Here is a 52,858-nt window from a genome sequence, read left to right on the forward strand (position 1 = left end):
GGCACCAAGCGCGAAGACGTCGAGCGCGGTCAGGTTCTGTGCAAGCCGGGTTCGATCACCCCGCACACCAAGTTCCAGGCCGAAGCCTACATCCTGACGAAGGAAGAAGGCGGCCGCCATACGCCGTTCTTCACCAACTATCGTCCGCAGTTCTACTTCCGCACGACGGACGTGACCGGCATCGTGCACCTGAAGGAAGGCGTCGAGATGATCATGCCCGGCGACAACGCCGAGCTGAGCGTCGAGCTGATCACGCCGATCGCGATGGACCAGGGCCTGCGCTTCGCCATCCGTGAAGGCGGCCGCACCGTCGGCGCCGGCGTCGTGGCCAAGATCGTCGAGTAATCGACGACACCACCCAGCCCACCGGCTGACCGAGTAGCGTACAGAGCGGCCCCCGGAGCGATCCGGGGGCCGCTTTTGCTTTGCGGCGAGACACGCCATAGTGTGATCGGAGGGCGATCACAGATGGCGTTTGAGGGAGAAGTCGCGAAAGGCGAACTGGTGACGTTCGCGCCGCCGGGACATGGTTTTGGGGCTAGGCCGGTCGATCTGCGGGGGCGCGATCCCTTCGCGCTGAGCGAGCGTGGCGTCTGTTATATCCTGTTGGAAAGCTTGAGCGACCTGACCGGACCCGTTCCAGCCTTCAGTTCTCGGCTAGTGCAGCAGGTGACAGGCAGCGATGGTCTTCAGCCAACAGCCAGTTTCGAGATCGTGTTCGATCCAGCCTTCGAGCGTGTGATCGTACACACGGCAAGCGTGCTGAGGGAAGGCGTTCGACGGGAGGCGGCCAGTCCGGCGGCTTTCGAGCTCTTGCGCCGGGAGTTGAACCTCGAGCGGGCGATCTATGACGGTCGTCTGACGGCTCATATGATTATTCCCGATGTTCGCATCGGCGATATCGTCGAGACATGCTACACCATCGTCGGGGCCAATCCTGTGCTGGCCGGGCGGTTCAGCCGTCGCCAGAGCCTGCAGTGGGCGGCTCCTCTTTTAGAGGTGGAGTGTCGCGTCAAGGCCCCCGTCAATCGCATTCTGGTCCACTGCAGTCATTGTGCGCCGCCAGACCTGGAAGAGACGATCGAAGGGGACGTGCGCCAATGGCGTTGGCATACGTTCGACGTGGCGCGGCATGTCTACGATCTCGATACGCCTGGGTGGTGGATCGGCCATACGGAAGTGCACATCGGCGATCGTCTGGTCTGGTCAGACATCGCCGATCTGTTCCGCGACTTCTATTCGCCGCCCGCGATCTTGCCGACGCAGCTGGATGCGGCGATCACAGAGCTGGCCGCACGTTATCCGCGCGGAGAAGACCGAATGGTCGAAGCGTTGCGTTTCGTACAGAGACTGCTCCGCTATCATTCGGTTGGGATAGGCGCTGGCGGGTTCAAACCAAGAGCCATTTCAGACATCTGGGCCAGTCGCTATGGAGACTGCAAAGACGCCTCATACCTCCTGACCGTGATCCTGCGTCGACTAGGCGTCGAGGCGTGTCCAGCACTTGTAAACACTGTCACCGGACGTGGGTTGAAAGAGGCCTTGCCCAATGCGACGGCCTTCGACCATTGCATCGTGCGCGCTGAGGTGGATGGGCGTGTCAGATGGCTGGACGCGACGATGGCCCCCCAAGCGGGAACCGCCGACAGCATTACTCAGGCGGGCGGTGGATGGGCTTTGCCCTTGACCGAAAACGCATCGCTCGATGCGATTCCAGAGCCAGGGAAAAAGGTGGTGCTTGAGGTTTTCGAGGCGTGGACGTTCAAGCGGATGGCGGCCGATCCGGCGGAGTTAAAGCTCAGAAGCGTCTATCGAAGCTGGCGCGCCGACGACATGCGCCGATGGGGCGAGAACGAAGGGTTCGAGAGCGTAAGTCGTCGGCTGCGCGAAGGACTGGAAAATAACTACGGCGAACTGTCCGAGCTTCACCCGTTGACGTGGACCGATGATCGCAACGCCAATGAAATCGAACTGATCGAACATTACAGTGTGAGCCGCCCCTTCGTCGTGAACGATGGCGACGATACGGGCGTGCGCTTCGAATCCGTGGACGACGTGGTCGGGCCCACGCTCACCGCCACCGAGCGCGCGCGGCGCGATCAGCCGATTCACATCGGCGCACCTCGTATCGTGCGCACCGAGCGAACCTTCAACTTTCCCATAAAGCCGCATGTTACACCTTGGGAAAAGGCGTTTACGGGACCTGGGGTCAGGGGGTTTTCGAAGTTTGAATGTTTGGACAGCGCCCGCGCGCGACACCTTATCGAGGTCGATGTCGCCAAAAGCGTCGTCCCAGTGGAGCACGCTCAGGACTATTTTGCATTCCTGCGGAAGATCCGAGCTTTTAACGGCGTGAGCTTCGTCCTGGATACCCGCAACGGTCGCCTGAAAGGAGCAGATGGTGGCGAGACCACCTGGCGTAGCTGGTTGGTCGTTGGCGGCGTTGTCGGGGTATTGGTCCTTCTTCGGATACTCTCCGCTTAACGGCGAAAAAGCTGGCCAACTTGCTCGCCCTACGGATGTCGGGGGTTGTGAGCCACGAGATTTTGGCGTTTGGCTTCGAAAGGATGTTAACTTTTCGGTAACCACATGCGACGCGCCATTCGACTGGGTCTTTTCATCGGCACCGTGATCGGCATGAGCGCCTGTGCGACCCAGTATGATGCGGGCGGGCGGCCCGTTTCTGGGCCTTATGGTTCGGTCGAGGCGGGGCGGACGAGCTGAAGGGCGAAGGAAAACGTGGCGCTGGCCGCCTTCCTGCCCTAATGTAGCGCCGCGGACGCCGAATGTTGCGCCGCGCTGGTCTCCAAAAACCCCTAGATGTTACTCATCGCTATTGCCGTCGTTCTGCTCCTGGTGGTGCTCAACGGCCTGTTCGCCATGACCGAATTGGCGGTCGTTTCCTCCCGACGGTCAAAACTCCAGGCGCGGGCGGAAAGAGGAGATCGGGGAGCCCGGGCGGCGCTGAAGCTGTCGGAGGAGCCGACGCAGTTCCTGTCGGCCGTGCAGGTCGGCATCACCCTGATCGGCATTCTGGCGGGAGCCTATGGCCAGGCGACCATCGCGGGGGAACTGGATCGGATCCTTGAAGTCGCCTTCCCGGCGCTGGCCGCCTATACGGAATTCTTCGCCACGGCCGTGGTGGTCGTGTGCATCACCTATGTGTCGCTGATCATCGGCGAACTGGTGCCCAAGCGCCTAGCGCTGATCTTCCCCGAGACGGTGGCCTCCAAGATGGCCGGGCCGATCTCCGGCCTGGCGATCGTGCTGAAGCCGTTCGTCCTGCTGCTGACCGCCTCGACCTCGGGCATATTGAAGCTGCTGGGCGTCAAGGATCGCGACGGCTCGGACGTGACACAGGAAGAGGTCGCCACCATCCTGGCCGAAGGCACTTCGGCCGGCCTGATCGAGCCGGAAGAGCAGGAGATGATCGAGGAGATCATGCGCCTGGGCGATCGTCCGGTGCGGGTGGCAATGACGCCGCGTCACGAAGTGTTCTGGATCGCCCTGGACGACCCCGAAGACGTGGTTCGCGAGGAAATTCGCACCTGCCCCTATTCGCGCATCGTTGTGGCGCGCGAGAACGACGTCGATAACCCGCTGGGTCTGGTCCACAAGAAGGACCTGCTGGACGCCCTGTTGACCACGGGCAAGATCGATGTCGAGCCGCTGGTCGCCGAGCCCGCCTTCATTCCGCAGTCGACCTCGGTGCTTAAGGCGCTGGAGATTCTGAAGGGGTCGCGGGTCCACATGGCGTTCATCGTCGACGAATACGGCGCCTTCGAAGGCGTGGTGACCGCTACCGACATCCTGGAGATGATCGCCGGCGACTTCGACGAGGGGCATGACGAGGAGCAGGCCTGGATTCATCAACGCGCCGACGGCAGCTGGCTGGTGGACGGTCAGACGGACCTGGACGATCTGGCCGACACCCTGGGCGAGGATTTCGGCGAGCACGACGGCTTCCACACCGTCGCCGGCCTGATTCTACATCAGATCTCGCGCGTGCCGGACGAGGGGGAAGTCCTGCAGGTCGGGCGATTCGAAGTGGAGGTCGTGGACATGGACGACCGCCGAATCGACAAGCTGATCTTCAAGGAACTGATCAAGGCCGAGGACGAGCGCGACGCCGTGGCGGCCCATCTGGAAGACTAGCTGTCGCATTGGCGGGGATAGCCTCACATCGCCCTTGAAAAGGCGGGCGGTGTGGGGCATACGCCCCCCTCTGGCGAACGCGCGGGCCGGACGGTTCGCGCGATTGTCTAGGAGTTTAGCTCAGCTGGTAGAGCACCGGTCTCCAAAACCGGGGGTCGTGGGTTCGAGTCCCCCAACTCCTGCCAATCCCCCCTGTCGCTTCCGGATGGGACTTCCCATCTGGGGCGACAGGAACAATTGTGTGAAGAGCAACTGATGGCCAAGGCCAAAACTCCCGGCAAGCGGCCGCAAGGCACTGCAAAGCCCCAGGCCGCTGCAGCCGCCGCCGCCATCACGGTCGATTCGCCCGAGCCCAAGAAGCCCCGCACCAGCCCTGGTCAATTCATCGGCCAGGTCCGCGCCGAGGGCCGTAAGATTGTATGGCCCAGCCGCAAGGAGACCTGGATCACCTCGGTGATGGTCTTCATCATGGTGCTGATCGCCTCGATCTTCTTCTGGATCGTGGACACCGGCCTGGGTTACGCCTTCCGCTACATCATCGCTCTCGGATCCTGAGAAAGACGCGCCCATGACCGATGCAGCGCCCGCAAAGCCCGCCAATCCGCGCCACAAGTGGTACATCGTCAACGCCTATTCGAACTTCGAAAAGAAGGTCGCCGAGCAACTGCGCGATCAGGCCAAGCAGCAGGGCCTGGAAGACGCCTTCTCCGAAATCCTGGTTCCGACCGAGGACGTCGTCGAGATCCGTCGTGGCCGCAAGGTGAACTCGGAACGCAAATTCTTCCCAGGCTATGTGCTGGTGAAGATGGAGATGACGGACCAGGCCTATCACCTGGTCAAGAACACGCCGAAGGTCACCGGCTTCCTGGGCGCGGCGGGCGGCACCAAGCCCCTGCCGGTCTCGGAACGTGAGGTCCAGAACATCATCGGCGCCGTGGAAGAGGGCGTCGAGCGTCCCAAGCCCACCATCCGCTTCGACATCGGCGAGAAGGTCAAGGTCATCGACGGCCCGTTCGCCAGCTTCGACGGCTCGGTCGAGAGCGTGGACGAGGAACACGCCCGCCTGCGCGTCGCCGTGTCGATCTTCGGTCGCGCCACGCCGGTCGAACTGGAATACGCCCAGGTGGAGAAGGTCGCGGGCTGAGGTCTGCCTCCGATACAGGATTGAGGGGCCGCTCCGGATTGCCGGGCGGCCCTTTTTGTTTTCCGGCGGGATCAGGCGCGCACGGCGGCGGCCAGATAGCAGCCCCGGCGCGCAGTGTGGATATGGATGACGGACGTTTGGGGACGGGCGAATCCGGCCCGCAACCAGGCCGCCAAGTCGACGCCCTCCACCACGTCTGCGTCGGTCATCATCCAGTTCGCATCATAGTTTCGGACCGACAGGAGACGACGGGTCAACTGGTCGGGCAGTTCGCCCGGAGTCGGGCTGGCCTGGACCGCTGTCTCGCGCACGAGCACCGGCCCCTCTGCGCGATAGGGGCTGGACGGGGCGTCCAGGTGGCGGACGTTCGCCAACAGTAGGAGATCGCCCGGATCGGCGTCCATAAGGCTGACACGGCAGGGACAACTGTGCGTCGTTTGCGCGGTCATGCGGCGAGCGCCGAGAGCGATGAGGGCGTCGTCGCTCATCTGGAACAGCGGTTTAAACGCTGCGAGGGGCAGGGGGCGGATGAGGTAGGTCATGGGCATGCTCCGGTTGAAGCGCGAGCTAGCGGCAGGCGTCGCCCAGCGTCTGGCGGTTTCCGGTCCTGTTTGCCTTTCCCGCCCCCCTCTGTTACACGCGCGCCTTCGCTCGGCGGGCCCTGGCCTGCGGAGCGGCAAATCCGTGGGAGGCAGCCATGCCGGACCACGGCTCACCGGCCCTGCGTTCGTTCGCCGGGTCATTCATAGGAGAGACCAATGGCCAAGAAGATTCTCGGCTATATCAAGCTGCAAGTGCCGGCCGGTTCGGCCACGCCTTCGCCCCCGATCGGCCCGGCCCTGGGTCAACGCGGCGTGAACATCATGGGCTTCTGCAAGGAGTTCAACGCGCGCACCGAGAAGGAAGCCAAGGGCACCCCGCTTCCGACTGTCATCACCGTCTATCAGGACAAGTCGTTCACCTTCATCACCAAGACGCCCCCGGCGACCTGGTACCTGAAGCAGGCCACCGGCCTGAAGTCGGGCTCCAAGCTGGTCGGCCGTGAAGTCGCCGGCAAGATCACGCAGACGCAACTGCGCGAAATCGCCGAGAAGAAGATGAAGGATCTGAACGCCAACGACCTCGACGCGGCGGCCAAGATCATTGAAGGCTCCGCCCGCGCGATGGGCCTGGAAGTGGTGGAGGGCTAATCCATGGCTAAGCAAACCAAGGCTCAAAAGGCCCGCACCGGCGTCACCCAAGACCTGCTGCCGTTCACCGACGCCATCAAGCTGGCCAAGGAAAACGCCAAGTCGAAGTTCGACGAATCCCTGGAAATCGCCGTCAACCTGGGCGTCGATCCCCGTCACGCCGACCAGCAGGTCCGCGGCGTGGTGAACCTGCCGTCGGGCACGGGCCGTGACGTCCGCGTCGCCGTCTTCGCCAAGGACGCCAAGGCCGCCGAAGCCACCGCAGCCGGCGCCGAACACGTCGGCGCTGAAGATCTGTACGAGAAGATCGCCGGCGGCTTCATGGAGTTCGACCGCGTGATCGCGTCGCCGGACATGATGGCCCTGGTCGGTCGTCTGGGTAAGGTGCTGGGCCCGCGCGGCCTGATGCCGAACCCCAAGGTCGGCACCGTGACCCCGAACGTGGCCCAGGCCGTCAAGGACGCCAAGGGCGGCGCCGTGGAGTTCCGCGTCGAGAAGGCGGGCATCGTCCACGCCGGCATCGGCAAGGTGTCCTTCACCCAGGACGCCCTGGAAGCCAACGTCAAGGCCATCGTGGACGCTCTGGTCCGCGCCAAGCCGTCGGGCGCCAAGGGCACCTATGTGAAGCGCATCAGCCTGTCCTCGACGATGGGTCCGGGCTTCAAGGTCGACCCGGCCTCGTTGGGCGCCTGATAGGCTCAAGCCGCGCCGCGCGTCGCGCGTCGCGCTAGGCCGAAAAGATGAAGGCCCCGGAGAGCGATCTCCGGGGCCTTTGTCATGGTCAGTAGGCGGCGGTGAAGCGGGCGCGGCTGTGGCGGTGCTGCTCCAGTTCGTCGACCATGGCGATGGCGTAGTCTGCGAAGCTGATCCGGCTGTCGCCCTTGTCATCCACGATCAGCTGGTCGCCACCGGTGCGATAGGCGCCGATGCGGGGGCCTTCCTCGATCAGGGCTGCGGGCGAGAAGAAGGTCCAGTCTATCTCTTTCTCGTGACGCAGGTGGGCCAGGAAATCGATGCCGCCCTTGGCGATGGGCTTCCACTCCGCCGGAAACTCGGGCGTGTCGAACAGCAGGACGCCAGGCGCGACCTCCAGGCTGGCCGCCCCGCCGGTGACGAGCAGCCGTGGGACGCCGGCGGTCTTAAGCGCGCCAAGCAGGGTTTCGGCGGGGACATCGAAGTGCAGGGCGCTGATGACGGCGTCCGACCCCTTGATCAGGGCGATCAGGGCGGCCGGATCGGAGGCGTCGCCGGCGATGGGGGTGATGCCGGAGGCGGCGGGAATGGCGTCGGGCTTGCGAGCGATGGCCGTGACCGAATGGCCGCGAGAGGCCAGTTCCTTGGTGATTTCGGATCCGGCGCGGCCGCTGGCGCCGAGGACTGCGACTTTCATGGAAGGCTCCTTTGGGTTTCCAATGGATACCAGGTGCGGTATGGAGCTCGACCATGCAAGACGGCACCTTTTCCTCACCTGGTCACCTGGATGAAACCTGGATGCGCGGGGACGTGTTCGCCGCCGATTGCCCGACCCGGCAACTGCTGGACCGTATCGCGGACAAGTGGAGCACCCTGGTCCTGATCGTGCTGGGGCAGGGGCCCATCCGGTTCAACGCGCTTAAGCAGCGGGTGGACGGGGTGTCGCAGAAGATGCTGAGCCAGACGCTGAAGTCGCTCGAGCGGGACGGGCTGGTGTCACGGTCGGTCGTCGCTTCCGTGCCGGTGTCTGTGACCTATGCGGTGACGCCGCTGGGAATGACGCTGATGGCCGCCATGCAGTCGATGATCGACTGGGCCGAGACCCGGATGCCCGAGGTGGCGGCGGCCCAGGCCGACTATGACCGGAGACCCACAGAGACCCACTGAGCGGCCTCTGCGCTTTTTTATCGCCGCGGGCGAACGGCCACGCTCCGCCTGCGTTCCTGTCGCGACCATAAAGGGGGCGACATGTTTGGTTTCGGAAAATCCAGGAGCGGTGCGGCGTCGGGCGATCATGATCCGTGGAAGGGGCGTCTGGCGTTCGCGGCCATCGTCCTGGTCTCGGCCTATTTCTCCGTGCAACTGGTCGTCTCGCTGAAGACCCTGTGGCTATTGATCTTTGGCGCCATTGTCGTGGCGGTGATCCTGCGGGCGCTGGCCGATCCGCTGGTGCGGTTTCTGAAACTCCCCGATCCGCTGGCGGTCTTCCTGTCCATGCTGATCGTCATCGGCGTGCTGGCGGGCGTCCTGACGCTGTTCGGCGCGCAGATTTCCGAGCAGGTGACCACGCTGGCGGCCATCATCCCGGTTGGCTGGGCGCAGGTGCAGACCTGGATCGAGGCCCAGCCCTATGCCGCCCAGGTATTCGAGCAGCTTCAGAATCTGGGTAGCCGGGCAGGCGAGGCGCTGCAGTTCGCGCAGAAGTTCGCCATCGGCATGGCGGGCGGCTTAACGACCATGGTGCTGGTTCTGGTGGCGGGCGTCTTCCTGGCCATTGAGCCGGCCAAGTCGCGCGAGGGGCTGTTGTCGGTCTTTCCGCTGGACCGCCGCCAACGGCTGCGCCAGGTGTTGAACAGTTGCGGCAAGGCGCTGAAGGGCTGGCTGAAGGCGCAAGTGTTCTCGATGGTGCTGGTCGGCACCCTGACCGGGATCGGTCTGGCCATCATCGGCGTGCCGTCGGCCCTGGGTCTGGGGCTGCTGACGGGCCTGGCGCAGTTCGTGCCCATCGTCGGGCCGATCGTCTCGACCATTCCCTCTGTGCTGGTGGGGGCGACCCAAGGCTGGCACACGGCGGTTCTGGCCGTGGTGGTTCACATCGTCATCTCGCAGTTGGAGAGCAACTTCATCACGCCGTTGGTGCAGAAGAATGTGGCCAATCTGCCGGTCGTGCTGGGAATTTTCGCCGTGGTCGGGATCGGAACCCTGTTTGGTCCGCTAGGGGTGCTGTTCGCCACTCCGCTGGCCCTGGTGCTGCATACCATCGTGACCATGCTGTATCGCCAGGACGTGCTGGGCGACCCCGACGCCAGGGCGCCGGGGGAGAAATAATCCGGTCGTCCGTGCGCTGACAACTTGACGCAGCCGGTGCGATCCCGTTTCGAGAGCGCGCCGAACGGCCGCCGTCGTCGAGGAGCAAGGACGTGACCCCAAAAGACCGATCCAATCCGCGCGGCGGCAAGGCCTGATCTTGGCGCGCTCCGGCTCCAAACGCACGGCTCGGTCCGAGACTCGTCAGGTGGCGGCCTTGCCCTGGCGGCTGGAGAACGGCCAGCGGCGCATTCTGATGATCACCTCGCGCGAGACCCGACGTTGGGTCATACCCAAGGGCGGGCGGATGGTCGGCAAAACCGATCCCGAGGCCGCCGCACAGGAGGCGATGGAGGAGGCGGGGGTCAAGGGCGACATCGACAGCCAGTCCATCGGCGTCTTCCGCTACGCAAAGGGGACGAAGGACGGCGGGGTGCGCCAATGCGTGGTGTCGGTCTATCCGCTGGAGGTGCTGATCCAGATGGGCGCCTGGCCCGAGGCGCACCAGCGTGAACGCCGCTGGATGAGCCTGAACGAGGCCGCGAGCCTGGTTCAGGAGCCAGACCTGGCCACGCTGATCCGCGACTTCGACGCCACGCCCGTGGACGATTAGACAACCGCCGGTCGATTTTCGCTGGTCAGCCCGGCTGCGCGCCCGCGATAAGACGGGCGGGAGGCTGTCATGACTATTCGAACACATCTCGCGCTGGGGCTGGCGCTCGGCCTGGCCGCGACCGCAGCGATCACCGGGGCGCAAGCGCAGGCTCAGGCGCGATCGCAGAATGAGACCGTCGTCGTCACGCGCGTCGAGCCGGCGCCATACGATGCGGCCGTGGCGCGTCGCAGCGAGCTGGCGCGCGAACTGATCGGCCTGTCGGTCGGTCCGAACTTCGCCAAGGAGTTCGAGCGCGCCATCATGGAGCAGATGGGCAAGGTCGATGGCAAGGACAGCGAAGAGGGCGCCTGGGTGCGGGCCAACATGCCGACGATGGCGTCGCGCATGATCGTGCGGATCATGGATGACATGGCGCCCACCTACGCCACAATCTACACCGAAGAGGAACTGAGGGCCCAGATCGACTTCTATCGCAGCGCCGCCGGTCGCGCCGTCGCCGCCAAGACCGTGGCCCTGAGCGTCGCCCTGCAGGACGTCAAGGCCAGTGTGGGCGAGGCCTTTCTGGCGGAGTTCGAAAGCAAATACTGCGCCCGGTTCGACTGCGGCGAAGACACGGCGACGGCGGCCAAGTCCAGGCGCTGATCGTCCGGTTCCGGGTGATGGTGGAAGACGCCCCTGTCGCTCGACGCCCGCCGCCCGAAACGCCAGACGCACAAACTCGGCGCAGGGCTGGATGATCGCCCGTACATGGCCATCGCGATCCGCGCCTTGATTTCCTGTCGGCGCCGCTGTAAGAGCGCCGCTTCCCGTCGGAGGTTCATCTTCTGACGGTCCTGTCCGAGAACTTCGGGGCGTGGGGGTCACCCAGGCCGTAACTGTCAGAGAGCCCTCTGACGCCGTGGGGAGATGGGGACGCGACCTTGCCGATGTCAGCCCGCAATCCGGGCCGGACGCCGTCAGACGCATCCTTCGGACAATACGACCGGCCCGAACGTTTCGCAGCGATGCGGCGCGCTTTGGCCAATCCGTCGTCGGGAATAAGCCTGGCGGCGAATACCAAGACTGGAGACCGCAATGGATCGCGCTCAAAAAGCCGAGTCTATCGAAACGCTGAAGGGCGTGTTCGCCGAGGCCGGCAGCGTGGTCGTGACCCACAACCTGGGTCTGACCGTTGCGGAAATGGAAGACCTGCGTGGTCGCCTTCGCAAAGAAGGCGGCGCGTTCAAGGTGGTCAAGAACCGCCTGGCGCTGAAGGCGCTCGAAGCCGAAGAAGGCAGCGACTACCACGGCCTGTTCAAGGGCCCGGTGGGCATCGCCTACTCCGAGAACCCCGGTACGGCCGCCAAGGTCGCTACCGAGTTCGCCAAGGCCAATGATCGCTTCAAGATCATCGGCGGCTTCATGGGCGAAACCGTCGTTGACGTTAAGGGCGTGGAAGTTCTTTCCAAGCTCCCGACGCTCGACGAGGTTCGCGGTCAACTCATCGGCCTGCTCAACGCGCCTGCGACCCGTATCGCCGGCGTGCTGCAAGCACCCGCCGGTCAGCTGGCCCGCGTGTTCAACGCCTACGCCACCAAGGAAGCCGCGTAAGCGGCCCCGCCTTTCATCTCTGCATCACTCTCTAAACCTCATCCTCCGAAGGAAAACTGACAATGGCCGACCTCGCCAAGATCGTCGAAGACCTGTCCGCGCTTACCGTTCTGGAAGCCGCTGAACTCTCCAAGCTGCTGGAAGAAAAGTGGGGCGTCAGCGCCGCTGCTCCGGTCGCCATGGCTGCCCCGGCCGCCGGCGGCGGCGCTCCGGCTGAAGCCGCCGAAGAGCAAACCGAATTCACCGTCGTCCTGGTCGACGGCGGCGACAAGAAGATCAACGTGATCAAGGAAGTCCGCGGCGTCCGTTCGGACCTGGGTCTGAAGGAAGCCAAGGACCTGGTCGAAGGCGCTCCGCAGAACGTCGTCGAGAACGTCTCCAAGCAAGCCGCCGACGAAGTCGCCAAGAAGCTGACGGAAGCCGGCGCCAAGGTCCAGATCAAGTAATCTGGATCTCAGCTCTGCTGATATCGGAAAGGCCCGGCGGGAAACCGCCGGGCCTTTTTGTTTGACCTGCTGCGCGCAGCGCTGCTTGAGGCCGATTGGGGGACTAGACGGCTGCCGGTGAAGCGAGGCGTCGCGCCTTGCGTCATCTCAGCCTTGCGGTCGGGGGATGATGGTGGAATCGATCATCTTCGTGCTGGCGCGACCTTCGCCGTTCACGTTCGACGCCTGCAGCATCACATCACAGAGCTCCGTCTGCGTCCAAAGCCTGAACTGGCGATAAACTGAATTCCAGGCGCCGAAGTGGCTATGCAGGTTTCGCCAGGCAGTCCCCATCCGAGCGATCCAGAACACTTCATTGAGCCCTCGCCGATGATCCCGTGCCCGGCCGCTCGCTGGGATATGGTCTCATAGAGGCCGCCCAGCCGCTCCAGGCCGATCGCTAGGCGTCTGCGGTGGCTTGGGTGCGTAAGGTGCTCGGAACGGCTCTTAGGCCGCTCCAATGGCCCGTCAGGGCTACAGCGTGTGTCATAGGTCTGCTCTTCAGGTTCAGGCTTTCTAAGGCCATCACCAAGGGACCGCTTGGTATCGGGAGGGTATAAACCTGCTGAAGAGACAGGCCTGACGATTCTCCCTCGAGGGTATTGTATGGCGCCAGCCTCCCGAAATAGGATGTCGGTCGGTCAGAGGCGCCAGCCTCTACCGTTGCGAGAGCTGCCAAGCTCCGCATTCCGTCGGCTTTCCGCGCCTACGGATCGCGACCTATCTTCAGTCCGGGTTTCTACGCCCATGGTCAGGATGACATAAGAAAGCCCGTCACCGTAAGGGGACGGGCTTTGTCGTATCTGACTCGCATTTCGTGTCTCGGTCGCGCATCTTCGCTTCAGGGGTGCACCCATGAGCTCGATGAACCATCACCGGCACAGTTATGGTCGCCACCGCCTTCTCGGCGCATTGCAAAGGCGAATACACGATGACACCCCAAGAACTGGCTGTGGTCGCGGCCGGCCTCTCATTCCTTGCGGCCGCAGCGAGCGCAACAGCAGCATGGCGCGTTCCATATGCGGTCGCTCGATTTGCTGAAGAGAGGCGGAAGGAAAGCGATGCGCGGTCACGCAAGATGGCGGTGCTCGAAACACTCATTCAATATCGCGCCACGATCGCATATGCGCAGTCGGTCGCCGCTCTGAACTCTATTCCGACGGTATTCTCCGCGAGCCCTAAAGTGCGTGAGGCGTTCACGCGCTTCATGGCCGCGGCTAATGCAAAGCCGTTCAATCAAGGCACTCTTGTGGAGCGGCACCTTTTGATCATCTCAGCCATGATTCAGGATTTAGGGTTGGATGCGCAGATATCAGCTACGGACGTCGACTCGTTCTATTATCCCGAGCTTCTGGGCCGAGCACACGAAGTCGAACAGATGGATGTGATCGTCAGATCACGATCCTACGAGCCATCCGCGAATAATGATCCGCGCTCGATAGGGTGATTTTCCCATTGATGGGTAGCCCCCGGTGCGGGGCTAGTTCGTCAAATTAATCAATAGGAAATGGCGGAGAGGGTGGGATTCGAACCCACGGTACCCTTCCAGGCACGCCGCATTTCGAGTGCGGTACATTCGACCACTCTGCCACCTCTCCGCGGCGCCGATATCGCTTGGTCGAGCGAGGGGCTTCTCTAATCGGAGCCGCTGCGGTTCGCAAGCGGTCTGTGAAAGAAATCCGACGCTATCTTTGCGCCGGCAGGGACAGGCCGGGCGCGGCGCCGGTCTGGTCGTCCACGCCCTTGAATCGAAACAGTTCGGCGGGGCGGCCGCCCGTCGCGGAGGACATCTGTCCGGTCGGTTCGACCAGGCCCGTGCGTTCGACCCCGCGGCGGAAGTTCTGCTTGTGCAGGCCAAGGCCCGATACGGCTTCGGCCCCGGCCTGCAACTGCGACAGGGTGAACAGACCGGGGGTCAGGTCGAACAGGACGGGCCGGTATTTCAGCTTGCTGCGCAGGCGGCCGAGCGCGGTGGCCAGGATGCGGCGGTGGTCGGACGCCATGGGGCGACCGGGCAGGGACGTAGGCGCGGGCTGGCCCGCGTCGCGCCACGCCTCCGACACCAGGCGCGCCTCGTAGAGCAGTTCGTAGCGTTCCAGCACCCGCTCCTCGTTCCAGCGGTGATCGGGCGTCAGGGCGAACAGGCTGCGTGCGCGGGTCAGGCGCGCTTCGTCGCCGTCGGCCCAGGCGATCAAGCGTTCGCCAAGATCGGGCCGCGCCGGGAGGCGGCGATCCTCCCAAGGAAAATGGTCGAAAACGGCGTCCCAGCGCGCATCGTGAGTCTGGCCTTCGGCGGCGTCGGGCGTCAGGGCCAAATAGCCGACCGAGACCTCGCGATGGCGGCCCGGTCCCGGTGTGGCGCGCGGCGAGGCGCGGCCGGCGTCGCCGAAGGTGTAGAGTTGCTCGACGAAGCCCAGGCGAAACCCGGTCTGGGCGGTCACGAAATCGCGCAGGGCTCTCTCGAACGTGCGATCGCGGGCGGGGTCGAAGGGCCCGAAGGGCAGGGCGCGGGCGCCGTCCTCGGCCGGGGTGGTCAGGACGACGGCCTGCCGGGCCTGGAGCGTCATGACGACCGCCGACAGACCGATGCGAACGCCGTCCTCCGCCCCTTGGGTCATGGTCTTATTCCGTGTGCCAGGCGTCATCGGCGGCGATCAGGCCGACCGCTCCGGCCAGGACGCGATAACGCTCCAGATAGCGCGCTTGGGCGACAGGGGCGGGCTGCGGCTCGATCACCAGGCTGTAGCCGGCGGGCGGGCTGCCGAAGAAGCCCAGGGATTCCTTTTCGGTGAAACCGGCCAACTGCGTTGCTTCGAAGAAGGCGCAGGCCTTGTCGGCCTTCTTGATCAGGGTCTTGATGGTCTGCGGCGTCTTGGGCGGCAGGCCGTAGCGCAGGTGGATTGCGGCCTCCAGCTTGGCCTCGAAATCCTTGTAGCCCGAGCCCAGCGCGGCTTTGAAGGGCGAGATCATGTCGCCGATCACATATTCGGAGGCGTCGTGCAGCAGGGCGGCGAGGCGCCATTTCGGGTCCAGGCCTGGCTTGATGTGCGCCGCGATCTCCTCGACCACCACGCTGTGCTGAGCGACCGAAAAGGCGTGTTCGCCGATGGTTTGGCCATTCCAGCGTGCGACACGAGCCAGGCCGTGGGCGATGTCCTCGATCTCGATATCGAAGGGCGAGGGGTCGAGCAGGTCCAGGCGGCGGCCCGACAGCATGCGTTGCCAGGCCCGGGGGGCGTTCTTCTTGGGGGGGCGCTCGGCCAAGGGACGTGTCCTGATCGCTTACGGGACGGTCAGGTGGCGCAAAGACGCGCCGGGATCAAGCGTCGCCCATCGATCCGGCCAACTATCCCGCACCGTGATGCGGTTTTCGGGCGGCCTCAGCGGCCGACGTTCAGCGCGACCAGATCGCGAGCGTCGTCGAACACCCCGCCGTCGCGACGGTCCTTGGAACGGACCACGGCGATGACGATGGGGCCGCCGGCGGGGCCGCGCGCCTCGAACCCGACGCGGCGCCAGCCGGCGGCTGCGGGCTGGTCGTCGGACAGGATGTAGGTCATGCGCGTCGCTGCACCCGGCGCGCGCGTTCGTACGCGCGTCGACTTTTCGTTGGAGTCCACGCTGACCGTCGAGGTTTCGGTGCGGGTGTTCTGATCGTCCTTGGACCGAATGTTGATGCCGCCGATGCGGACGCTGGCGTTGTCGCCCTGGGTTTCGATCCGCAGGCCGGGCAGGCGCACCGAGGCGTCCTCGCCCCGGGTCTGGATGTTGACGCCCGGCGCCTGAACCGAAGCGGTCTCTTCGCCGTTCGCGGCGGCGGCCGGCGCCGCCTCTGCGGCAGGCGAGGGGGCCAGTCGGGCGGAAGTCGTCGGCAGTTCGGCGCTGACGCGGTCTTCGAAGTCGCGCAGGACGTCATCGACCGGGCGGCCGTCCAGTCGGACCAGATGCAGGACGACATCCGACCCCTTTGGACCGCCATAGACGCAGTTGGCGCCGCCCGCCGCCGCCAAACCCTTTCGGGTCAGGACGCCCAGATTGTCCGGGCATTGCAGGGTGTCGATCACCTTCAGAACGCCGGTCTTTTGATCGTCGCTGGACTGGGTGGTGGTGATCTGCACCGAGTTCTCGCCGTCGCAGGCGGCCAAGCTGGTCGCGAGGGCAAGACAAATCAGGACATGACGCATGGTCGAACCTCTCTTGGTCCCTATTCTGCGCGCTGTGGTTCGTCGTTCCAGTGAAATCGCGGTAAGGCGGGGTTAACCGCCGGGACGCGCGCCTTCACGTCGGTTCAGGAAGGCCAGCCGTTCGAACAGATGCACGTCCTGCTCGTTCTTCAGAAGCGCGCCGTGAAGCGGCGGGATCAGACGATTGGGTGTCTTTTCGCGCAGGGTTTCGGCGTCGATGTCTTCGACCAGCAGCAGTTTCAGCCAGTCCAGCAATTCGGATGTGGACGGCTTCTTCTTCAGCCCCGGCGTGTCGCGGATTTCGTAGAAGGTCTTCAGCGCCTCTGACACCAGGCGCGGCTTGATGCCGGGGAAGTGGACCTCGACGATGGCCGACAACGTGTCGGCGTCGGGGAACCGGATGAAGTGGAAGAAGCAGCGACGCAGGAAAGCGTCCGGCAGTTCCTTTTCATTGTTCGATGTGATGATGACTATGGGCCGAACCTCGGCGCGGATCGTCTCGTCGGTTTCCTGGACGTAGAATTCCATCCGGTCCAGTTCCTGAAGCAGGTCGTTCGGGAACTCGATGTCGGCCTTGTCGATTTCGTCGATCAGCAGGACGGGCCGCACGGGGGCGGTGAAGGCCTCCCAGAGCTTTCCCTTCTTCAGATAGTTGCGGACATCATGGACGCGCTCTTCGCCCAGCTGGCTGTCGCGAAGGCGGCTGACGGCGTCGTATTCATATAGGCCGTTGTGGGCCTTGGTCGTGGACTTGACGTGCCAGGTGATCAGCGGGGCGTCGAAGGCCTTGGCGATCTCATAGGCCAGAACCGTCTTGCCCGTGCCCGGCTCGCCCTTGATCAGCAGCGGACGCTCCAGCGCCACGGCGGCATTGACCGCCACCTTCAGGTCGTCGGTTGCGATATAGCGGTCGGTGCCTTCGAAACGGCTCATGAAATAACCCACTCCGTGTTTCCACGAAGTGGGTAGCGTATCGCCATCGACGTGAACAGCGATCAGGTGATGCGTTTGGCCGAAACCGGGTCGCTGGCGGGGAAGGTCTCTTCCAGACCCTCGTCGACCAGGGCTTCCTGGCGGCTCTCGGACTGGTCGATCTTGTCGAGTTGATCGGGCTTCTCGACCTGGCCTTCCGTACGCTTGGCGTGGGGCGCGTCGGAGTGGGCGTCGTTGCGGGCTTTTTCGTGATCCATGGCTTGATCCTCTCTGTTATCGCGCGGCGCTGTCCTGATCGCCGTCCGGGCCGTAGCCCAGGTCGGAGATATCGTCGTCGGACAGACGTTTGGCTTCCCAATGGGCGGCGCTGGCCTGGGCGCCGCGTTCATTCTCCATCAAGCCGGAATAGACCAGTTCGACCTCGTCGGGGGCGGACGCAGGGTCCCCGTCGGCGTCCAGCTGGCTGCGGTTCTCGCCATCCACGCCGAGCAGGGCGTCGGCCTCGCGTTCGATCCCATCCAAAGCGAGCTGGTCGTCCAGATCGATCTCGGCGTCGGGGTCGAATTCCTCTTCGTCGGCGTCACCTTCGGCCTGGGTGACATCCAGAACCTGATCGGCCTCGTCGAGCAGGAAATCGCCGTCGCCCTCGTCGTCCAGGTGGGTTTCGTCGAAGGTCTCCGACTGTTCCTGATCGTCCTGATAATCGTTGTCCGGCATGGTCGCCTCCTCTGTCACAGGCAAACGCCGTGTCGGCGATAGGTGTTCCCGTCGCGCTGTCGCACAAGAGATGGTTAACCGATGAGGGGGTAGGGTTGAGCCTATCAAGCCTGTCCTTGGGGACGCTGCCTGGAGTCGGTCCTCAATGGCCCTGAAGCTGTCGCTGAAACCCGGCGAGAAATTCGTTTTGAACGGGGCCGTGGTTCAGAACGGCGACCGTCGCGGCGTGCTGATCCTGCAGAACCGCGCCAGCGTGCTGCGGGAAAAGGACATCATGCAGGCCGAGGACGTCGTCACGCCCGCACGCCGCATCTATTTCCCGATCATGATGATGTATCTGGATGAGAGCGGGGCCGCCAAATTCTACGACGAACTGGCGCTTCGGATCACAGAATTCATGGGCGCGACGCAGAACCCCGACATATTGGCGGAGTGTGTGTCGGCCTCGCGTCACGTGCTGGCGCGCGAATACTATAAGGCCCTGATGTCGGCGCGTAAGATTGTCGAGTATGAAGAGAGAGTGCTGAATGTCGCTTCAGGCCTACACAGCGGCGACAGCGAGGGCTGAGAGCCCGCGCGACCTGGAGTACCGTTTGTTCGGTCAGGTCACGCGCGCGCTGGTTCACGCCTCCACGCTGGATCCCTCGGACATCGCCGGCCGAATCGACGCCCTGGATTGGAATCGGCGGCTGTGGTCGGCCTTGGCCGGCGACTGCAGCGACTCCGGCAATGCGTTGGCCAATCCCGTCCGGGCCCAGATCATTTCGCTTAGCCTGTTCGTCAATCGTCACTCTTCTGCGGTGATGCGGGGCGAGGAGACGTTCCAGGAACTGATCGACATCAATCGCATGATCATGCAGGGCCTGGCCGGCGCCGCGCAGGCGGCCTGAAGGCGACTTCACGAAAACGCGAAGCCTATTGGCGCAAGGCGCTGAGACGGCTTACGTTCAACCTCCCTGTTCAACAGTCGAAAGGAGGTGATCCAGTGTCTCATTGTCATCAATCGCGAGCGACGGCCGCGACCCTGGGCCTCGGGAAGGCCCTGGTCTGATCCTTTCAGACTGACGTTGCGGCCTGATCCTCTGCGATCAGGCAATGAAGGGCTGTCGGAGCGATCCGGCGGCCCTTTTGCTTTGTCCGGTCAGTGAAAGATCTGGGCCATCCAGCTTGCCGCATGGTGGGTGACCTCGATCACCGTGCGCCAAATCAGGAACAGGTAAAGGCCGCAGGCGCCGGACGCGGCGGCGCCCAGCAGGATGGCCACGCCGTCCCGCTGCATCATGCCCAGGGCGAAGAAGACCAAGGCGATGCCGGGCAGGGCGTCGCCGAACGGTATGGGCAGGGCCATAATCAGCGCCAGAACGACGCAGACCAGGCCCGTTACGGTGTCGGCGATTTCGCCCGTCAGGAAAGGAATGCGCGGCCGTGTCAGGTTTTCGACATAGCGCACCACCTTCATTATGCGCGACACGCCGGCGCGATAGGCTGGACGGCTGATTGAGGCGTTCAGCGCCCAACGGGGCAGCCAGATGGCGTCGCGCTGAAACGCCAGCTCCAGAGACATCAGGATGATCGGCACGGCGAACACCGCCTTGCCGCCTGGCGGCCAAGGCAGCAGGGCCAGCATCGACAGAATCAGGATCATGGCGCCGAAGCCGCGTTCGCCGAAAGCCGCGACCAGTTCCTCCAGCTTCAGCTTGGGATCGGGACTCTCCCCAATTTCCTCCAGAACGTCGGAAAAACGCCGCAGGTCGTCGTTTTCAGGCGGTGGGGCGGGCATCAGGAAAGGCGCTCGGCTGAAAGGTTCGAGCCATCTAGGCGCGCAACGGTTTCACCGCCACTTACAGAAGGGCGACGCGGTCGAATAATCACGAAATGCGACTATTTTTCCGCCACGTGGTCTGGCTTTCCCTTGCGCTTGGTATGCGCCAGGTCCTCCAACTGACCCTCGGTCATGCTGTCGACCATGGACTTGGACGCGCCCTGCAGCTTGGATTTGGGCGTGTCGCCGCGTTTGGCCGATAAGGCGGCGCCGGCGGCCTTTTGCTGGGCTGCGGATTTTGCGGGCATCGGATGTCTCCTCTGGCGGAGACAAGCCGTCAGCCGCCCAGCAGTTCCCGCCCGATCAGGAAGCGACGAATTTCATTGGTGCCCGCGCCGATGTCGTAGAGCTTGGCGTCGCGAACCAGGCGTTCGACCGGCCATTCCTTGGTGTAGCCGGCGCCGCCCAGTGCTTGAACGGCCTCTAGCGACACCTTCACCGCGTTCTCCGACGCCAGCAGGATCGCGCCCGCCGCGTCATAGCGTGTGGTCAGCCCGGCGTCGCAGGCGCGAGCGACCGAGTAGACATAGGCCCGCGCGCTGTTCAGGGCGACATACATGTCGGCCACCTTGCCCTGCATCAGTTGGAAGGAGCCGATCGGCTTGCCGAACTGCTTGCGGTCGCGGACGTAGGGCAAAACGACATCCAGCGCCGCCTGCATGATGCCCAAGGGGCCGGCGGACAGAACAGCGCGCTCGTAGTCCAGGCCGCTCATCAGCACACCCGCGCCGCCGCCGAGCGGGCCCATGATGTTCTCTTCCGGCACTTCGCAGTCCTCGAAAACCAGTTCGGCGGTGTCCGAGCCCCGCATCCCCATCTTGTCCAGTTTCTTGGAGACGCTGAAGCCCTTCATGCCCTTTTCGATAAGGAAAGCGGTGCAACCCTTTGATCCGGCCTCGGGATCGGTCTTGGCATAGACGACCAGGGTGTCGGCGTGGGGCGCGTTGGTGATCCAGAACTTGGTTCCGTTCAGAACATAGCGGTCGCCCCTGCGATCCGCGCGGGTCCTCATGGACATGACGTCCGAACCCGACCCGGCCTCGGACATGGCCAGGGAGCCGACGTGTTCGCCGCTGATCAGTTTGGGCAGGTATTTCTGCTTCTGTTCAGGCGTTCCCCAGCGGCGGATTTGGTTGACGCACAGGTTGGAGTGGGCGCCGTAGCTCAGGCCGATCGAGGCGGAGGCGCGGCTGACCTCCTCCATCGCCACCACGTGTTCCAGATAGCCCAGGCCCAGGCCGCCGAACTCTTCCTCGACGGTGATGCCGTGCAGGCCCAGGTCGCCCATCTCGGGCCACAGCTCGCGCTTGAATTCGTTCTTCTCGTCGATCTCGGCCGCCAGAGGGGCCAGACGATCGGCGGCCCAGCGGGCCGTGGTATCGCGAATGGCGTCGGCGTTTTCGCCAAGGCCGAATTCCATGGATTGGGGCGCGAAGGGAATGCTCATGCGCAACGGGGTAGCATTGCGCACGGGTCTTCGCCAAGCGCCGTCAGTAGCGGTCGGGACGCCCCCAGCGGCGATAGAGGTTGTAGGCCGACACCCCGATGCAGGCGACCGCGATCAGAGCCAGGACCCAGGCCACCGTCGCCGTGTCGCCGCTACGCGTGGCCGAAGCGCGCTGAAAGGCGGCGGCGGCGACCCCCAGCGACACCATGCCCAGCGCGCCCATGGCGAAGAAGGTGACCAGTTCGCCCAAACCCGCGCGCCGAGACGCCTTGGCGCGGGCCACGACCTCGCGCACCCCCAGCGCCTGATCGGGCGGCGTGAAGTCGGGATCGAGCGCCGTCAGGGCGGGATCGGCGGGTGTAGGCGCGGCGGCGGCTGTGGCTTCGGCGGCCAGACCGGGGGCGGTCAGCACGACGCTGGAAGGTTCGGGCGCGAATCCGGTCGGTGCGTTCTCGACCGGCTGCCCAATCAGCGGATCATGCAGGTCGTTCGCCGCGATGATAGGGGGGGCTTCGACCGTTTGGCTGGTCAGGGGGGCGATTTCGGCGAGAGGGCCGACGGTCTTGGCGGCATAGGTCGCTTGGGCCAGCGGCGCGGGCGTCGCAGTCGTTTCGGCGGCCTCTTCGACCACAGGGAAGGGCGCCACGGTCTCGTCCAGAGCGCCGTCGACGGCGGGCAGGGCGGTCGGCGATGTCTCGAAAGGAGACGGTAGAGGCGCGGCCAGCAAATCGGCCAGGGTGACGGGGGCGCCGGGCGCGGCGTTGAACAGGGCGTGTTCGGCCGAGCGGCGGCGCGTGGGTTTTTCGGCGGCGGCGTCGTCCGCCCAAGCGCTTATCGCGGCGGCGGCCTGTCCCGCCTGGCCGGCGTTCAGTTGCGCCACCACGTCCGAGGTCGCGAACCGTTCTGCGCCTATGGAGAAGGCGAAGCTGGCCAGGGCGTCGAACTGGTGCTGGTTCAGGGGCGCCTTCACATGGTCGGCCACCGCCTTGACCACCGGCAACAGGTCGTACTGCATCAGAAGCTCAGCCTCAGCCTCCGACACCGCCGCGCCTTCGCGTGCGGAATGGGTGTGACCATAGCCGATGACCCAGCGGCCGTCGCTACGGAGCATGGCCCGAGGGCGGAACCCTTCGAAGCTCTTGATCAGAAGGACCCCTTCGCGGGAGACTCTGGTCGGTTTGGCTAGGACGTCGGACACAGGTGACCCAATTAAAGACAGGCGCGTGGCGTTCGCACCGTCCTCAGCAAGGGCCGCGCCGGACGCTGGATCGCGCCCGGTCTAGAGCAGGACCAGTGTGGCCAGACCAAGGAAGATCAGGAAGCCGAAGAAATCGGTGGTCGCCGTGACGAAGACGGCCGAAGACACGGCCGGGTCGAACTTCAGCTTGGACAGGGTCAACGGCGTCAGCACCCCTATGATGGCGGCGACCAAGAGGTTCAGGATCATGGCCGCGCCGATGACCAGGCCGATCTTCCAGTCCTCGTCCCGGAACCAGAATCCGGCAGCGACGCCGATCAGAGGCGCCAGGATCAGGCCGTTGGCCAGACCCACAACCAGTTCGCGCAGGAAGGTCCGCATGGCGTTGGCCGAGTTCAGTTCGCGCGTCGCCAGCGCCCGCACAGTCACGGTCAGCGCCTGGGTGCCCGCATTGCCGCCGATGGCCGAGACGATGGGCATCAGGACGGCCAGGGCCACGATCTGCTGGATGGTCGCCTCGAATAGGCCGATGACGCTGGCGCCCGCCGCAGCCGTGGCCAGGTTGATGGCCAGCCAGGGCACGCGACCGCGCACAATCTCTGGCACCGACGATCCGCGATCCTCGTCGGCAACACCGGCCAGACGCAGGATGTCCTCGCGGTTCTCTTCCTGAATGATGTTGACGATGTCATCGACGGTGATCTGGCCGACCAGCCGACCGCCGGCATCGACGACCGGCGCCGAGATCAGGTGGTATTTCTCGAAGATATAGGCGACCTCTTCCTGGTCCTGATCGACGGTAATCTCGTTCACCGGCTCCATCAGATCTGTCAGGGCCGCGCTGCGGGGCGCGCGCAAAAGAGCGCTGATGGCCACGCCGCCGACCGGCCGGTTGACCGGATCGACCACATAGATGTCGAAGAACAGTTCGGGCAGATCGTCGCCCTGCTTGCGGATGTGGTCGATGGTGTCGCCCACGCTCCAGAACTGGGGCGCGGCCATCACTTCGCGCTGCATCAGGCGACCGGCCGATTCCTCGGCGTAGCCCAGGCTGCTTTCGATAGCGGCCCGGTCGACCTCGGGCATGGCGGCCAGCACGCGCTCGCGCTGATCGTCCTCCAGATCCTCCACGACAGCGGCGGCGTCGTCGGAGTCCAGTTCCTGCAGGGCCTCTGCGAGGGTGCCATGCGGCACGCGCTCCAGCACCTCCTCGCGGATGCCGTCGTCCAGTTCCGGCAGGGTCTCGGCCAGAAGCTCCGGCGGCAGCCACAGGACCACGACCGCGCGATGCTCGGCCGTCAGGAAGCCCATCAGGTCGGCGACATCGGCGGGGTGCAGGTCTTCCAGCAGGGAACGCAGCCGCATCCCGTCGCCGTCGTCGGCGGCGTCCACGACTTTTTCGACGAAGGCCGGGGTGAGGACATAGTCCTCGTCCAGGGCGGCGTGGTCTTCGGTATCAGGCGCTTCGGCTGGCGCGAAGGCGTTGTCCGTGGTGCTCACGTTGTCGCCTTCCTTGGTAGTGTGTCCAGCCGGAGTTAGCCGATGAATCGCCCTGTTTAGCCAGATGGTGCGGTCGAGAAGACTCGAACTTCCACGGGTTGCCCCACAGCGACCTCAACGCTGCGCGTCTACCAATTCCGCCACGACCGCTCGCATCGGAGCGGCGGCGAATAGACGAAGCCGTTGGAAAAGGAAAGGGCGAATTGAGCGGCGTATTGAAGGCGCCGATTTCAGGCCGACCCGGCCATGAAGTCATAGACATCGGCCTGGCGGGTGACCGTGATCGCGATGCGGTCGTCGCGAATCTCGATCTCGCCGCGCGCCACGGGATAGTTGTTGGCCAGGATCCAAACCTCGTCGCCCTCAGCCACGTCCAGAGGAATCACCGCGCCGCGTCCCATGCGCAGCAGTTGCGACATCGGCAGCACCGAACGCCCCAGGACGACTGAGATTTCGACATCGACGGCGTTGATCTGGGTCACGAAAAGCTCTCGGTCACGGAAAGGCCGTCCCTTGCGGAAACGCCTTCGCGCCCACATTGAAGCCTCATGCTTGCTGAGCCGTTAAGTTCGTCCCTTCAGAAACTGCGCCTCGACGACGGCCGGCCCGTCGAATGGGCGGTGTCCGACGGCTATGTCGACTATGCCGCCGCCGAGGCCTTCATGGAGGCGCGGGTCGCGGCCATCGCGGCGGGCGAGGCGTCCGAGATGGTCTGGCTGCTGGAACACCCGCCGCTCTACACCGCCGGGGTCTCGGCCAAGGACGAGGACTTGCTGGACGCCGGCCGCTTCCCCGTCCACCGCACGGGGCGCGGAGGGCAGTTCACCTATCACGGGCCGGGGCAGCGGGTCTGCTATGTCATGCTGGACATGAACCGACGGGGCAGGGACGTGCGCTGCTTCGTGCGCGGACTGGAGCTGTGGCTGATCGGCGCCCTGTCCGACTTCGGCGTCATCGCTGACGTTCGGCCGGGCCGGGTCGGGGTCTGGGTGGAGCGCAAAGGGCCCGGCTGGTCGCGCGAGGACAAGATCGCGGCGATCGGCGTCAAGGTCCGCAAATGGGTCAGCTTCCATGGGATCAGTCTGAACGTCGAACCGGACCTGGATCATTTCGGCGGCATTGTGCCTTGCGGCATTCAGGAGCATGGCGTGACCAGTCTGGTCGATCTGGGCGTCCTGGCCACGCTGGACGAGGCGGACGCGGCGCTGCGGCGCAGCTTCGTTTCGTTGTTCGGGCCGGTGACGACCGCGAGCGCGCCGGTCTGAGCCGCGCTGCATCCCTGGGTCGCATGTGACAATGCGGCGAAATCAGGTCGTGCGGGCTTGGCAAGCCCGGGACGCATGGGGTTTAACGCTGTCCAAGCGTTTACCTTTGAGAAGACCGCAGGAAACCCCATGAACCGCATGATCGCCGCCGCATCGGCCGCCGTTCTGTCGCTGACCGTCGCTGCTGGCTCGGCTGTCGCCCAGGACTTCCGCGCCCTGGCCCAGCAGGATCTCCAGGCCGCCCACGACGCCCTCGCTGCGAACCATCCCGCCGCCGTGATTCCCGGCGCGCCCGGCGAAGCCTTCCGCAGCTGGATCGACGCGGGCCTGGCCCAGGCCAAAGGCAAGGTGGGGCAGGTCAACAGCGGCGACAGCCACGCCTATCTGATGCGCTACTACGCCAACGGTTTCCGCGATTCGAACATCGCCATCCGCCCGACCTATGAAGGTCTGGGGCCGTTCTTCGCCACCAGCTGGCCGGGCGTGGCCACGGCCTGGCGCAACGGCGAATATGTGGTCTCCTACGCCAAGCCTGGCGTGCGCAACCTTCCGCCGGTCGGGGCGACCCTGGTCAAGTGCGGCGACAAGACCGCAGCCCAGCTGGCCGAGGAGCGGCTGGACCGCTGGGAAGGCGATCTGACCACCGAGGCCGGTCGCGTCCGCACCGCGCCCTATCTGCTGTGGAACCGCAACAATCCCTTCACCGGAGGCGTGCCGTCGCTGTGCACCTTCAAGGTCGGCCGTCGCGACCGCGATTTCCAGATGCAGCCGCAGCCAGCCGACGCCGCCGGCCTTGAGGCCGCCTATCGCGCCACCGTCTATGTGCCCGGCGCCAATCCGCTGTCGATCGAGACGGTGAACGGGCGGCCTTGGATCAACGTCCACACCCTGGCGGACGACGCCGGTTGGGACGCCTTCTTCGCTTCTGTCGAGGCGCAGCTTCCCGCCATTCGCGGGCCGCAAGGCCTGGTCATCGACCTGCGCGGCGCGAACGGCGCATCGCTGAACGCCACGGGGCGCGGCTATGGGTTGGCCAACCGCATCTGGACGCCCGAGTTCACCGTCAGCCGCCAGCCTGAGGCCGGCTCGATCACCTATCGCGCCACCCAGGCCAACCGTCAGTGGTTCGTCGACACCCTGACCCGGATGCAGGCCGATCCCCGCTTCGTCGCCGAATCCGGGCCTGTGATCGAACAGACCCAGGCCATCGTCGCCGCCTTCGATTCGGCCCTGGCCGCCAATCAGGCGACCTTCACCCTGCCGGGACGTCCGTCCGTGGCCGACACGGGCGCCGCCAACCCGGTCGCCGGGCCGGTGGTGGTTCTGGTGGACGGCGGGTGCACCAGCGGCTGCCTGGACACGCTGGACCTGCTGACGCGCCTTCCGAACGTGCGGTTGGCAGGATCGGTCACGGCCGAGGATTCGATCTTCATCGAGCCCACCGTGCTGCGCCTGCCGTCGAACTATGCCGAGCTGACTTATGGCCATAAGGCCTGGACGACGCGCCAGCGCGGCAATGACGCGCCCTTCGCCCCGGCCCAAGGTCTGGCCTACACCGGCGACGCGACCGACGAAGCGGCCGTGCGCGCCTGGGTCAGAACGCTGTTCCAGTAATCTTCGCATCGTTGTGTGAGGCGCAAGGGCGGGCAGGGGTGGAACCTCGGCCCGCCCCTTCCCATTTGCAGACCATGACCGATCTCGCCGCCCACACCGAAATCCTGCACTCGCCTTCGGGCTACGATTTGACGCCGCCCGACGCCGAGGAACGCGCCCGGCTGGAAGCGGACCTGAACCCCGAAGAGAAGCGCGTCCTGCTGTCGCACGGCACCGAGGCGCCGTTCTGCGGTACGCTGCTGGGCGAAAAGCGGGCCGGCGTGTTCTGTTGCCGCGAGTGCGGCCTGCCGCTGTTCCGCAGCCGCACCAAGTTCGAGAGCGGCACGGGTTGGCCCAGCTTCACCGAGCCGGTGGACGCGACCCACGTTCACGAAATCCGAGACACAAGCTACGGCATGATCCGCATCGAGACCCAATGCGCCAGGTGCGGCAGCCACCAGGGCCATGTCTTCCCCGACGGTCCGCCCCCGACTGGCAATCGTTACTGCATCAACTCCGTGGCCCTCTCGTTCGTCGCGGAAGGAGAGCCGCTGCCGGATCCTCTGGGGCGCGGCGATGGAATCGCCTGACCATCGCGGTATTCGCCGTGCTAGGATGATGTCGAAGGGAGAGGCGAAATGCTGATTGCAGGTTTCTTGGCAAGCATGGCCCTGATGGCGCCTGGCGAGGACCCGGACGGCGTGGTCGCGACCGCCCCAACGAACGCCCCGACCCTGGCCCAGGCCATGAACGCCGCCCCCCAGGCCGCACTCTCCGCCCCGACGGCGCAGGACGCGCAACCCCATGGCATGACCACGGAACAGCAGATCCAGAACTGGATTTCGAACCGCACGCCGGGAGCCAGCTTCGAAGAGGCGCCTGCGCCTGGTCCTCAGGACGACCGCCAGATGCATGGAATGGTCGAGGCGGGTATCGGCACCGGCGGCTATCGAACCTATGGCGCGGCGGTCTCCATGCCGGTCGGCGAGAACGGACGGCTGGACCTGGCTTATCGCGAGGCGCGCAACGAGCCGTGGGGCTATGGCTATGGCTATCCGGGCCGTTATGGATTGGCGGGAGCTGGCTATTATTCGCCTTACGGCGTGCGCGCTCGGAGCTACGGCGGCGACACCACCAGCAAGTCGCTGTCGATGGGCTTCAGCTGGAGCAAGGATCGCGATTCGGATGAACGCGATCCCTACCGAGGCCGAATGTCCGCCTTCGACTGAACGGACCGGAACAACAGATCCCGAATGCAAAAAGGCCCGGCGAAAGCCGGGCCTTTTCAGTTCTCAGATGGTGCCGCCGGGGGGAATCGAACCCACGACCTCAGCCTTACCAAGGATGCGCTCTACCACTGAGCTACGGCGGCCCCGACTGAGGAAGCGGCCGTATAGCCAAACCCTTCCGGGGAGGGAAGCGGCTTTTTGACGATCTGAAAGAAAGTTTGGACATGGCCCGTGATCGCGGCATTCTGCGGCTCATGACTCGCTCTCCGCACGACGCCGTTACGCCGCCAGCCGCCGCTGCGCCCCCGTGCGTCGAATCGTCGGCCAAGGCCGAGGCCGCTCCATCGACCGCTGTCGCGCCTGAACCGGCTCAGTCCGAGGCGGCGCGCGCCAAGGCCGAGAAGGCCATGCGTATGGCCGCCGCCCTTCGCGCCAATCTGAAACGGCGCAAGGCGCCGGCCCGGACCCCCGCGGCGCCTAGAGACAGCAACTGAAAGTCATCGGCGCGTCGCCGCCCAGCCCTTTGGCAAGCGCCCGACGGCTTGCTACAGAACCCTCCCCCCGAAGCGTTTCCTTCGGGTGCGCCTAAGGATCACATGGACAGCATCGCCATTCACGGCGGCGCCCAGCTTTTCGGGGACATTCCCGTCAGCGGCGCCAAGAACTCCGCCATCAAGCTGATGGCCGCCTCGATCCTCACGGATCAGCCCTTGCTGCTGACCAATATGCCGCGTCTGGCGGACACCCGGTTCCTGGGGCAGCTGCTGCGTCAGTTCGGCGTAGAGGTGACCGAGCGCGACGGGGCCGACGGGCAGGAGAGCCTATTCCACGCCAAGGACCTGACCTCGACCTTCGCGCCCTATGATCTGGTTCGCCAGATGCGGGCCTCGTTCAATGTGCTGGGGCCGCTCTTGGCGCGCACGGGCGAGGCCAAGGTCTCGCTGCCGGGCGGCTGCACCATCGGCGCGCGTCCGGTGGACCTTCACCTGCAGGCTCTGACGGCCCTGGGCGCCGAGATCGAGTTGGAAGAGGGTTATGTGACCGCTCGCGCGCCCACGGGGCTGCGCGGCGCGGAGATCGAATTCCCCTTCGTCTCCGTGGGGGCGACCGAGCACGCCCTGCTGGCGGCGGTGCTGGCGCAGGGCACGACCGTCCTGCGTCGCGCGGCGCGTGAGCCCGAGATCGGTGATCTGGCGCATTGCCTCACGGCGATGGGCGCCAGGATCGACGGCATCGACACCGATGTCCTGACCATCACCGGCGTCTCTTCCCTAAACGGCGCGACCTGGTCGGTGATTCCCGACCGGATCGAGATGGGTTCCTACGCCGTCGCCGCCGCCATGGCCGGGGGAGAGGTGCGCCTAACCAAGGCGCGCGCCGAATTGATATCGTCTTTGACGGACAAGATGATCGAGGCGGGCGTCGAGGTGTCGCCCACCGCTGACGGGGTGCTGATCAAGCGCGATCCCCAGCAGCGGCTGAAGGCCGTTGATGTCGAGACTGCCATTTATCCCGGCTTCGCCACTGACCTGCAGGCGCAGTTCATGGCCCTGATGACGACCGCCGAGGGCGTCAGCACGGTGCGTGAAACCATCTTCGAGAATCGTTTCATGCACGTGCCGGAACTGGCGCGTCTGGGCGCCGAGATTTCCGTTCATGCGGGCGAGGCCCAGGTGACAGGCGTCGAGGTTCTTCACGGCGCCCAGGTGATGGCCACCGATCTTCGGGCTTCGATGTGCCTGGTGATCGCGGGTCTGGTCGCTGAGGGTGAAACCACGGTGGGACGCGTCTATCATCTGGATCGCGGGTTCGAGCGTTTGGAGGAAAAGCTCGGCGCGTGCGGCGCCGACATCCGACGCATCAAGGGAACAGGTGATGAGCACTGAGATCGACGCGGTTCCGCCCGTTCCCAGCACGCCGGTGGAGCCGCTGCGCCTGCTGGCGGAGGACGCCGACGATCTTCAGATCATTTCCGCCGCGCTGCAGGACGCCATCCTGCGGCCCGTCGATATCGTTTGGGAAAAGCAGGCGCGCACCCTGACCATCGCCTTCAGCCGCTTCTGCTGGGAATGCGGCGGGACGCGGGTGATGTGCGCCATGCAGTTCGGAGACGTGCTGGCGGTCAAGAGCCGTCGTCTGTCGCGCAGCCCCGACGCTTCTCTGGAGTTGCTGGCGCTGGACTTCATTCCGACCGAGACGCCCGGCGGCAAGGTGATCATGATGTTCGCTGGCGGCGGCGACCTGCGGGTCGATGTTGAATGCCTGGACGCTGTGGTCACGGATATTTCGGAACGCTGGCCAGCGCGGATCGCCCCGACTCATCTGGACGGTCACGAACTGGACGTCCTGGAGCTGGGCAAGGGGAATGCGGCATGAACGGTCCGCACAGGCTGGCTTCCGTGGAACTGGACGCCGCGACCCTGCCGGCCGCGACGGCCGAGATTGAGCATGAGCGGCGCGTCGCCATCTTCGATCTGGTGGAGAAGAACAGCTTCGAACCCCAGGGTGCACCGGGCGGCCCGTATCGGCTGAAGCTGTCGCTCCAGGACAATCGTCTGGTGTTCGACATCGACGGCGAGGATTTCACGCGCACCTACGCCATCAGTCTGACGCCGCTGAAGGGCGTGCTGAAGGACTATCTGCTGATCTGCGACAGCTATTACGAGGCGTTGCGGGGATCGTCGCCCAGCCAGATCGAATCGGTCGATATGGGCCGGCGCGGTCTACACAATGAGGGCGCCGAACAGCTGAAGTCGCGGCTGGACGGCAAGATTGTGGTCGATCACGAGACCGCGCGGCGGCTGTTTACGCTGCTGTGCGCCCTATACCGTCGCGGCTGACCTCGACTATCTCTGCGTTTTCGGGCATTAGGCCCGTCCATTCCGCCCCTCGCGCCCGCCCGGCGTGGGGTTGAACGCATTTCAGACGGGCGTGAGAGGCCGCATGGCTAAGGAAGAACTGCTCGAGTTTCCCGGCACCGTCAGCGAACTGCTGCCGAACGCCACCTTCCGCGTGACGCTTGAGAACGACCACGAGATCATCGCCCATACCGCCGGCAAGATGCGCAAGAACCGCATCCGCGTGCTGGCCGGCGACAAGGTGCTGGTCGAAATGACCCCCTACGATCTGACCAAGGGTCGCATCACCTACCGATTCAAGTAAAGGCAGGCCGACATTTCCGTGTCTGGGGCCCGTCCTGAACTTGTGCTGGCGTCGTCCAGCCCGCGTCGCATCGAATTGCTGGCGCAGGTCGGCATTGCACCCGACCATATCGATCCTGCCGATATCGACGAGACGCCGTTGAAAGGCGAAACTCCGCCGCGTCTGGCAGAACGTCTCGCTACATCCAAGGCGCAGGTGGTCGCGATGCGTCGGCCCGGCGCGGTGGTCATCGCCGCCGATACGGTGGTGGCGGTCGGCCGCCGCTTTCTGGAGAAGGCGGCTGATGAGGCGGAGGCGACCCGTTTTCTGAAACTCCTGTCCGGGCGCAATCACCGTGTCTTCACGGGCGTCGCCGTGGTGCGGGACGGGAAACTGTCCTCGCGCGTCAGCGAAACCCGCGTCGCCTTCAAGCCGCTGTCCGACCACGAGATCGCGACCTATGTCGCCACCGGAGATTGGCGCGGCAAGGCGGGCGCCTATGGCATCCAGGGGCCGGCCGGCGCCTTCGTTCAGCGAATCGTCGGCAGCCATCCGTCCGTGATGGGCCTGCCATTGTATGAGGCCGTTCAACTGCTGCACGGCGTCGGTTGGCGGCCGTGAGTGGACAGGTCGAGGTCTTCCTCGACGAAACGCCGGGCGAGACGCGCGGCGCGATCCTGCGAAACGGCCGGTTCACCCATCTTTTGATTCAGCGTGAAAGCGACGTGGCGCAGACGCGACTCGGCGCCCGTTCGATTGGGCGGGTTGTCGAGGTCAGTCCCGGCCTCCGCGGCGCCTTCGTCGATTTGGGCGCCGGGGCGCCGGCCTTCCTTCCCTTCAATCGCAATGATCGCCTCACACAGGGGCAAAGGCTCGAAGTCGTCGTGTCAGCGGAACCGCGATCCGGCAAGGGCGCCGTCGTTCGACGTCTGGGGCCGGGGGAGGGGGCGCCGCGCCTGATCCAGAAAGCGCCAAGGGTCGCTGACCAGCTGCGCGGGCTCGCGCCTGGCGAGGAATCAGTCGCCGGGATCGCCGCCATCGACGCGGTCATTGATGCCGAGGAGGAGGCGCTCGCGCGAACGCATCAGTTTCCGACGCATGGCCTCGATCTCTCGCTGGAGCGCACCCGCGCCCTGATCGCCATCGATATCGATCATGCTCCGACGCCCGGCCGCGACCCCAAGCAGGCCAGGGCGACGGCGAATCGGGAAGGGCTGAACCAGGCGGCGCGCCTGATCGGCCTGCGTCGTTGGGGCGGCTTGGTGATCGTCGATCTTATCGGAGACGGGCGCGACGCGGCGGCCCAATCCGAGGCGGTTCGCGCCGCCTTCGGCCATGAGGCGCAGGCGGTGTTCGGCCCCGTCAGCCGGTTCGGCTTGCTGGAGCTATCTTTGCCGTGGCGCCAAACGCCGCTGGAGGACGTGCTTCTGGACGCCGATGGCCGGCCTTCGCTTCAGACCCGGGCGCTGTCGTTGGTGCGCAGGCTGCGGCGACATCTCTTGTCCGACAGGGCCGCGCCCCGCATCGTCGCACGTTGCACGCCTGAGGAAGCGGCCATTGCGGCTCCGCTGGCCGAACGTCTAGGGCCTCGCGCCGGTGTTCGGCCGGACGCCGCCATCGCCGCCGGGCGTGGCCATATAGAAGAAATCTGAGCGATGTCGATCTGCCCCATATGCCGCAAGGCCCAGCCTGATCCCAAGTACAAGCCCTTCTGCTCGCGCCGTTGTTCCGAGGTGGATCTGCAGCGCTGGTTCAGCGGCGCCTACGCCATTCCCGCCGCCTTGGACGAGGGCGCCGAAGATGATGACGAAAACGATGGATTGGGCGCTGGACAGGCGCAAAAGCCTCCCCTATAGACCCGCCTCTCGCGACGCCGCGTCGGCGCCTGGATAGCTCAGCTGGTAGAGCAGCGGATTGAAAATCCGCGTGTCGGTGGTTCGAACCCGCCTCCAGGCACCATTCTTTATTTCTCAAATCGCCACCCCTTGCTCAGCCTGCTTTAAGCACGCTTTCGCGCTTCATCTCGGAAGGCCGGTGCGAAGTCGGCAGGGACGATCCGTCGCGATTTGTGCAATTCCGGCAAGAAACAGCCGAGGGATCGCGCTTTGGAACAAGCTTGCTCTAACTGACGTGCGCCCTTCATCAAAATGTCGCGCGGCAACGCTTCAATGCGTGCCGTGGGCGAAACTTTTCTCTCGCGCTCTTGCGGAGTTAAAAGCCGTCCTTGTCCCTTGACGCTCCGGTAAGGGTTCTTCAAAGGGGTTGAGACGCCTTCCGACGAAGGCGTTAATGCGAACGGTCGAGGAGTTGCTCTGCGGCGGTTCGTACATCGGAGGCGGCGCGGGCGACCGCATCGGCCTCCACCAAAGATTTCAGCGGATCTTGATCCTCGAGGGGGACGGGGTGCGCTGAAGGAAACATTTCAGGTTGGGGGGCGGTCGCTGACTATGGCCGCACCTTTGGTTCCACGAGTCAGACCAAGCAGGAACTGGCGAACTATGCTGAACAGCAAAAAGACGAACATCCTTCTCGCCATGGCCGGCGCCGCCGCGCTGATGGCGAGCTCGCCGGTTCTGGCCCAGGCCCCGGCCGAGCCGACCCCGGCTGCCTCGACTGCGGCCCCCGCCGCTACCCCGGCCGATCCCGCGACGGTGAACGAAGCCGTTGGCGGCGGTCACCACGGCGGCGGCATCACCCCGATCTCCATGTTCATGGAAGCCACGGTTGTCGTTAAGGTCGTCATGGCCGGCCTGCTTCTGGCCTCGATCCTGTCCTGGACGCTTCTGCTGATCAAACTGTTCGAGTTCGGTTCGCTGAACCGCAAGACGGACACCTTCCTCGAGAACTTCCGCGGCGCTCGCACCATCGCTGATATGCGCGCCGTAGCTACCCAGGAAGAGTTCGACGGCAACCCGCTGGCCGACATGGCCGCCGCCGCCACCGAGGAAATCGAACTGTCGCGTCAGTCTGGCCTGTCGGTCACCGGCGATCACCTGGACTCGGCTCTGGGTCGCGCTCAAGCCGCTGTCGCCGCCGTTCAATCCGGTCTGGCCAAGCGTCTGTCGGGCGGCCAGCAGTTCCTGGCGTCGGTCGGGTCCATCGGGCCGTTCGTCGGTCTGTTCGGCACCGTTTACGGCATCATGAACTCCTTCATCGGCATCGCGGAATCCAACACGACCAACCTGGCCGTCGTTGCGCCGGGTATCGCCGAAGCCCTGCTGGCCACGGGTATCGGCCTGTTCGCCGCTATCCCGGCCGTTGTGTTCTACAACTACTTCAACACCCGCATCGCTGGTTACGGCACGCGCGCCGACGGCTTCGCCGCTGAGCTGCTGAACGGCATCTCGCGTCAGCTCGACAAGGGGGCGTAAGACGGATGGCCGCCAAGATTAAATCGGGCGGCGCTGGCAATGTGGTCGAGGCCAACAGCGATATCAACGTTACGCCTTTCGTTGATATCATGCTGGTCTTGCTCATCATCTTCATGGTGGCGGCTCCGCTAGCTTCCGTGTCGGTGCCCGTCGAGTTGCCAATCGCCGTCGCCAAGGCGGCCCCGAACCCGCCCAAGCCGGTCTATATTTCGATCCAGAATGACGGCGACGTCTATGTGGGCGACTTCAAGACCGACGTCGGATCCCTGGGTGAAGATCTGCTGAAGCAGATCGGATCCCGGAACCCGGCCGATGAGCGGATCTTCATTCGGGGCGACCAGAACACCCGTTACGGCGATTTCATGCAGGTCATGAATGCGCTGCAGGATAACGGCTTCTACAGCGTTGCACTGGTCGGCGAAGACCAGGCGACGAGCTAGAGCGCGGAGATAGTATGACAGACGTCGAATATCATCGCAGTCGTTACGACGTACCAAAGGCCAAGGGCTTCATGGGGGTTTCCTACCCCGTGCTGATCGTGTGCCTGCTGGTCGTCTCCATCCTGTTCGCCTTGCTGATCTTCTTCCTGCAGCAATCGAAGTTTAAGCTGAAGGAATTCAATTACGTCGACGAGTCCGTCGAGGTCGAGTTGGTCGAGCCGGTTCCACCGCCTCCGCCGCCGCCGCCCCCGCCGCCTCCGCCGACGGATCAGCCGCCCCCGCCTAAGCTTCAGGTGCGCGTGCCGGCGCCGGTTCCGAACGTCACGCCGCCTCCGCCGGTGAATATCACGCCGACGAAGAAGGAAGACCGGGTGGAATACACGGGTCCGCCCGTGAACATTCCCGGACCGCCGCCGCCGCCTGCTCCGCCGGCTCCGGTCCGTCCGTCGACGATCACGAACGTCCAATGGGCGCGCCAGCCGCGTCCCACGGCTGACGATTTCCCGGCGCGCGCGCTGGAACGTGAGATCAGCGGATCGGCCACCGTCGAGTGCACCGCGCGCTCCAACGGGTCTCCGGCCAACTGCCAGGTGATCTCGGAAGAGCCCGCCGGCATGGGCTTCGGTCGCGCCGCTGTTCGCGTGGTTCAGCGTGGACAACTGTCCCCGCGGACCGTCGACGGCGCCGCGCAGGACGCGACCTTCCGCGTGCGGGTTCCGTTCAACCTCGGTTGAGCCAAAAAGCGATCAAGACGAAACGCCTCGGAGAGCGATCTCCGGGGCGTTTTCTTTTGGTCGGGAGTGGACGGAAATCTCCTGACGAAATCGCACGAAGTCGCTTGATCGCATCGGTCAGGCCCGGTAGAGAACGCGCCTCGCGATGAGCGGGCCGCCTTAGCTCAGTTGGTTAGAGCGCCGGTTTGTGGAACCGGAGGTCCTCAGTTCAAGCCTGAGAGGCGGTACCATTGCAAAGCGCGGTCAGGCTTGAAGCCGGCCGGTGCAGCAACCATCTCCTGACCATCGGCGCATTGGCCGATCCCCAACATCGTCAGGAGAGCGCGAATGAAGATGCGCAAGCTGGGCCCGAACGGACCCGAGGTTTCGGCCATCGGCCTGGGCTGTATGGGCATGAGCGCCTTTTATGGCGCCGCGGACGAAGCCCAGTCGGTGTCTGTCATTCATCGCGCTCTCGATCTGGGGATCACCCTTTTCGACACGGCCGAAATGTATGGGCCGCACACGAATGAGGTTCTGGTCGGTCAAGCCCTCAAGGGGCGTCGGGACCAGGCCTTCATCGCGACCAAGTTCGGCATCAACTACAACGAGGATCGCAGCCGCCTGATGACGGATGGCAGCCCAGCGAACGTCAGGCGCGCCATTGAAGGCAGCCTTCGGCGTCTGGGCGTCGATCACGTCGATCTCTACTATCTGCACCGCGTGGACCCGAACACGCCGATCGAAGAGACCGTCGGCGCGATGGCCGAGTTGGTCAGAGAGGGCAAGGTTCGTTTCCTGGGTCTCTCGGAGGCGGCGCCGGACACATTGCGCAAGGCCCACGCGACCCATCCGATCACGGCCCTCCAAACGGAATATTCGCTGTGGAGCCGTGAACCGGAGGACGAACTGTTCGCCATGACCCGCGACCTGGGCATCGGCTTCGTGCCCTACAGCCCGCTGGGACGCGGTTTCCTGTCCGGAGACATCAAGTCTGTCGATGATCTGGACGCCGATGACTTCCGACGCAGCAATCCCCGCTTCATGGGCGAGAACTTCCAGAAGAACCTGGATCTGGTCGAGGCGGTCAAGGCCATCGCGGCCGATAGGGGTGTAACCGCCGCCCAACTGGCCCTGGCCTGGGTGTTGGCGCAGGGCGAAGATCTGGTCCCCATTCCCGGCACGCGCCGCATCGCGACGTTGGAGCAGAATGCGGGCGCCGTTGACCTCGTGCTGTCGCCGGAAGACCTGGCCCGCATCGACGCCGTCTTCCCCAAGGGCGCGGCCAGCGGGCATCGCTATGCCGAGGCGGCGCGGGCGGCCCTGAATCGTTGAGCGCCAGGCATCGGAAATGAAAAGGCCCGGTCGGATCGCTCCGGCCGGGCCTTTCGTCTGTCTGGAGACGAGACCTACTGAATGCGGGTCCAGGTCTGGGTCTTGCATAGCGGAGCGACGATGCAGCCGCGCAGGCGCAGGGTATTGTCGTTGGTCATGGTGATGGTGCCGCGATAGGTGCCGCCGTCGGCCGGATTATAGACCGAGCCATTGCGCCATTCCGTCGGCCCACCGGTGAAACCCGTCAACATGGGCAGGTTGCGCAGGGTGCGGTTCCGCTGAGCGGCGTCACGGTTGCGCTCATCGCGGGCGTTGCCGTCGGTGCGGATGTGATCAGACGTCACCAGCGTGCCGCAGAGGGCCTGACCGCACCGCGCGATGCGAACCTGCCCGCCATTGGTCGGGGTCTGCCACAAGCCCGTGGGGTCGCCGGCCAGGGCGGGCGTGGCGAGCGCGCCGGTCAGCGCGGCGGCGGCCATCAAAATCTTGATCTTCATCGTGTTTCCTTTGTTGCCCTGTCTTCGATCGATCGGCGTCGATCATTGAGCCGCAGGTTGATCCTGCTTTCGGTTCAAAACAAGGCTGAAAACGACGGGGATAACCAATGAAAACCGGACCTTAGGTCAAGTTAGGCTGAAGATGCGGCGAGTTCGCGCGCGGTCTCCGAAAAGGTCAGTCGATCATCGCCAGCCATTCGTCCTCGGTCAGCACCCGGACACTGTGCTTTTCGGCGTCCTTCAGCTTGGACCCTGCGCCTGGACCGGCGACGAGGTAGTCGGTCTTTTTGGATACAGAGCCTGAAACCTTGGCCCCCAGGCTTTCGGCGCGAGCCTTGGCCTCGTCGCGGGTGAAGCGCTCCAGCGCGCCGGTGAAGACCACGGTCTTGCCCGCCACGGCGGTGTCGGACTGGGGCCGTTCGGCGTCGACGATCTGGGTCAGTTCGTCCTCGAGGGCGGTGACGACCTCAAGATTGTGAGGCTCGTGAAAGAAATGGGCCAGGGCCTCGGCGGCGACGGGCCCGACGCCGGTGACGCCGGCGATTTGGTTCAGCATTTCGGAGGGGCCTTCCTGGCGGGCTACGCGGGCCAGTTCGACCAGGCCCGACCAGTCGTCGGTCAGTGTCGCCAACGCGCGTCGGGCCGGGGCGGCCATGCCGGGAAAGGCCTGGGCGATCTTCATGTCCAGGGTGGCTTCTGGCCAGGGATCGGCGGAGGGCGGCGTCGCCTCGGCCATCAGGGCCAGGACGCGCGGCGAGATGGCGTGGGCCCCGGCCAGCGCGCGCCAGGCCGGGGATGGAATGCCCGATGCGGCCTGAAGACAGGCGGCCTTCAGCGCCGACCAGCTTTCGAACGCGCGGGCCAGAACGATGGAGGTCTGTTCGCCGATGTCGCGCACGCCCATGCCGAACAAAAACCGGTCCAGCGAGATCACGCGCCGGGCCTCGATGCCGGCGACCAGGTTGCGGATGCTGGTCTCACCGTATCCGTCGTCCCGCTCCAGCTCGGCCAGCCGATCCGCGTCGCGCGCCAGGCGGAAGATGTCGGCGGGCTCCTTGATCCAGCCGCGCGCATGGAAGGCGACCAACTGCTTTTCGCCCAGCCCCTCGATGTCGAAGGCGCGGCGGCCGACGAAATGCTTCAACCGCTCCACGATCTGGGCGTCGCAGATCAGCCCGCCGGTGCAGCGCCGCTTGACCTCGTCTCCCTCCCGCACCGCTTCCGAACCGCAGACCGGGCAGTGATCGGGGAAGACATAGGGAACGGCGTCGGCCGGTCGCTGATCCAATTGGACGCCGAGAATCTGAGGGATCACGTCGCCGGCGCGTTGCAGGCGCACCGTGTCGCCAATGCGGACATCCAGACGCTGGATTTCATCCTCGTTGTGCAGGGTGGCGTTGCGCACGACCACGCCGCCCACGGTCACCGGGTGCAGCCGAGCGACGGGGGTCAGAGAGCCTGTGCGGCCCACCTGGATGTCTATGCCCTCCAGCACCGTGGTCGCCTGCTGGGCCGGGAACTTGTGGGCGATGGCCCAGCGGGGGCTGCGGGCGACGAAGCCCAGGCGGCGCTGCCAGTCCAGCCGGTCGACCTTGTACACCACGCCGTCGATGTCATAGCCCAGGGCGGCCCGGTCGCGCTCCAACTCCCGATAGACGGCGATCAGCCCCTCGGCGCCCTCGACCCGGCGCGAGCGGTCGTTGACGGGAAAGCCCCAGGCCCTGAGCTTTTGCAGGGCCTCCCACTGGGTCGCGGCGAAGTCGCTGGAGTGTTCGCCCCAGGCGTAGGCGAAAAAGGTCAGGGGGCGTTTGGCGGTGATCCGCGCATCCTTCTGTCGCAGCGATCCGGCCGCGAAGTTGCGGGGATTGGCGTAGGTGCGCCGTCCCTCGGCCTCGGCCGCCGCATTGAAGGCGTCGAAGGCGGCGTTGGGGGCGTAAACCTCGCCGCGCACCTCGATCCTGTCGGGCCAGCCGTCGCCGTCCAGGGTCTGGCGCACCGCCGCAATGGTCTTCAGATTGGCGGTGACGTCCTCGCCGGTGCGGCCGTCGCCGCGCGTGGCGCCGACGCTGAGCTTGCCGTCGACATAGAGCAGGTTGGCGGACAGGCCGTCGATCTTGGGTTCCGCCACGAAGGCGATGGGTTCGTCGGCCGGCAGTTTCAGGAAGCGGGCGATCCGGGCCACGAAATCGCGCACCTCGCCCTCGTCGAAGGCGTTGTCCAGCGACAGCATGGGTACGCCATGGCGCACCTCGGCGAACTGGCTGGAGGCGGCGGCGCCCACCTTGTTCGACGGCGAATCCGCGCGGATCAGATCGGGAAAGGCGGCCTCGATGGCGGCGTTGCGGGCGCGCAGGGCGTCATAGTCCGCATCGGAAATCTCGGGCGCAGCCTCGGCGTAGAGGGCGTCGTGACGCGCCATTTCCGCGGCCAGCCAGGCCAGTTCGTCCGCCGCCGCATCGGGCGTCAGGTCTTCAGGGGCGGGGAGCGAAGGATTCGTCGGGGCCATTCGTGTGCCTTATCATCTGTCGGCGGTCGCGTGCATCGTCGTGACTGCGAACGAACGGCTGACGCGGGGTTCGGCTGCCGCTAGGGTCGCGCGGCCTTCACGGAGTTCGCATGATCCGCCCGACCGCCTATTCCCTTCTATTGGCCGCTCTGCTGATCGGCGGCTGCACCCCGGTTCCGCCGGCAACCGTCGCCAGCGCGCCGCCGGCGCCCGTCGTCAACAGTCCCTTGCTGGAGGATGTGCGTATCCTGTCCGGCGACGACATGCAGGGGCGCGATACGGGCTCGGCGGGCGGAGAGCGGGCGCGGGCCTATATCGTGTCGCGGCTGGAGGCGATGGGGGTTCAGCCCGCATCCTTCGGTCGGCTTCAACCCTTCGAGGCGCCGGGCCGTACGCGCGAGGGCGTGAAGCGGTTCAGCGGCGTCAACATCGTCGGCCTGATCCCCGGAACGCGCGTGGCGGATCGCTATATCGTGGTGACGGCTCACTACGATCATGTCGGCATGAACGACGGCCAGATCTATCGCGGCGCGGACGACAATGCGTCGGGCGTGGCGACGATGCTGGAGTTGGCGCGGCGGCTGAAGGCCGATCCGCCGGAGCACAGCGTGCTGATCGTGGCCCTGGACGGAGAGGAGCGGGGGCTTCTGGGCGCGCGGGAGTTCGTTAAGGCGCCGCCCGTGCCGCTGTCGTCCGTCAGCCTGAACCTGAACTTCGACATGACGGCGCGTGCGGAGACCGATGGACATCTGTGGGTCACGGGCGGCTATCAGCACCCCGATCTGCGCCGCATACTGGAGCCGACCCCGGCGCAAGGGGCGGTGTCCTTCGCCTTCGGCAAGGACACGCCGCAGGACACGGGCGAGAACAACTGGGTCGAGGCGTCGGATCACGCCGCCTTCCACGCGGCGGGCGTGCCGTTCCTCTACATGGGCGTCGACTATCATCCCGATTACCACCGGCCCAGCGACACCTTCGAGCGGATCGATCCGGCGGTCTTCACCAATGCGACCGAACTGGCCATCGCGGGCTTTCACGCCCTGGACAAGGCGCTGGACCGATGAGGCGTCTGCTCGCAACTGTTGCTGTGCTGGCTCTGGTCGCTGTCGGCGCCTGTGAACGCCGCGAGGACCATCCTCGGCCGCAGGGCGGCGGGGACCCCGCCGTGTTTCGTCACGACCTCAGCGGCGATATGTCGGGCGAGTACCGGCCAACTGAAGCCGCTGGATCCGCCGTCGCCTCGCTGTTCATCGGCCAAGAGACGGCGTTCGCGGCCTGGGAGGCTGGGGATCGCAGCGCGCCGCCCCTGATCTTGATGCTGAACGGGCCTCAGGGCGAAATGCGGGTTCTGCCGGAGACCTATCGCATAACGGATGCCGCCGTGCGGATGACCGGCGTGACGCCACAGGGACAGGTCGAGATTGAAGCGCGCATTGATCAGGGCGCGCTGGCGACCGCACGCCGAAACCTGGGCGATCGGACCGTAGTCATTTCAGGAACCGTGCAGGCTGGCGGCCGACGATCACCTGTCGCTCTGACGGCCTGGAACGGCGACTGACTAAAGCAGGATGCCGACGATCAGATAAACGCCGCCCGCGATCAGCGCCCAGAGCAGGATGCTGAACCCCGCCAGTATCGCTACCGTCAAACGGCCCGACAAACGGGGTCCGACGGACTGGACGCGGGCGTGTCGCTGGCCCATCCAGGGCCTTTGATCGCCAGGGGCGGGTGACGGTTGCATTCGCAACCTATGGTGGTTTGACGCAAAGCCGTCAATGCATCTTGCTTCGTTCGCGGTGCCTTGAGTTGCATCAGGATCAACTCAAGGTGATGATCCGCTGAAGGAGGCCGTTCCGATGTCGAGTGTGGAGGCGATATCCGCGCCGCTGGCGGATGGCGGCACCGGAGCACCGGCGTTCCGATGGCGCAGCGCCAGCGTTGTTCGCATGCTGGATGTCGTTCTGGCGGGGGGCGCGCTGCTCCTCTTATCGCCCCTGATGGTATCGACCGCCTTGGCGATCTGGACGCAATGCGGCGGTCCCGTGCTGTTCCGGCAGCAAAGGATCGGGCAGGGCGGGCGTTCGTTCGACTGTCTGAAGTTCCGCACTATGGCGCCAGATGCGGAGGCGCGGCTTCCTGGCCTGATTGACGCGGAATGGCGGGCGTCGCGCAAATTCCGCCACGACGTGCGCGTGACACGCCTAGGCGGATTCTTGCGACGCTCCAGCATCGACGAACTGCCCCAGTTGATGAACGTGCTGAGAGGCGAGATGTCGTTGGTCGGGCCACGGCCGATCGTGATGGACGAGGCGATGCTGTATGGGCGGCGGCTGGCCGACTACTGCGCGGCGCGCCCCGGATTGACGGGGCTTTGGCAGGTGTCCGGCCGCAACGACGTGCCCTACCGTCGCCGCGTGGCGATGGATGTCTGGCTGGTCCGGAACCTGACGCTTGGCGTCTATCTCGCCATCCTCGCGCGCACCGTCCCCGCCGTGTTGAGCCGACGCGGCGTCTATTAGGGCAGGCGTTCCTCGAAGCCGTCGTCGGTCCCAATGATGGCCAGATCGGCCAAATCCAGGAACAGGCCGTGTTCGACGACCCCGGTGATCAGCTTCAGGTCGTCGGCCAGCCGCACCGCATCGTTGATCGCCTTGCACGCCGCATCATAGATCAGATTGCCGCCATCGGTGCGGACCAGGCCGCGATCCGCCTGACGCACCCGGGCGGGCTGGTTGATGTCGTGGTCGATCAGGACGTCGGCGATGCGGTTTGCCGTGGTCTTGTGACCGAAGGCCACGACCTCGATCGGCAGGGGAAAGGCGCCCAGGACCGGCACCACCTTGGCCGCGTCGGCGATGACGATGCAGCGGCTGGATGCCTCCCACACCAGTTTCTCGCGCAGCAGGGCCGCGCCGCCGCCCTTGATCAAGGCCAGGCCCGGCCCCACCTCGTCGGCGCCGTCCACGGTCAGGTCGATGCGCGGCGTGTCCTCCAGCGTGGACAGCGTCAGGCCCAGTTCACGCGCCAGGTCGGCGGTCTTTTCCGAGGTCGGCACGCAGCGCAGACCGGACAGGTTGCGCGCCGCCAGCGCCTTGACGAACCAGGCGGCGGTGGAGCCGGTGCCCAGGCCCACGATCATCCCCGCCTCGACATGGGCGGCGGCCGCTTCGCCGGCGTTCTTCTTCTGGATGTCGCTCATTTGGACGGATCGCTCTTGGACTGGGCGGCCTTGGCCGCCGCCTTCTTGGCTTTGGCTGTCTCGCGGAACGCGGCGGCGGCGTCGGTCTTGATGGTTTGGCGCGCGCGGCCGAAGGCCAGGGCGTCGGCCGGCACGTCCTCGGTCACGACCGATCCCGAGGCGATCAGGGCGCCGTCGCCAATGTGGACCGGCGCCACCAGGCTGGAATTCGAGCCCACGAAGGCTCCGGCGCCGATCTCAGTTCGGGCTTTGTTGAAGCCGTCGTAGTTGCAGAAGATCGTCCCGGCGCCGATGTTCGCGCCCGCGCCCACGGTCCCGTCGCCCAGATACGATAGGTGGTTGGCCTTGGCGCCCTTGGCCATGCTTACGTTCTTCACCTCGACGAAATTGCCGATCTTGACCCCTTCGGCCAGATCGGCGCCCGGGCGCAGGCGGGCGTAGGGTCCGATCTCGGCGCCTGAACCGACGCGGGCGCCCTCGATATGGCTGAAGCTGCGGATGCGCGCGCCGCCATCGACCACGGCGCCGGGGCCGAACACCACAAAGGGTTCGATCACAGTTCCGCCGTCCACCTGAGTGTCCCAGGCGAAGTGGACGGTGTCGGGCGCGCTCATGGTGACGCCGGCGGCCAGGAAGGTCTCGCGCTGAACCTGTTGAAACAGGGCCTCGGCCTGGGACAGTTCGGCCTGGGAGTTTACGCCCATCACCGCGTCCTCGGCGGCGAAGACGGCGCGGGTCGGATGGCCGCCCTTGCGCGCCAGCTCGACCACATCGGTCAGATAGTATTCGCCCTTTGCGTTGTCGTTCGTCACATGCGCCAGCAACGAGAAGAGCAGGGCGGCCGGCGCGGCCATGACGCCGGAGTTGCAGGCGGTGACGGCTAGCACCTCGGCGGACGCCTCCTTGGCCTCGGTGATGGCGAGCAGAGCGTCGCCATCCAGGATCAGCCGGCCATAGGCGCCGGGATCGCGCGCCTCGAACCCGATGACAGTTACGCCCTCGGCATTGAACACAGGCTCGATGTCGCGGGCCTTCAGCAGCGGTACGTCGCCGTAGGTGACCACCACCTCGCCGTCGAACCCGTCCAAGGCCTGTTCGGCGGCGCGAACGGCGTGGCCGGTGCCAAGCGGCGGGTCCTGAACAGCGATGGCGGCTTCGCCCAGCCGTTTGACGACATGGGCGCGGACTTCCGGCGAGTGATTCCCGACCACGACCACGATCCGCTCGCAGCCCAATCCCTCGGCCGCGTCGATGGCGTGGTCCAGCATGGCGCGGTGAGCGACGGGATGCAGCACCTTGGGCAGGGGCGACTTCATGCGCGTTCCCTGGCCGGCGGCGAGAATGATGGCGGCGCGAGCGCGTGTCTGGCTGGTCATGAATCGTCCCGAAGGCTAGTCGTCTCGCGATCTAGCCCATTCGGCGGGCCAGCGGGAGATGTGGATGACCGATCGCGACCTGGAAGGCTGGACCATCGCCTTCGATCTGGATGGGACGCTGGTCGATTCTGCGCCGGATCTGATCGGGACCCTGAATCGGCTGCTGGTCGAAGAAGGTCTGCCGCCGGTGGCGATGGAGTCGGCCTCCACCCTGATCGGCTCGGGCGCGCGGGCGCTGCTGGTGCACGGGTTCGAAGCGGCGGGGGCGCCGGTCGAGCGCGCGCAATCGCAGGAGCTGTTCGAGCGCTTCCTGGTCGATTACGCCGCCCATATCGCGGACGGCTCCCAGCCGTTCGAAGGGGTGGTCGAGACGCTGGAGAGGCTGACGGCGCGTGGCGCCCTTCTGGTCGTGGCGACCAACAAGCGTTCGGACCTGTCCGAACTGCTTCTTCAAAAGTTGGACCTCGCCCCGCATTTCGCGGCCATCGTCGGCCCGGATCGGGTCAGCGCGCGCAAACCGTCGGGCGCCCACCTGAAGGAAGCGGTGGCGCTGGCCGGAGGCGATCCCGAGCGAGCGATCATGGTCGGCGACGCCGCGCCCGACGCAGGCGCGGCCAGGGACGCGGGTATGCCCTGCATATTGGTCACCTTCGGCTTCACGCCGGTTCCGGTAGAGACCCTTGGGGCGGACGTGCTGATCGACGATTTCGAGGATGTGGAAGAGGCCGTCGACGGCCTGTTGTCCGACTTCTACGTCTCGAAAGCGCTGAAATTCTGAACGCAGCCGTCAGCAAATCTCTCGAAGAATGATCGCCGACGCGGTTGCGGATCGCCCTGGCGATGGACAGATTGGCGCACCCCGTCGAAAGTGCCCCTCATGTTCGCTCGCTTCCTGAAAATCCCGCTCTGGCAGCGCACCGCCGCCGGTTTCATCCTGGGCATCGTCGCCGGGCTGATCCTGAGGGAGCGGGCCGAGGTCTGGTTGCAGCCGATCGGCGATGTCTATCTGAACTTGATCCGCATGGTGGTGGCGCCCCTGGTGCTGTTCACCATCGCCAGCTCCATCGCCAAGTTGGGCGAGGGGGCCGGCGCCGTCCGGCTGGGCGTACGCACCATCGTCTGGTTCGCCATCACCTCGCTGCTGGCCGTACTGGTCGGTTTCGCCTTCGGGCACATCATCAATCCGGGCGTCGGCCTGTCGAACCTGCCGCTGGGCGAGGTCAAGGAGCGCGTGATCCCCACGCCGCTTGAGGTGCTGATCGGCGTGGTGCCGACCAATCCGTTCGCCGCCCTGGCCGAGGGCAAGGTGCTGCAGATCATCTTCTTCTCGGCCCTGGTCGGCATGGCGTTGGTGGCGCTGGGAGACCGGGCGCAGGGCGCGCGGCGGCTGGTGGACGAGGGCGCGGCCATCATCTTCCGCATCACGCGCTGGGTGATCCAACTGACGCCCATCGGCGTGTTCGGCCTGATCGGCTCGGTGGTCGGCGGCTATGGCTGGGAGGCTCTGCTGCCGCTGTTGAAGTTTATCGCCGCCATCTACGCCGCCTGCCTGTTCCACATCCTGATCGTCTATTCGGGCCTCCTGAAGGTCCATGGGCTGAAGGTGACCAGCTTCTTCCGCGGCGCCTTTGCGGCCCAGCAGACGGCCTTTGCGACATCGTCGTCGCTGGGCACTCTGCCGATTACCTTGCGCCAGACGGTCGAACGTCTGGGCGTGCCTCAAGCCTACGCCGCCTTCGCCGTGCCGCTGGGCGCCAATGTGAAGATGGACGGTTGCGGCGCGATCTATCCGGCCATCGCCTCGATCTTCATCGCCCAGTATTTCAAGATCGACCTGACCCTGACCCAATATGTGCTGATCGGTCTGACGGCGGTGCTGGGGTCTTTAGGCACGGCGGGGGTGCCGGGAACCTCCATCGTCATGCTGACCCTGACCCTGTCGACCGCCGGCCTGCCGCTGGAAGGCATCGGCTATATCGTCGCCATCGACAGGGTCATCGACATGATGCGCACCGCGACGAACGTCACGGGCCAGATGCTGGTGCCGGTGCTGGTGGCCAAGGAAGAGGGCATACTGAACCAGGACATCTATGACGGTCACGTAGCCTGGCTGCCTGGCGACCCGGAAGCCGAGACGCCGGAAACCGTTCGCGCCGCTGGAATCTGAAACGGACGCTTGCGCGCGGCGGGCGACCGGGCTATGTCGCCGCCTCCGCAAGGCATGGATGCGTAGCTCAGCGGGAGAGCACCTCGTTCACACCGAGGGGGTCACAGGTTCAATCCCTGTCGCATCCACCATCTTCCCGACATGACCGAGCCTCCAGCCTGAGAGGCTGTTCACCACGGTGAACTCGCCGTCAGGCCGCGCGTTTCACGACCATGAACCTGATCATCCTGTTCTTCGGCGCGGTGATTCTGGCCGGCGCCTTGTTCGCTGTTTCCAGCGTGTTCGAAGGGCGACGGCGCATAAATTTCATCGATAATGACGCGGACGTCGAACCGGACGAACCGACTGGCCCCGCCAAAGATCTTTGACGGGGATCGGCTGCTAGATCATCCAGCCGGTCGGCCAATCGCCTGTCGCCTCGCGGTAAGCCAAGGCTAGCGCGCCATAAAGGCCTGCGGAAGCGCCGGCTGAGGGGGCGGCTATGTAGTCGTCCATAACAAGTTCGCGCACGCTGGCGTCGTAGCCGCCCAGTTGCTGGACCAGCGCGCGTCTGACCCTATCGTAGAGGTGCGGCTGCATAACGCCACCGCCGATAATGATGCGTTGGGGCCTGATCACATAGGTCAGGTTGGCGCACAGGCTTGCCACATAGTGGGCCGCCATCAGCCAGGCGGGATGGTCTATCGGCAAGGTTTCCGCAGGCGCCCCCCACCGCATCCGCATGGCCGGTCCGCTGGCCAAGCCCTCCAGACAGTCGCCGTGGAAGGGGCAGGCGCCGGCGAAGGCGGTGTCGCCGGCTGCGCGCGGCGTTCGGATATGCCCCGCCTCGGGATGGTTCGCCCCGCCGTGCGGCCGCCCGTCGATGATTACGCCCACCCCGACGCCCGTGCCTACGGTGACGTAGCAGAAACTGTCCAGCCCGCGTCCGCTGCCGAACAACCTTTCGCCGATGGCCGAGCCGTTGACGTCGGTGGTCAGGACCGTGGGCGTGTTCGCCGCGCGCCGCAGATGGCTCAGGAGGTTGGCGCCGCTCCAGCCTGGCTTCGGCGTTGTGGTGATCGCACCATAGTCGGGCGCATCCAGGCGGAGCGACAGCGGCCCGAAACTGCAGACGCCCAAGGCGGCCAGGTGGCCGTGGACCGCCGCCGCTCTGGCGAAGAAGGCGTCGACAGCGGCCAGGGTTTCGCTAGGAGTCGTCGTCGCAATGCGGACCTGCTCCAAAATTCGGCCATCGCCATCGGCGACGCCGCACACGAACTTGGTGCCGCCCGCCTCGACCCCGCCGAGCAATAGAGTTTGCGTCATCGGCTTTGCTTCGACCTGGGCGCCAGGTGTGAAAGTGGGCCAATACGGCGATATTCGCCCGCCGCCGCTGCGCGTATCAGGTGCGACCAAGGCTCGCGCTGGAGAACAGGTTCGGCGCCGCGGCGTTGTTGAATCATGACCCCGCTCGCTCGCCTTCTTATTATACTCGATTCCCTTACCAAGTTCGTGACGCGGCAGGAACGCCTGCTCTGACGTCAATCCGGCGACGGATGGATTTGGCGCATTGCGTCCACCGCGTGCTGTCGTCACCTTGTAGGCGACGCGATTTACGAAAGGATGCCTGATGGCCCGCAAGCCCAACTATAATTTCGAGCGCCAGGAGCGCGAGAAGGCTGCGGCGGCCAAGGCGGCGGAAAAGGCGGCGGCCAAGGCCGAGCGGCGGAACGAAGCTGCGGCCAAGAAAGCGCAGCCGGCCGACGATTAAGTCTCGACGCAAAAGCCATTCGTGTTTTCGTTGTTTGAGGGCGCTGAAAGCCCTATTCTTGCACGATGACACGCTGGACCCCCGAAAGCTGGAGAACCAAGACCGCCCTGCACATGCCGGCGGACTATCCCGATCCCAAGGCTCTTGCCGTGGTTGAGGACGAACTGCGCGCCCTGCCGCCGCTCGTCTTCGCCGGCGAAGCGCGCCGCCTGACGTCGAAACTGGCGCAGGTGGAGCAGGGGGACGCCTTCCTGCTTCAGGGCGGCGACTGCGCCGAGAGCTTCAAGGAGTTCTCGACCGACAACATCCGCGACACCTTCCGCCTGATCCTGCAGATGGCGGTGGTGCTGACCTTCGCCGGGCGCAAGCCGGTGGTGAAGGTCGGCCGCATCGCTGGTCAGTTCGCCAAGCCGCGCTCGTCGCCGCTGGAGGCAATCGACGGCGTCGAACTGCCCAGCTATCGCGGCGACATCATCAACGGCATGGGGTTCACGCCCGAAGAGCGCGCGCCCGATCCGCAGCGCCTGATCCGGGCCTATAACCAATCGGCGTCGACGCTGAACCTGCTGCGCGCCTTCGCGGGCGGCGGCTATGCCGATCTGTACAACATCCATCGCTGGACGCTGGGCTTCGCTGGGGACAATGCGGCAGGCGCCCAGTACCGCGAACTGGCCGATAAGATCACGGAAGCCCTGGCCTTCATGGAGGCGGTCGGCGTCACGCCCGAGACCCATCCCGACCTGAGCCGAGTCGAGGTCTTCACCAGCCACGAAGCCCTGCTGCTGAACGTCGAGAGCGCCCTTACGCGGCTGGACGGCGGTTCGGGCGACTGGTTCGACACCTCCGCCCATATGCTGTGGATCGGCGAACGCACCCGTCAGCTGGACGGCGCCCACGTCGAGTTCATGAAGGGGATCAAGAACCCCATCGGCGTGAAGTGCGGGCCGACCATGACGGCCGACGACCTGCTGCCGCTGATCGACGCGCTGAACCCGGACAATATCTCGGGCCGTCTGACGCTGATCGGACGCTTCGGTCACGAAAAGGTGGGCGAGCGTCTGCCCAAGCTGATGCGCGAAGTGAAGGCGTCGGGCCGCAAGGTGATCTGGTCCATCGACCCGATGCACGGCAATACGCTGAAGGCCGGCAACGGCTACAAGACGCGGCCCTTTGATCGCATCCTGGGCGAGGTGCGCACCTTCATCGACGTAGCGGAGGCCGAGGGCGTCCACCCCGGCGGCGTACACCTGGAGATGACGGGCCAGAACGTCACCGAATGCTTGGGCGGCGCCCAGGCGGTGACGGAGGACGATCTGTCCAACCGCTATCACACCCATTGCGATCCGCGTCTGAATGCCGATCAGGCATTGGAACTGGCCTTCCTGGTCGCGGAACGGCTGAAGTCGGGTCGTGTCAGCCGATCCGAGGCCGCCTGACCGAATGAAGCAGAGCGGGCGGCCGTCGCGATGGTCGCCCTTGCTCCACGTGGGTTTTGATGGCGCGCCCCGGCGATGTATTCCGCTTGTCGGGCAGGGAATGGCGCCGCAGATACGACCGGATGCGGTCACGGCGCGGACATGGAGCCGCTGTCTGTTCGACCGGCAACGACAAAGGGCTTTTCGGGTCGCTCCCGGAGAGTGACGGACATGGATACGCCTGCCCACCAAGACGAGAAACCCGGCCGTGTCGCCTATCAGGGCGCGCCGGGCGCCTTCAGTCACGAGGCGTGTCTGGCCCTGCGTCCGTGGGATGAGGCGGTGGCGTTCGAGACCTTCGAAGGCGCCCTTCAGGCCATGACGTCCGGCGACTGCGGCTGCGCCCTGATTCCTGTCGAGAACTCGACCATCGGCATGGTGGAGCCCGCAGCGACCCTGGTGCGCGCCTTGGGAATAGAGCCGGTCGCGGAGGTGTGGCGGCCGATCCGTCATGCGCTGATGGGACTGCCCGGCGCCCGCCTGTCCGACATCCGCACAGTCGAGAGCCACCCCATCGCCCTGGCCCAGTGCGAGCAGACGCTGAAGACAATGCACATGGCGGTGATTGAACATTTCGACACCGCCGGCGCCGCGCGCGATGTGGCCGAGGCCGGAGATCCGACCCGCGCCGCCATCGCGGCTGCTGGGGCCGCAGAGGTGTATGGTCTGTCGATCCTGCGCAACGATTTGCAGGATTCGAGCGATAATCGCACGCGCTTCGTCCTTCTGAGCGCTTCCGAGGGTTGACGGCGCACGGTCTTTGCGTGTCTTAAGCCTGCACGGATCGCAAAACGATCCGCTTAACCGGAACCGGACCATGTCCCGCCAGCGCGCCCTCTCTGTTTCGTTCGACCGTTCGCGCGCGGTGTCCGGCCTCTATTTCGGCTACGGCTTTTACGGCTTTCGATACGCCGGCTGAGGCGTCGGGCGCACTCCGTCCCTGACTGCTTCACCGGCGACCGCTCTGGATCAGAGCGGCTGTTCGCCCCTGCACATATCGAAATTCAGAATGCCGAAAGCCCTATCCCATGCCCAATTCCAACATTCAGCAAGTCTGGCCTGACATGGCCGACCTGACCCCCGAACAGCAGGCCCTGGCCGCCCTGCGCGCCGAGATCGACCGGATCGACGACCAGATCCTGGCGCTGTTCGAACAGCGTCTGGCCGTCGCCGCCACCGTGGGCCGCGCCAAGGACGCCCCGACCGGCCCCCACACCAAACTGCGCCCCGACCGCGAGCAGACGGTGCTGGCGCGTATGCTGTCAAAATGTCAGCCCGAGAACGCCGAGGCGGTCGAGCACCTGTGGCGCGAGATCGTGGGCTGGGGCCTGGCGCGCCAGGGGCGACTGCAGGTCCAGGTCTGGGCCCCGATCGAGCCGACGCGGGCGTTCGACGGCGCCCGCCTGCGGTTCGGCGCGGCGGCCGACATCAAGATGGTGCGCGATCCGCAAAAGGCGCTGGCCTTCGCAGCCGAGGGCCATGGGGTCGCCGTCCTGGCCATCAACACCGAAGACGCCTGGTGGATGGGCCTGCGTCGCGAATGGTCGATGCTCAGCGTCTTCGACGGGTACGGCGGAGAGACGCCGACTTCGCTGGCGGTCGGCAAGATCGATCCGCCGGCCCTGCCCAAGGGCCGTCGCGTCATCGTGACGGCGGGCGGGGACGCGGGCGACGGCGGGGGCGCCCGGCGCTGGGGCCTGAATACGCACCATGGCTGGACCATCGCCATGACCGACGCTGAACTGGCGCCGGGAGACGCGGAAGGGTGCGTCGGCGCGATCGGCTGATATGTCGAAAAGGGCCGCATCCGGCGATGGATGCGGCCCGCTTCGTTTTTCAGACCGCCATATTGTCGATCAGTCGGGTCTTGCCGATCCAGGCGGCGGTCAGGATGCGCGCAGGGGCATCCACCACATCGTTGCGGAAGGCGCCGAGATCCTCGGCGCGGCGGATGGCGACATAGTCCACTCGCTCGAAACCGGCCTTTAGGATTGCGGCGTAGGCTTCACGCTCGATCCCGGGCAGAGGACGGCCGGAGGCGGCCTCCGCAGCAGCCTGGAACAGTATGCCGTTCAACTGCCGCGCCGAGGCCAGTTCGGGCTCGGACAGATAGGCGTTGCGCGACGACAGGGCCAAGCCCCAGCCGTCCCGTTCGGTCGGCGCGCCGACGATCTCGACCGGCAGATCCAGGTCGCGCACGAAGCGACGAATGACCATCAGCTGCTGATAATCCTTCTCGCCGAAAACGGCGACGTCCGGCTGGACCTGGTTGAACAGCTTGGTCACGACCAAGGCGACGCCGCCGAACATCTGCGGCCGGAAATCGCCCTCCAGGCCCAGGGCGGGACCGGCCATGGCGATACTGGTGGCGAAGCCTTCAGGATACATCTCCGCCGCCGCAGGCGCGAACATCAGGTGGCAGCCGGCGCCGGCCAGCAGACGTGCGTCCTCATCCTGTTGGCGGGGATATTTGTCCAGGTCCTCGTGGGCGGCGAACTGGGTCGGATTGACGAAGTTGGAGGCGACCACGCGATCGGCGCGCTGGGCCGCTTCTCGCACAAGGGTCAGGTGACCTTCGTGCAGGGCGCCCATGGTCGGAACCATGCCGACGCTGAGGCCTTGTCGTTTCCAGTCCCGAACGGTCGCGCGCAGGTCGGCCACGGTGCGGACGACGGGCAGGGGAGGAGCGTCCATCATGATGAAGCGATTAACCTTTCCGCTTAAGCCTGTTGATGCACCAGACCTCAAAGACTGGGCGCTAGGGTCGTGCTTATGACGCCCGCAGAAGCGACCCGTCCAGTTCTGATCGCCTCGGCGCTG

General features: G+C 65.3%; 64 protein-coding genes, 7 tRNA genes and 2 pseudogenes (1 of these 73 cut by a window edge). 48 read left to right on the top strand and 25 right to left on the bottom strand.

The genetic code is table 11. The features are described 5' to 3' along the window. The 7 genes and pseudogenes from tuf to nusG form a co-directional block, all read left to right on the top strand. Positions 1–345, top strand: a pseudogene (gene tuf, locus KZX42_RS00005) (elongation factor Tu); the annotation flags it as partial. A 123-nt stretch (positions 346–468) separates the two neighbouring features. After that, the gene (locus KZX42_RS00010) at positions 469–2,484 is read left to right on the top strand and encodes a DUF3857 domain-containing protein (protein WP_248115912.1); all 2,016 of its coding nucleotides are present in this window, start codon (positions 469–471) and stop codon (positions 2,482–2,484) included. 105 nt (positions 2,485–2,589) lie between these two features. Then, positions 2,590–2,724 carry a hypothetical protein gene (locus KZX42_RS17165; protein ID WP_282438735.1) on the top strand — a complete coding sequence of 45 codons (135 nt, stop codon included), beginning with the start codon at positions 2,590–2,592 and terminating at the stop codon, positions 2,722–2,724. A 96-nt stretch (positions 2,725–2,820) separates the two neighbouring features. Next, complete coding sequence (locus tag KZX42_RS00015) at positions 2,821–4,155, top strand: hemolysin family protein (protein WP_248115914.1); 1,335 nt, start codon at positions 2,821–2,823, stop codon at positions 4,153–4,155. A gap of 109 nt (positions 4,156–4,264) precedes the next feature. After that, positions 4,265–4,340: transfer RNA gene (locus tag KZX42_RS00020), tRNA-Trp, on the top strand. 70 nt (positions 4,341–4,410) lie between these two features. Next, positions 4,411–4,710: a preprotein translocase subunit SecE gene (gene secE / locus KZX42_RS00025; protein WP_248115917.1), complete on the top strand. Its 300-nt coding sequence runs from the start codon at positions 4,411–4,413 to the stop codon at positions 4,708–4,710. Positions 4,711–4,723: 13 nt separating this feature from the next. Beyond that, complete coding sequence (nusG, locus tag KZX42_RS00030) at positions 4,724–5,299, top strand: transcription termination/antitermination protein NusG (protein ID WP_017506694.1); 576 nt, start codon at positions 4,724–4,726, stop codon at positions 5,297–5,299. 71 nt (positions 5,300–5,370) lie between these two features. On the opposite strand, the gene KZX42_RS00035 is transcribed toward nusG, so the two are convergent. Beyond that, complete coding sequence (locus tag KZX42_RS00035) at positions 5,371–5,841, bottom strand: DUF1203 domain-containing protein (protein ID WP_248115919.1); 471 nt, start codon at positions 5,839–5,841, stop codon at positions 5,371–5,373. Between the two features lie 216 nt (positions 5,842–6,057). On the opposite strand from KZX42_RS00035, the gene rplK reads away from it, so the two are divergent. After that, the gene (rplK, locus tag KZX42_RS00040; protein WP_087119347.1) at positions 6,058–6,489 is read left to right on the top strand and encodes a 50S ribosomal protein L11; all 432 of its coding nucleotides are present in this window, start codon (positions 6,058–6,060) and stop codon (positions 6,487–6,489) included. A gap of 3 nt (positions 6,490–6,492) precedes the next feature. After that, entirely contained in the window at positions 6,493–7,182 is a 690-nt protein-coding gene (gene rplA / locus KZX42_RS00045) for a 50S ribosomal protein L1 (protein WP_087119346.1), read from the top strand. A gap of 88 nt (positions 7,183–7,270) precedes the next feature. On the opposite strand, the gene KZX42_RS00050 is transcribed toward rplA, so the two are convergent. Then, positions 7,271–7,879 carry an NAD(P)-dependent oxidoreductase gene (locus tag KZX42_RS00050; protein ID WP_248115921.1) on the bottom strand — a complete coding sequence of 203 codons (609 nt, stop codon included), beginning with the start codon at positions 7,877–7,879 and terminating at the stop codon, positions 7,271–7,273. A gap of 53 nt (positions 7,880–7,932) precedes the next feature. Here KZX42_RS00050 and KZX42_RS00055 point away from each other — a divergent pair, with 53 nt between their 5' ends. The 6 genes from KZX42_RS00055 (at position 7,933) to rplL (ending at position 12,141) form a co-directional block, all read left to right on the top strand. Then, the gene (locus KZX42_RS00055) at positions 7,933–8,349 is read left to right on the top strand and encodes a helix-turn-helix domain-containing protein (RefSeq protein WP_248115923.1); all 417 of its coding nucleotides are present in this window, start codon (positions 7,933–7,935) and stop codon (positions 8,347–8,349) included. Positions 8,350–8,430: 81 nt separating this feature from the next. After that, on the top strand, positions 8,431–9,510 hold the full coding sequence (locus KZX42_RS00060) for an AI-2E family transporter (protein WP_248115925.1): 1,080 nt from the start codon (positions 8,431–8,433) through the stop codon (positions 9,508–9,510). 139 nt (positions 9,511–9,649) lie between these two features. Then, positions 9,650–10,102 carry an NUDIX hydrolase gene (locus KZX42_RS00065; RefSeq protein WP_248115928.1) on the top strand — a complete coding sequence of 151 codons (453 nt, stop codon included), beginning with the start codon at positions 9,650–9,652 and terminating at the stop codon, positions 10,100–10,102. A gap of 69 nt (positions 10,103–10,171) precedes the next feature. Continuing rightward, a complete protein-coding gene (locus tag KZX42_RS00070) occupies positions 10,172–10,747 on the top strand; it encodes a DUF2059 domain-containing protein (RefSeq protein ID WP_248115930.1) in 576 nt (191 codons plus the stop codon). 432 nt (positions 10,748–11,179) lie between these two features. Beyond that, positions 11,180–11,695 (top strand): 50S ribosomal protein L10, encoded by a 516-nt coding sequence (gene rplJ, locus KZX42_RS00075; protein WP_248115932.1) that lies wholly within the window; start codon positions 11,180–11,182, stop codon positions 11,693–11,695. 62 nt (positions 11,696–11,757) lie between these two features. Next, positions 11,758–12,141 (top strand): 50S ribosomal protein L7/L12, encoded by a 384-nt coding sequence (gene rplL / locus KZX42_RS00080; protein ID WP_055754823.1) that lies wholly within the window; start codon positions 11,758–11,760, stop codon positions 12,139–12,141. A 147-nt stretch (positions 12,142–12,288) separates the two neighbouring features. Here rplL and KZX42_RS17170 read toward each other — a convergent pair. Next, positions 12,289–12,516, bottom strand: a pseudogene (locus KZX42_RS17170) (transposase); the annotation flags it as partial. A 550-nt stretch (positions 12,517–13,066) separates the two neighbouring features. On the opposite strand from KZX42_RS17170, the gene KZX42_RS00090 reads away from it, so the two are divergent. Beyond that, positions 13,067–13,627: a DUF6680 family protein gene (locus KZX42_RS00090; RefSeq protein WP_248115934.1), complete on the top strand. Its 561-nt coding sequence runs from the start codon at positions 13,067–13,069 to the stop codon at positions 13,625–13,627. A 61-nt stretch (positions 13,628–13,688) separates the two neighbouring features. Here the strand turns inward: KZX42_RS00090 and KZX42_RS00095 are convergent. The 7 genes from KZX42_RS00095 to KZX42_RS00125 all read right to left on the bottom strand — a co-directional run bounded on the left by KZX42_RS00095 (position 13,689) and on the right by KZX42_RS00125 (position 18,014). Next, positions 13,689–13,778, bottom strand: a tRNA-Ser gene (locus KZX42_RS00095). Positions 13,779–13,865: 87 nt separating this feature from the next. Continuing rightward, positions 13,866–14,798, bottom strand: coding sequence for an NAD regulator (locus KZX42_RS00100; RefSeq protein WP_248115937.1), 933 nt, complete (start codon positions 14,796–14,798; stop codon positions 13,866–13,868). A gap of 4 nt (positions 14,799–14,802) precedes the next feature. After that, positions 14,803–15,396, bottom strand: coding sequence for an HD family hydrolase (locus KZX42_RS00105; RefSeq protein WP_248117225.1), 594 nt, complete (start codon positions 15,394–15,396; stop codon positions 14,803–14,805). A gap of 164 nt (positions 15,397–15,560) precedes the next feature. Next, on the bottom strand, positions 15,561–16,364 hold the full coding sequence (locus KZX42_RS00110; RefSeq protein ID WP_248115939.1) for a methyltransferase type 11: 804 nt from the start codon (positions 16,362–16,364) through the stop codon (positions 15,561–15,563). Between the two features lie 72 nt (positions 16,365–16,436). Next, positions 16,437–17,297, bottom strand: a complete 861-nt coding sequence (locus tag KZX42_RS00115) for a MoxR family ATPase (RefSeq protein WP_248115941.1) — start codon at positions 17,295–17,297, stop codon at positions 16,437–16,439. 62 nt (positions 17,298–17,359) lie between these two features. Further along, the gene (locus KZX42_RS00120) at positions 17,360–17,554 is read right to left on the bottom strand and encodes a hypothetical protein (protein WP_248115943.1); all 195 of its coding nucleotides are present in this window, start codon (positions 17,552–17,554) and stop codon (positions 17,360–17,362) included. Positions 17,555–17,570: 16 nt separating this feature from the next. Then, a complete protein-coding gene (locus tag KZX42_RS00125; protein WP_248115945.1) occupies positions 17,571–18,014 on the bottom strand; it encodes a hypothetical protein in 444 nt (147 codons plus the stop codon). 145 nt (positions 18,015–18,159) lie between these two features. Here KZX42_RS00125 and flbT point away from each other — a divergent pair, with 145 nt between their 5' ends. Both flbT and flaF read left to right on the top strand, forming a co-directional pair. Further along, the gene (gene flbT, locus KZX42_RS00130; RefSeq protein WP_248115947.1) at positions 18,160–18,582 is read left to right on the top strand and encodes a flagellar biosynthesis repressor FlbT; all 423 of its coding nucleotides are present in this window, start codon (positions 18,160–18,162) and stop codon (positions 18,580–18,582) included. Beyond that, complete coding sequence (gene flaF, locus KZX42_RS00135) at positions 18,542–18,904, top strand: flagellar biosynthesis regulator FlaF (RefSeq protein ID WP_248115949.1); 363 nt, start codon at positions 18,542–18,544, stop codon at positions 18,902–18,904. Before flbT ends, flaF begins: the two co-directional genes overlap by 41 nt. A 251-nt stretch (positions 18,905–19,155) precedes the next feature. Here the strand turns inward: flaF and KZX42_RS00140 are convergent, their stop codons facing one another. The 7 genes from KZX42_RS00140 to KZX42_RS00170 all read right to left on the bottom strand — a co-directional run bounded on the left by KZX42_RS00140 (position 19,156) and on the right by KZX42_RS00170 (position 24,520). Beyond that, complete coding sequence (locus KZX42_RS00140; protein WP_248115951.1) at positions 19,156–19,794, bottom strand: exopolysaccharide biosynthesis protein; 639 nt, start codon at positions 19,792–19,794, stop codon at positions 19,156–19,158. A 101-nt stretch (positions 19,795–19,895) separates the two neighbouring features. Then, positions 19,896–20,084, bottom strand: a complete 189-nt coding sequence (locus KZX42_RS00145; protein ID WP_248115954.1) for a DUF3008 family protein — start codon at positions 20,082–20,084, stop codon at positions 19,896–19,898. Between the two features lie 29 nt (positions 20,085–20,113). Continuing rightward, positions 20,114–21,283: an isovaleryl-CoA dehydrogenase gene (locus KZX42_RS00150; RefSeq protein ID WP_248115957.1), complete on the bottom strand. Its 1,170-nt coding sequence runs from the start codon at positions 21,281–21,283 to the stop codon at positions 20,114–20,116. Between the two features lie 43 nt (positions 21,284–21,326). Beyond that, positions 21,327–22,394, bottom strand: a complete 1,068-nt coding sequence (locus KZX42_RS00155) for a lysozyme (RefSeq protein WP_248115961.1) — start codon at positions 22,392–22,394, stop codon at positions 21,327–21,329. 168 nt (positions 22,395–22,562) lie between these two features. Further along, on the bottom strand, positions 22,563–23,981 hold the full coding sequence (gene mgtE / locus KZX42_RS00160; RefSeq protein WP_248115963.1) for a magnesium transporter: 1,419 nt from the start codon (positions 23,979–23,981) through the stop codon (positions 22,563–22,565). Between the two features lie 65 nt (positions 23,982–24,046). Beyond that, positions 24,047–24,131: transfer RNA gene (locus tag KZX42_RS00165), tRNA-Leu, on the bottom strand. A gap of 80 nt (positions 24,132–24,211) precedes the next feature. Then, entirely contained in the window at positions 24,212–24,520 is a 309-nt protein-coding gene (locus KZX42_RS00170; protein WP_248115964.1) for a FliM/FliN family flagellar motor switch protein, read from the bottom strand. Between the two features lie 9 nt (positions 24,521–24,529). Here KZX42_RS00170 and lipB point away from each other — a divergent pair, with 9 nt between their 5' ends. The 4 genes from lipB (at position 24,530) to KZX42_RS00190 (ending at position 28,068) form a co-directional block, all read left to right on the top strand. After that, on the top strand, positions 24,530–25,246 hold the full coding sequence (lipB, locus tag KZX42_RS00175; RefSeq protein WP_248115966.1) for a lipoyl(octanoyl) transferase LipB: 717 nt from the start codon (positions 24,530–24,532) through the stop codon (positions 25,244–25,246). A 129-nt stretch (positions 25,247–25,375) separates the two neighbouring features. After that, the gene (locus KZX42_RS00180) at positions 25,376–26,860 is read left to right on the top strand and encodes a hypothetical protein (protein ID WP_248115968.1); all 1,485 of its coding nucleotides are present in this window, start codon (positions 25,376–25,378) and stop codon (positions 26,858–26,860) included. Positions 26,861–26,934: 74 nt separating this feature from the next. Further along, positions 26,935–27,429: a peptide-methionine (R)-S-oxide reductase MsrB gene (msrB, locus tag KZX42_RS00185; protein WP_248115971.1), complete on the top strand. Its 495-nt coding sequence runs from the start codon at positions 26,935–26,937 to the stop codon at positions 27,427–27,429. A gap of 48 nt (positions 27,430–27,477) precedes the next feature. Continuing rightward, the gene (locus KZX42_RS00190) at positions 27,478–28,068 is read left to right on the top strand and encodes a hypothetical protein (protein ID WP_248115973.1); all 591 of its coding nucleotides are present in this window, start codon (positions 27,478–27,480) and stop codon (positions 28,066–28,068) included. Positions 28,069–28,136: 68 nt separating this feature from the next. Here the strand turns inward: KZX42_RS00190 and KZX42_RS00195 are convergent. After that, positions 28,137–28,211 (bottom strand) — tRNA-Thr (locus tag KZX42_RS00195). Between the two features lie 81 nt (positions 28,212–28,292). On the opposite strand from KZX42_RS00195, the gene KZX42_RS00200 reads away from it, so the two are divergent. From KZX42_RS00200 to KZX42_RS00265, 14 genes are all read left to right on the top strand, one after another. After that, complete coding sequence (locus KZX42_RS00200) at positions 28,293–28,562, top strand: hypothetical protein (RefSeq protein WP_248115976.1); 270 nt, start codon at positions 28,293–28,295, stop codon at positions 28,560–28,562. Between the two features lie 102 nt (positions 28,563–28,664). Next, positions 28,665–29,954: a UDP-N-acetylglucosamine 1-carboxyvinyltransferase gene (murA, locus tag KZX42_RS00205; protein ID WP_248115978.1), complete on the top strand. Its 1,290-nt coding sequence runs from the start codon at positions 28,665–28,667 to the stop codon at positions 29,952–29,954. Next, the gene (locus KZX42_RS00210) at positions 29,944–30,444 is read left to right on the top strand and encodes a DUF2948 family protein (protein ID WP_248115980.1); all 501 of its coding nucleotides are present in this window, start codon (positions 29,944–29,946) and stop codon (positions 30,442–30,444) included. The genes murA and KZX42_RS00210 overlap by 11 nt, the downstream gene beginning before the upstream one ends. After that, positions 30,441–30,908 (top strand): UPF0262 family protein, encoded by a 468-nt coding sequence (locus KZX42_RS00215; RefSeq protein WP_248115983.1) that lies wholly within the window; start codon positions 30,441–30,443, stop codon positions 30,906–30,908. The genes KZX42_RS00210 and KZX42_RS00215 overlap by 4 nt, the downstream gene beginning before the upstream one ends. A 103-nt stretch (positions 30,909–31,011) precedes the next feature. Continuing rightward, positions 31,012–31,230, top strand: a complete 219-nt coding sequence (infA, locus tag KZX42_RS00220) for a translation initiation factor IF-1 (protein WP_008261544.1) — start codon at positions 31,012–31,014, stop codon at positions 31,228–31,230. 18 nt (positions 31,231–31,248) lie between these two features. After that, positions 31,249–31,830: a Maf family protein gene (locus KZX42_RS00225; RefSeq protein ID WP_248115986.1), complete on the top strand. Its 582-nt coding sequence runs from the start codon at positions 31,249–31,251 to the stop codon at positions 31,828–31,830. After that, positions 31,827–32,861, top strand: a complete 1,035-nt coding sequence (locus KZX42_RS00230) for a ribonuclease E/G (RefSeq protein ID WP_248115989.1) — start codon at positions 31,827–31,829, stop codon at positions 32,859–32,861. The genes KZX42_RS00225 and KZX42_RS00230 overlap by 4 nt, the downstream gene beginning before the upstream one ends. A gap of 3 nt (positions 32,862–32,864) precedes the next feature. Continuing rightward, positions 32,865–33,065, top strand: coding sequence for a DNA gyrase inhibitor YacG (gene yacG, locus KZX42_RS00235; RefSeq protein WP_248115991.1), 201 nt, complete (start codon positions 32,865–32,867; stop codon positions 33,063–33,065). 27 nt (positions 33,066–33,092) lie between these two features. Next, positions 33,093–33,168, top strand: a tRNA-Phe gene (locus KZX42_RS00240). A 539-nt stretch (positions 33,169–33,707) separates the two neighbouring features. Beyond that, positions 33,708–34,580, top strand: coding sequence for a MotA/TolQ/ExbB proton channel family protein (locus KZX42_RS00245; RefSeq protein ID WP_248115993.1), 873 nt, complete (start codon positions 33,708–33,710; stop codon positions 34,578–34,580). Positions 34,581–34,585: 5 nt separating this feature from the next. Beyond that, positions 34,586–35,020, top strand: a complete 435-nt coding sequence (locus KZX42_RS00250) for a biopolymer transporter ExbD (protein WP_087119214.1) — start codon at positions 34,586–34,588, stop codon at positions 35,018–35,020. Positions 35,021–35,034: 14 nt separating this feature from the next. Further along, positions 35,035–35,754, top strand: a complete 720-nt coding sequence (locus KZX42_RS17175; RefSeq protein ID WP_282438737.1) for an energy transducer TonB — start codon at positions 35,035–35,037, stop codon at positions 35,752–35,754. A gap of 153 nt (positions 35,755–35,907) precedes the next feature. Next, positions 35,908–35,984: transfer RNA gene (locus KZX42_RS00260), tRNA-His, on the top strand. A gap of 97 nt (positions 35,985–36,081) precedes the next feature. After that, positions 36,082–37,068 (top strand): aldo/keto reductase, encoded by a 987-nt coding sequence (locus tag KZX42_RS00265; RefSeq protein ID WP_248115995.1) that lies wholly within the window; start codon positions 36,082–36,084, stop codon positions 37,066–37,068. A 74-nt stretch (positions 37,069–37,142) separates the two neighbouring features. Here the strand turns inward: KZX42_RS00265 and KZX42_RS00270 are convergent, their stop codons facing one another. Then, a complete protein-coding gene (locus KZX42_RS00270; RefSeq protein WP_248115997.1) occupies positions 37,143–37,565 on the bottom strand; it encodes a DUF2147 domain-containing protein in 423 nt (140 codons plus the stop codon). Positions 37,566–37,740: 175 nt separating this feature from the next. Then, the gene (gene ligA / locus KZX42_RS00275; RefSeq protein WP_248115999.1) at positions 37,741–40,071 is read right to left on the bottom strand and encodes an NAD-dependent DNA ligase LigA; all 2,331 of its coding nucleotides are present in this window, start codon (positions 40,069–40,071) and stop codon (positions 37,741–37,743) included. A 110-nt stretch (positions 40,072–40,181) separates the two neighbouring features. On the opposite strand from ligA, the gene KZX42_RS00280 reads away from it, so the two are divergent. Together KZX42_RS00280 and KZX42_RS00285 are read left to right on the top strand one after the other, a co-directional pair. Continuing rightward, on the top strand, positions 40,182–41,135 hold the full coding sequence (locus KZX42_RS00280) for a M20/M25/M40 family metallo-hydrolase (protein ID WP_248116001.1): 954 nt from the start codon (positions 40,182–40,184) through the stop codon (positions 41,133–41,135). Further along, entirely contained in the window at positions 41,132–41,629 is a 498-nt protein-coding gene (locus KZX42_RS00285) for a hypothetical protein (protein ID WP_248116003.1), read from the top strand. Before KZX42_RS00280 ends, KZX42_RS00285 begins: the two co-directional genes overlap by 4 nt. On the opposite strand, the gene KZX42_RS00290 is transcribed toward KZX42_RS00285, so the two are convergent. Continuing rightward, on the bottom strand, positions 41,630–41,773 hold the full coding sequence (locus tag KZX42_RS00290) for a hypothetical protein (protein WP_248116005.1): 144 nt from the start codon (positions 41,771–41,773) through the stop codon (positions 41,630–41,632). It abuts the gene before it with no gap. 154 nt (positions 41,774–41,927) lie between these two features. On the opposite strand from KZX42_RS00290, the gene KZX42_RS00295 reads away from it, so the two are divergent. Beyond that, positions 41,928–42,590, top strand: a complete 663-nt coding sequence (locus KZX42_RS00295) for a sugar transferase (protein ID WP_248116007.1) — start codon at positions 41,928–41,930, stop codon at positions 42,588–42,590. Here the strand turns inward: KZX42_RS00295 and rpiA are convergent. Both rpiA and glmU read right to left on the bottom strand, forming a co-directional pair. Beyond that, entirely contained in the window at positions 42,587–43,270 is a 684-nt protein-coding gene (gene rpiA, locus KZX42_RS00300; RefSeq protein ID WP_248116009.1) for a ribose-5-phosphate isomerase RpiA, read from the bottom strand. The genes KZX42_RS00295 and rpiA overlap by 4 nt on opposite strands. Beyond that, on the bottom strand, positions 43,267–44,646 hold the full coding sequence (glmU, locus tag KZX42_RS00305) for a bifunctional UDP-N-acetylglucosamine diphosphorylase/glucosamine-1-phosphate N-acetyltransferase GlmU (RefSeq protein WP_248116011.1): 1,380 nt from the start codon (positions 44,644–44,646) through the stop codon (positions 43,267–43,269). The genes rpiA and glmU overlap by 4 nt, the downstream gene beginning before the upstream one ends. Before the next feature lie 58 nt (positions 44,647–44,704). Here glmU and KZX42_RS00310 point away from each other — a divergent pair, with 58 nt between their 5' ends. The 4 genes from KZX42_RS00310 (at position 44,705) to KZX42_RS00325 (ending at position 47,181) form a co-directional block, all read left to right on the top strand. Then, positions 44,705–45,424 (top strand): HAD-IA family hydrolase, encoded by a 720-nt coding sequence (locus KZX42_RS00310; RefSeq protein WP_248116013.1) that lies wholly within the window; start codon positions 44,705–44,707, stop codon positions 45,422–45,424. 99 nt (positions 45,425–45,523) lie between these two features. Then, positions 45,524–46,813: a dicarboxylate/amino acid:cation symporter gene (locus KZX42_RS00315; RefSeq protein WP_248116015.1), complete on the top strand. Its 1,290-nt coding sequence runs from the start codon at positions 45,524–45,526 to the stop codon at positions 46,811–46,813. A gap of 56 nt (positions 46,814–46,869) precedes the next feature. Continuing rightward, positions 46,870–46,944, top strand: a tRNA-Val gene (locus tag KZX42_RS00320). A gap of 81 nt (positions 46,945–47,025) precedes the next feature. Beyond that, a complete protein-coding gene (locus KZX42_RS00325) occupies positions 47,026–47,181 on the top strand; it encodes a hypothetical protein (RefSeq protein WP_248116017.1) in 156 nt (51 codons plus the stop codon). 13 nt (positions 47,182–47,194) lie between these two features. Here KZX42_RS00325 and KZX42_RS00330 read toward each other — a convergent pair whose 3' ends face one another. Beyond that, positions 47,195–48,118, bottom strand: coding sequence for an ROK family protein (locus KZX42_RS00330; protein ID WP_248116019.1), 924 nt, complete (start codon positions 48,116–48,118; stop codon positions 47,195–47,197). 304 nt (positions 48,119–48,422) lie between these two features. Between KZX42_RS00330 and KZX42_RS00335 the strand changes: the two genes are divergently transcribed. From KZX42_RS00335 to KZX42_RS00350, 4 genes are all read left to right on the top strand, one after another. After that, positions 48,423–48,563 carry a hypothetical protein gene (locus tag KZX42_RS00335; RefSeq protein WP_248116021.1) on the top strand — a complete coding sequence of 47 codons (141 nt, stop codon included), beginning with the start codon at positions 48,423–48,425 and terminating at the stop codon, positions 48,561–48,563. Between the two features lie 65 nt (positions 48,564–48,628). Beyond that, the gene (locus tag KZX42_RS00340; RefSeq protein WP_248116022.1) at positions 48,629–49,999 is read left to right on the top strand and encodes a 3-deoxy-7-phosphoheptulonate synthase class II; all 1,371 of its coding nucleotides are present in this window, start codon (positions 48,629–48,631) and stop codon (positions 49,997–49,999) included. Positions 50,000–50,209: 210 nt separating this feature from the next. After that, a complete protein-coding gene (locus KZX42_RS00345; RefSeq protein ID WP_248116024.1) occupies positions 50,210–50,785 on the top strand; it encodes a prephenate dehydratase domain-containing protein in 576 nt (191 codons plus the stop codon). A 281-nt stretch (positions 50,786–51,066) separates the two neighbouring features. Next, on the top strand, positions 51,067–51,825 hold the full coding sequence (locus KZX42_RS00350; RefSeq protein ID WP_248116026.1) for a chorismate mutase: 759 nt from the start codon (positions 51,067–51,069) through the stop codon (positions 51,823–51,825). Between the two features lie 49 nt (positions 51,826–51,874). On the opposite strand, the gene panC is transcribed toward KZX42_RS00350, so the two are convergent. Beyond that, positions 51,875–52,732, bottom strand: a complete 858-nt coding sequence (gene panC, locus KZX42_RS00355) for a pantoate--beta-alanine ligase (protein ID WP_248117230.1) — start codon at positions 52,730–52,732, stop codon at positions 51,875–51,877. Positions 52,733–52,810: 78 nt separating this feature from the next. Here panC and KZX42_RS00360 point away from each other — a divergent pair, with 78 nt between their 5' ends. Next, on the top strand, positions 52,811–52,858 hold the beginning of the coding sequence (locus tag KZX42_RS00360; protein WP_248116028.1) for an SPOR domain-containing protein. Its footprint extends 639 nt past the window's final position; the window shows 48 of its 687 coding nt (coding positions 1–48); its start codon is at positions 52,811–52,813; its stop codon lies off the right edge, out of view.

Source organism: Brevundimonas sp. EYE_349 (assembly GCF_023147505.1).
Classification (GTDB): Bacteria; Pseudomonadota; Alphaproteobacteria; order Caulobacterales; family Caulobacteraceae; genus Brevundimonas.

Coding starts and splice junctions, on each gene's coding strand:
- KZX42_RS00010 (WP_248115912.1), top strand. CDS start 469: ATGGCGTTTGAGGGAGAAGTCGCGAAAGGCGAACTGGTGACGTTCGCG.
- KZX42_RS17165 (WP_282438735.1), top strand. CDS start 2,590: ATGCGACGCGCCATTCGACTGGGTCTTTTCATCGGCACCGTGATCGGC.
- KZX42_RS00015 (WP_248115914.1), top strand. CDS start 2,821: ATGTTACTCATCGCTATTGCCGTCGTTCTGCTCCTGGTGGTGCTCAAC.
- secE (WP_248115917.1), top strand. CDS start 4,411: ATGGCCAAGGCCAAAACTCCCGGCAAGCGGCCGCAAGGCACTGCAAAG.
- nusG (WP_017506694.1), top strand. CDS start 4,724: ATGACCGATGCAGCGCCCGCAAAGCCCGCCAATCCGCGCCACAAGTGG.
- KZX42_RS00035 (WP_248115919.1), bottom strand. CDS start 5,841: ATGACCTACCTCATCCGCCCCCTGCCCCTCGCAGCGTTTAAACCGCTG.
- rplK (WP_087119347.1), top strand. CDS start 6,058: ATGGCCAAGAAGATTCTCGGCTATATCAAGCTGCAAGTGCCGGCCGGT.
- rplA (WP_087119346.1), top strand. CDS start 6,493: ATGGCTAAGCAAACCAAGGCTCAAAAGGCCCGCACCGGCGTCACCCAA.
- KZX42_RS00050 (WP_248115921.1), bottom strand. CDS start 7,879: ATGAAAGTCGCAGTCCTCGGCGCCAGCGGCCGCGCCGGATCCGAAATC.
- KZX42_RS00055 (WP_248115923.1), top strand. CDS start 7,933: ATGCAAGACGGCACCTTTTCCTCACCTGGTCACCTGGATGAAACCTGG.
- KZX42_RS00060 (WP_248115925.1), top strand. CDS start 8,431: ATGTTTGGTTTCGGAAAATCCAGGAGCGGTGCGGCGTCGGGCGATCAT.
- KZX42_RS00070 (WP_248115930.1), top strand. CDS start 10,172: ATGACTATTCGAACACATCTCGCGCTGGGGCTGGCGCTCGGCCTGGCC.
- rplJ (WP_248115932.1), top strand. CDS start 11,180: ATGGATCGCGCTCAAAAAGCCGAGTCTATCGAAACGCTGAAGGGCGTG.
- rplL (WP_055754823.1), top strand. CDS start 11,758: ATGGCCGACCTCGCCAAGATCGTCGAAGACCTGTCCGCGCTTACCGTT.
- KZX42_RS00090 (WP_248115934.1), top strand. CDS start 13,067: ATGGTCGCCACCGCCTTCTCGGCGCATTGCAAAGGCGAATACACGATG.
- KZX42_RS00100 (WP_248115937.1), bottom strand. CDS start 14,798: ATGACCCAAGGGGCGGAGGACGGCGTTCGCATCGGTCTGTCGGCGGTC.
- KZX42_RS00105 (WP_248117225.1), bottom strand. CDS start 15,396: ATGCTGTCGGGCCGCCGCCTGGACCTGCTCGACCCCTCGCCCTTCGAT.
- KZX42_RS00110 (WP_248115939.1), bottom strand. CDS start 16,364: ATGCGTCATGTCCTGATTTGTCTTGCCCTCGCGACCAGCTTGGCCGCC.
- KZX42_RS00115 (WP_248115941.1), bottom strand. CDS start 17,297: ATGAGCCGTTTCGAAGGCACCGACCGCTATATCGCAACCGACGACCTG.
- KZX42_RS00120 (WP_248115943.1), bottom strand. CDS start 17,554: ATGGATCACGAAAAAGCCCGCAACGACGCCCACTCCGACGCGCCCCAC.
- KZX42_RS00125 (WP_248115945.1), bottom strand. CDS start 18,014: ATGCCGGACAACGATTATCAGGACGATCAGGAACAGTCGGAGACCTTC.
- flbT (WP_248115947.1), top strand. CDS start 18,160: ATGGCCCTGAAGCTGTCGCTGAAACCCGGCGAGAAATTCGTTTTGAAC.
- flaF (WP_248115949.1), top strand. CDS start 18,542: ATGTCGCTTCAGGCCTACACAGCGGCGACAGCGAGGGCTGAGAGCCCG.
- KZX42_RS00140 (WP_248115951.1), bottom strand. CDS start 19,794: ATGCCCGCCCCACCGCCTGAAAACGACGACCTGCGGCGTTTTTCCGAC.
- KZX42_RS00145 (WP_248115954.1), bottom strand. CDS start 20,084: ATGCCCGCAAAATCCGCAGCCCAGCAAAAGGCCGCCGGCGCCGCCTTA.
- KZX42_RS00150 (WP_248115957.1), bottom strand. CDS start 21,283: ATGAGCATTCCCTTCGCGCCCCAATCCATGGAATTCGGCCTTGGCGAA.
- KZX42_RS00155 (WP_248115961.1), bottom strand. CDS start 22,394: ATGCTCCGTAGCGACGGCCGCTGGGTCATCGGCTATGGTCACACCCAT.
- KZX42_RS00170 (WP_248115964.1), bottom strand. CDS start 24,520: ATGTGGGCGCGAAGGCGTTTCCGCAAGGGACGGCCTTTCCGTGACCGA.
- lipB (WP_248115966.1), top strand. CDS start 24,530: ATGCTTGCTGAGCCGTTAAGTTCGTCCCTTCAGAAACTGCGCCTCGAC.
- KZX42_RS00180 (WP_248115968.1), top strand. CDS start 25,376: ATGAACCGCATGATCGCCGCCGCATCGGCCGCCGTTCTGTCGCTGACC.
- msrB (WP_248115971.1), top strand. CDS start 26,935: ATGACCGATCTCGCCGCCCACACCGAAATCCTGCACTCGCCTTCGGGC.
- KZX42_RS00190 (WP_248115973.1), top strand. CDS start 27,478: ATGCTGATTGCAGGTTTCTTGGCAAGCATGGCCCTGATGGCGCCTGGC.
- KZX42_RS00200 (WP_248115976.1), top strand. CDS start 28,293: ATGGCCCGTGATCGCGGCATTCTGCGGCTCATGACTCGCTCTCCGCAC.
- murA (WP_248115978.1), top strand. CDS start 28,665: ATGGACAGCATCGCCATTCACGGCGGCGCCCAGCTTTTCGGGGACATT.
- KZX42_RS00210 (WP_248115980.1), top strand. CDS start 29,944: ATGAGCACTGAGATCGACGCGGTTCCGCCCGTTCCCAGCACGCCGGTG.
- KZX42_RS00215 (WP_248115983.1), top strand. CDS start 30,441: ATGAACGGTCCGCACAGGCTGGCTTCCGTGGAACTGGACGCCGCGACC.
- infA (WP_008261544.1), top strand. CDS start 31,012: ATGGCTAAGGAAGAACTGCTCGAGTTTCCCGGCACCGTCAGCGAACTG.
- yacG (WP_248115991.1), top strand. CDS start 32,865: ATGTCGATCTGCCCCATATGCCGCAAGGCCCAGCCTGATCCCAAGTAC.
- KZX42_RS00245 (WP_248115993.1), top strand. CDS start 33,708: ATGCTGAACAGCAAAAAGACGAACATCCTTCTCGCCATGGCCGGCGCC.
- KZX42_RS00250 (WP_087119214.1), top strand. CDS start 34,586: ATGGCCGCCAAGATTAAATCGGGCGGCGCTGGCAATGTGGTCGAGGCC.
- KZX42_RS17175 (WP_282438737.1), top strand. CDS start 35,035: ATGACAGACGTCGAATATCATCGCAGTCGTTACGACGTACCAAAGGCC.
- KZX42_RS00265 (WP_248115995.1), top strand. CDS start 36,082: ATGAAGATGCGCAAGCTGGGCCCGAACGGACCCGAGGTTTCGGCCATC.
- KZX42_RS00270 (WP_248115997.1), bottom strand. CDS start 37,565: ATGAAGATCAAGATTTTGATGGCCGCCGCCGCGCTGACCGGCGCGCTC.
- ligA (WP_248115999.1), bottom strand. CDS start 40,071: ATGGCCCCGACGAATCCTTCGCTCCCCGCCCCTGAAGACCTGACGCCC.
- KZX42_RS00280 (WP_248116001.1), top strand. CDS start 40,182: ATGATCCGCCCGACCGCCTATTCCCTTCTATTGGCCGCTCTGCTGATC.
- KZX42_RS00285 (WP_248116003.1), top strand. CDS start 41,132: ATGAGGCGTCTGCTCGCAACTGTTGCTGTGCTGGCTCTGGTCGCTGTC.
- KZX42_RS00290 (WP_248116005.1), bottom strand. CDS start 41,773: ATGGGCCAGCGACACGCCCGCGTCCAGTCCGTCGGACCCCGTTTGTCG.
- KZX42_RS00295 (WP_248116007.1), top strand. CDS start 41,928: ATGTCGAGTGTGGAGGCGATATCCGCGCCGCTGGCGGATGGCGGCACC.
- rpiA (WP_248116009.1), bottom strand. CDS start 43,270: ATGAGCGACATCCAGAAGAAGAACGCCGGCGAAGCGGCCGCCGCCCAT.
- glmU (WP_248116011.1), bottom strand. CDS start 44,646: ATGACCAGCCAGACACGCGCTCGCGCCGCCATCATTCTCGCCGCCGGC.
- KZX42_RS00310 (WP_248116013.1), top strand. CDS start 44,705: ATGTGGATGACCGATCGCGACCTGGAAGGCTGGACCATCGCCTTCGAT.
- KZX42_RS00315 (WP_248116015.1), top strand. CDS start 45,524: ATGTTCGCTCGCTTCCTGAAAATCCCGCTCTGGCAGCGCACCGCCGCC.
- KZX42_RS00325 (WP_248116017.1), top strand. CDS start 47,026: ATGAACCTGATCATCCTGTTCTTCGGCGCGGTGATTCTGGCCGGCGCC.
- KZX42_RS00330 (WP_248116019.1), bottom strand. CDS start 48,118: ATGACGCAAACTCTATTGCTCGGCGGGGTCGAGGCGGGCGGCACCAAG.
- KZX42_RS00335 (WP_248116021.1), top strand. CDS start 48,423: ATGGCCCGCAAGCCCAACTATAATTTCGAGCGCCAGGAGCGCGAGAAG.
- KZX42_RS00340 (WP_248116022.1), top strand. CDS start 48,629: ATGACACGCTGGACCCCCGAAAGCTGGAGAACCAAGACCGCCCTGCAC.
- KZX42_RS00345 (WP_248116024.1), top strand. CDS start 50,210: ATGGATACGCCTGCCCACCAAGACGAGAAACCCGGCCGTGTCGCCTAT.
- KZX42_RS00350 (WP_248116026.1), top strand. CDS start 51,067: ATGCCCAATTCCAACATTCAGCAAGTCTGGCCTGACATGGCCGACCTG.
- panC (WP_248117230.1), bottom strand. CDS start 52,732: ATGGACGCTCCTCCCCTGCCCGTCGTCCGCACCGTGGCCGACCTGCGC.